Below are 51,110 nucleotides of genomic sequence, written 5' to 3' on the forward strand. Positions count from 1 at the left end.
GCTGAGTGACGGTATAAGAGCGTATTGTATCTGTCCCATACACCAGGAGGGAGAGAGGCTGGTACTCTTGAGTGATATACGATTTTCCGGAAATCTCTATTTCCTGCCGTGATAGCACTTTTGTTTTGATGGGTGATGCTTTTCCTGCACTCTTAGAGAAGGCGCATAACTCCAGCTCATCACCACTTGTGGCAGAGAGGTCGTATAGCAAATGCAGGGAGCCGTCTTTCCTTTGCAGGTAGGCCTTAGGTCCCTCGTAGTAGATATAGAAAGGAGGCTCCGTTGCGCTGCCGAATTTAGTGACATGAGTTGCCTGGTACTCCACAACGCTTTTCCCCTGACGCTCACTCTTGCCTATGGTTTTGATCTTTGTGTAGCCACATGTTTGTGGCAGGCTCTCGTCTCCTGTGGATCCGTATTTATAGTCGTAGTACCACTCGCTGTCCATGGGTGGCTCTGCCATAACTGTTTGGGCAGCCATGCGACTACCAACCATTGAGCACAACGCCAATAAGGCGAATACGATTGTTAGTCTGTAATGTTTCATGGTTTATTTATTTTGGATTTATTATTTGTCGTTGAGCCCTTATAAAGCCTCCGGATTTGATAATCAACTCAGCTCCTCGGTCAATTTTTACCTTACCTTTTTGGCTCATTACTATTTTGCCTTGATCCATAAATGTTGTCTTGGACCCGGGGAATGCACTAAACTTTTCGACATTATAGATCATGCCCCCCTCCATGATTGTTAATTCGGCACCGGGTTCCAACGTTATGGTTGCTTGGGTGCAGTTTACCTTTCTGGGGATAAAAAGGTGACCACCACTCTTTACTCGGATTGAACCAACAATCCCTTCCCATATGAGACTCACGTGATTATCTATGACAAGATGCTTGGAAAAGAGGTTGTTGTAGCATCTTCCGAATTCATCGATCATTCCTGTATTCGGGTTATTGTCGTCTCCATCAGGAGTGTCCGGGACGTATTCCGGGGCATACTGGGGCTTTGGCCCAATACCCCAAAAATAGAAACCATCCCCATCTCTATCTGACACAACAGGGTGGACTTTTACTCCTCCTTCTTCGACTCCGCCACTGAATGCTAGCGTTCCAATGGAGCAGGATCTGGATACTCCGTTTTTTGTCCTTCCTTCATATCGAAGCATTCTCATATAGCCATTATCTCCATGATCTTCTCCAAAGCTGTTCTTAAATTCCCAATAGACTTTTCCATAAAAAGGACTGGTTTTGTCAAATTCAATGTGAGTGATTGTGCCATCTTCAGAAGGCCAGAAAAGCTCCCAGTCTTCCTCTCCTACCACTCCATACCCTGTAAGACTCATCGCATGTCCACTACCATGCTGGATACCCAAAGTATCAATATTGTGTTTGAAATAGTGTACAGAAGCGACTAAAGGGCCATGCTTTAAGAGGGCATCAATCATGGAAGACGTGGAATTTTTCTTATACACAGAGGATAAAGCCCTGATTTTAGGCCCGGAATGAGAGAGTTCGTCGCAGGAGACATATTTCCATAACCATGGATTCTCTTCTTCGTAAGAGATCCCGGTACTCGCTGCATATTCAGCTGCTTCGAATGTATAACCGGGAAACACAGTCTCTCCGTTTACAGAATCCATTGCTTCTGAACAAGAGATCATATCTTGCTCTGAAAGATCCAACCCTTCAAGGACTTCTCCTCGGCATAAATTATAGTAGGCCTCCAGAGTCGCGACCGCAGAAAAAGCCCAACAGCCGTCAGTTGACCCCTGTGATTTTGCAGGAGTGTTCCAGTTTTTTCCGTGCCTGTTTCTCCAAGAGAAACTTTCCACATATTGGGTTCCTTTGATAGAGTCGGGACAATGAATCTCTTTGTAGGCTTCCAGAATAGGGAAGTGCACATATGCACCATCTGCGAAATACTCTATTCCATAGTAGTCACTTTCATCAGAGAAGTCTTTCAGTATGTGAATCTTTTCTTCATAGGGACGTTCCGAAAGTTCAGTTCGTTTGGCAACCCAGGGAATACCCCACTTTGTGTTATACTTATTTATTGCTAGGATTTCAGCATCGATAGCTTCAAGACGCATCTTATCCGCATCAAGTTTCATCTTTGCAAAAGATTTGGAGGACATTTCTTGCTTTGTATAGTTGATAGAATGCAGTTGCACAGTGCATTCTCGTAGCTCGAAATTAATTGATTGTACATCTATTGCCTGTAGGGCTGATGTTTCCAGAGCCACATTTTCCAGCGTAATTCTTTTGTTTTCGTCTGCAAGAGCTCCTATCCCCCTTGCTATTAAATAGCTACCTCCTTTTTTATCTTTCAGCAATATTCGGAAGATTCCCGTGGGGCTGGTAAAAAATAATTCTGCATCTATCCCTAAGAATACGATTTGTTTTAATTCCTCAACATCAGTTATAGAGAAAGATTCGTTATTCTCAACCGCATACGAAATCTTGGTTAGAGAAGAGCGATAGGGAGTCTTCATAATCTGTGCATGAACCCCAAAACATATGCAGGTGGCCAGTAGTATGAGTTTTAATAATCGTTTCATAGGGCTATCTCTTCAAAATCATCTTTTTTGTATCAATCTCTTCGTTATCAACGATCAAACTGTAGAGATACATTCCATCTGCCATTTTATCTGCTGCGAATACGACAACTGCACGTTGGCCTCGTTCCATACAAGGTAGAGTTGTGAGCATCTTACCTTGCATATCGAAAACCCCAATATATGCCTCTTTTGTTTGCAGAGGGAGGTAGTACTCTATGGTTGTTTGGTCAGCAAACGGATTAGGCTTATTCCCATAGAGGATGGGAGTCTGTAGCTCACTCAGATTGCTTGTCTCCATTACTTGATCTTTAGTCCCTCTGAGCATATTAGGGTTGTTTTTGATGTGATAAATAGATTGCTGTAAGCGTTGATTTTCAGCTTTTAGTTCTTGCAGGCCTTCTACTAATAGGGGGATAAGAGCTGTGTATTGTACGCTATACAGGCCGGTCTCTTTGTCATAGTCTACCAAATCGGGAAAAATTTGCTTCAATTCTTGTGCTACAAAGCCATACTGAGTCTTGGCTCTGTGCTTAGCCTCTCTTTCTTGGTGGCGAGCTATCACTTCTCTGTCCTTGGCCGACAGTTCAACAGAGGAGTCTCCAGTGGCTGACGATGGTGCGATAGGAGAAGTCGCAACTTCTTCCTTTAGTTTGTAGCTGATTGGCCTAAGAAGAGACAACTTAGAGAGGGCTTGCCCTTCCGGAATGTTTTCGATATTGGTTTTACTTCTTTCATCCGATGTGATATAGGGGTGTTCCCTAGTATAGGACCGATTACTATACACATCAGACCAGTAGTGTGTGCTGTTGCCAAGGAACCCCCACCCAGAACCGAAAGGTCTGATTGTAGTTTGTCCTCCCATGGATGAGTTGTCTACAATCAACCCTGAACTCAGGTTTGATGTTTCGGGAACACCACTCAGTCCTGTGAACATACCAAACCATACAGCAGGGTTGTCCGGGTCTTCATTAGAGCGAATCAAGAAACGTTCTCCCAACTGTCCATGGGCCATTGTAGAGATAAAGAATGTTGCATGTTCGGGCGAAGAGAGATAGTGTGTTCCTAAATAACTGGAGACCTGCGAATTTCCTAAAACTCCACTTCTGAATGCGATTTTGGAAGCACAAAAGCCAGTTCTTGCTTTATTTTCCAGCAAGAGAGCTGTCCCCTCTTCTCCATAAGTTCCTGCGAGAGCATTTGAGGCTGAGATATGCAAGCCTTGATTAAGCCCTCCTTGATGAGCTTTGATCTTTACTTGACCATTACTTTCTACAGTTAACTGTGCCTGCGCAAAATAGGGCAAAAGACTAAGGATAATTCCTAAGAAGATTTTTTTCATCGTAGCTTTTTATTTAAGTTAAACATAGGTAAGAGGCAAGAGAGCCTCTTTGTATTGCATTAAGAATTGCGTAACTCTAATGTCTGACAGCGAAGTTATAAAAAGAATAAGTAAAAACAAACAAAAGAGAGTTGTGTGCCCTAATTGCAAATGTATTCTTTGATAGAGGAATACCTAATTGAGACTACCGCATGATATGCTACCCACTTTGTTCTTTTTGACATTTAGTTTGGTTTACATACTTGAGTGTATAACCCAAGCTCCAGCCTCAGAGCCTTGTGGATTCTTTGTTTTTAACAATAATGTGGTATAATTAGGGCGAGAATACCCCTTTATTGGCCTTGTCATGCTTCTCTCTTTTGATGCCGACAATTGCTGTTTGGGTTCGAGATAAAATTTTCTGGGGAGAGAGCGAAAATTCTCTCCTGAGAGAATTTTTGCTAACACAGGAGAAAACAAAGTTTCTCTGAGGAGAGAATTTTGACCCTCTCAGAACGCCCTATTCATCGGAGTTTTGATAGAGGTCGAAAAGCCCTCAAAAAGAGCTTTTTCCCCAATCTACCACCACGACCTGCTATTGTATTTGATAGGACGTATTTGTACTAATTTGGAAAAATGAGCTTTGTGCGTTTGCCATATCGTGAGATCAAGCAGCGATCTCTCTGGAAGGGCTCTTTGATTTTGTCGCTTGAGTCTGCTTAGGTCTGCTATGCAACACTGTTTTTACTTAATCGCAATAGGCTCTGGATACTATTGCATAGCACAGTATTCGCTGTGTTATTTTCGACATTTGGGTTTGGTCGTGTATGACTGTGTATTCCCTTTTTCTCCCTCTGTCTCAATGCCTTCAAGATTACCATATTCTGCAAAGTCTCCAAAATGCCAAGTTCTAATTGCTACTTTGGAGCTCGTGCAAAGGTCTCCTCTAATTACCAGGGAATAGTCTATCTTTGTATAACGGAAAGTCAAATACAATGAAAAGGGTTTATTTCATCGGGATAGGGGGGATAGGCATGAGTGCCATTGCTCGTTATTTTTCCTTCAAAGGTATGGAGGTGGCAGGCTATGATCTCACTTCTACTCCATTGACAGACAAGCTCAAAGGGGAGGGTATTGCCGTTCACTTCGAGGATAAACCCGAGCTGATCCCCCCCTCTTTCAGAGATGTGGAGGAGACGCTCGTTGTGTATACGCCGGCAGTGCCACCTTCGCATCAGGAATTGACTTATTTCCGGGAGGGCGGTTACAAAGTGCTCAAACGTGCCGAAGTATTGGGGGAAATTACCCGAATGGGGAAGGCTCTCTGTGTGGCCGGCACCCATGGCAAGACCACGACTTCCACCTTGTTGGCTCACCTGCTGCGCAGCTCGGAGCCGGATTGCAGTGCCTTTTTGGGAGGAATATCCGTTAATTACGGGAGTAATTACCTGCTCTCACCCAAAAGTGATCTTATCGTTGTCGAGGCTGACGAATACGATCGTTCGTTTCATCGATTGAGCCCGTATATGGCTATCGTTACCAGCACCGATCCGGATCATTTGGATATTTATGGTACTCCTGAGAATTACATAGAGAGTTTCAAGCATTTTGTATCGCTCATTGAGTCGGGCGGTGCTCTTGTGATGAAGAAAGGTTTGGACTTGGCTTCTTCTGTCGGCCCCGATGTGCAGGTTTACACGTACTCGGCTCAGGAAGAGGCGGATTATTATGCATCGAACATTCGCTTTCAGGATGGACATCTGCTTTTCGACTGGTATGCCCCCAATGGGTTGGAGCTCCGAAATTTGGATTTGGGAGTACCTCTGCGGATCAATGTTGAGAATGCTGTGGCGGCCTTGGCTGTAGCTTCGCTCAACGGAGCTTCCATGGAAAGACTGAGAGCCGGTATAGCTTCTTTCCGAGGGGCACAAAGACGCTTTGAACGCATCGTAGACAGTTCGCGAGTTGTCTTTATTTCGGATTATGCGCATCATCCAGCCGAGTTGGAAGCCTCTTTGCAGTCTGTAAGGGAATTGTACCGAGGGAAGAGAATTTTGGGTATTTTCCAGCCACACCTCTATTCACGCACTGCCGACTTTTATCGGGAGTTTGCCAAGAGCCTTTCTGCTTTGGACGAAGTTGTCCTTGTCGATATTTATCCGGCACGAGAGGAGCCTTTGCCAGGTGTTAGCTCGCATATGATAGCTGATTTGTTGCCGGGAGAGGTTCCTGTATTGGCTCTCGATGAATTGCTGCCACATGTCCGGCAACGCAATATCCCGGATGTGGTGATTGTCTTAGGGGCCGGAGATATAGATCGGGAAGTACCACATTTGGCCGAATACTTACGCTCTCTGTAAATTCAGATGATGGAAAAGATACTCAAACGCATATTTGCTTTGGCTCTGCTCATCTATATCGGATGGGCAGTGGTGTACTTTTCCTCGAAAGACAACCTGTATCGTAGCGGTAGGGATGTTTGTCGGGATCTGAAAATCAAGTTGATCGACGAGGAAGGGGATGTGCGCATGACCGAGCAAGACGTGCTGCGAGAACTCAAACGGCTGAAATGCTATCCGGTGGGGCAGGCTGTGGATTCCATATCGCTACCTGAGATAGAGAGCCGTCTGAAAGGGACGGGGCTGTTCAAGGAAGCGCAGGCATACCTAAGCCCGAGCTTTAGGTTGCATCTGAAACTGGTCTGCAATGAGCCCTATTTCTTTGTTCAACTGTCGGACAATAGGTCTTTTCATGTCACTAAGGAGCGGCAAATTGTGCCTGTATCTATCGACTACTCTTTACCCTTGTTGGTCGTATCGGGTCAGGTGGATAGTTTGGCTGCCGTTACCGGCTTATTCGATTTGGTGAATGAGATCGAACAAAACCAGACATGGAAAAATCTTTTTTCCCAAGTCTATGTCAGGCCGGATGGAGATGTGTGCTTGCTCTCAAGGATTGCAGATATGGAAATAATCCTCGGCAAGACCCCTAATTGGAGAGATAAGCTGGACAAGTTGGAGGTATTTATCAATCAGGTTATCCCTCGCACAGGCTGGGATGCTTATAGCACGATAAACCTTAAGTTTGCCGGACAAATAGTGGCCAAACAACGCCCGGCAGAGTCGCATGTGCAAACGTCGGCCACACCTTCTGTGTAAAAACAGGTATGAGTCAATAGTCCGGGGGGTTGCCTGTGGCTGGTCTTGGTCTATGACATCAATGAAAAGCAACAATATAGCACAATGAATATGCATGATATAATGGCCGTGATAGACCTTGGGTCTGCCTCCTCTGTTGGGATGCTCGGATACAAGGATGCCGACAATGTCGTTCATCCCACAGCTTTCGTAGAGGAGCCGTCATTGGGTAATATCCGGCATGGATATGTCTACAATGTAGACGGTACCGCAGCCCTCATCAAGCGAATTGTAACGGCTTTGGATAAGAATCTGGAGGAGAATTTGACGATCTCACAGGTCTATGTAGGGGTCGGTGCGCAGTCTCTCTCCACTACCGAATATATCGTTTCTCGCTCCTTCCCCGAAGAAATCATCATCTCGGAGGAGTTGATACAGGAGTTTACGGAAGAAGTCGAGCGTGTATACACCGAGGGTCGTGAAACGCTTATGATTACGGCTCCCTTTTTCATCGTTAATGGTATGCAGGCTCTACGGCCACAGGGAATGCCGTGTAGAGAGATTGAGGCTGTCTTTCAGATTGTTTCGGCACGCTCTTCTATCAAGCGCAACGTACAGCTGGCAGTAGAGAAGGCCGGCTTGGGCTTTGCAGGTTTGCTGGTCTCCCCTATTGCTTTGGCTGAGGTTACTCTGTCGGCGGAGGAGCGCATCCTCGGTTGCAGTCAGATAGATTTGGGAGCCGGGTGCACGTCGGTCTGTATTTACAAGAGTGGTACTTTGGCTATGCTTCAGGTTTTACCCATGGGAGGGGCCAACGTTACGATGGACCTCACTTCGCTTCGCTTGGTGGAAGCCGATGCCGAGGCCCTCAAGCTGGATTCTGCCTCGATGAACATAGAGAACGACAAGGAAAAAACCTTGAGCATCAAAGTCCCGGATCGGCAGACCGAACGTGTGATCAAGTATTACGACATAGGGAAACTCACTGCTGCCAGAATGAAAGAGATCCTGGCAAACATTGTGAACATCATTAAGATATCGAACTTGCAGAACACGCTGGATGCCGGGATGCAGGTAGGCGGTGGGGGTGCTCAGTTGGATGGCTTCATCGATTACTTGACCAAGGAGTTGCAAGCAGTCAATCCTATACAGCTGCGTCATGATCTCATCAGTTGGGATCTGGACGAAGCATTAAGACCTAAGCTCTACACGGCTATCGGCTTGCTGCGTATGGCCAATATGGCTTGTACCACGAACAAAAGACCTTGGTCTGAATATGTAGACGAAACCCTGCAGAAAAGCGAACGCACAGAGACTGATGACCTCGCTACCGATCCTTGGAGCAGAAAGGGCGAGAATGCTGATGTCATATCATCCGGTATCACTATCGAGCATAACAGCAACGAAAAGAACGAGGAGAAGAAAGGTAGTCTCAAAAAGAAAAAAAGCGAAGAAAAGAAGACAAGCAAGATCGGAGCTATCTTCGGCGATAAGATCAACAGGCTGTTTGATTTTCTTGGAGATGGAGACGAGACAGACAACAACACAAAAAACTAATCCGTAGCAATGCAAGACGAACTTCTCAATTATCAACACGAACAGACCGGCAACCCTATACTGATCAAGGTGATTGGTGTAGGTGGCGGTGGCGGTAATGCGGTAGAGAATATGTTCATGAGCGGCATCAAAGATGTCAGCTTTGTCCTCTGCAATACGGACAAGCAGGTCTTGAACAGTAGTCGTATCCCCAACAAACTGGTACTCGGAGAATCCATCACAAGAGGTTTGGGAGCCGGCAACCGCCCCGAGATAGGGAGGAAAGCAGCAGAGAACAGTGAGCAGGAGATCCGCAAGATGCTCGATGACGGTCAGACTCGTATGGTTTTTGTTACAGCCGGGATGGGAGGAGGAACAGGTACGGGAGCTGCACCCGTAGTAAGCCGGATCGCCCGTGATATGGGCTTGCTCACGGTAGGTATTGTGACGATTCCTTTTATCTTCGAGGGCAAGGTGAAGATTTTGCAAGCTTTGGAAGGAGTAGAAGAGATCCGCAAGAATGTGGATGCTCTGCTGGTGGTGAATAATGAAAGGCTATGTACCATATATCAGGACTACTCCATAGCCAATGCTTTTAAGAAAGCAGATGAGACACTCACCAACGCTGCAAGCGGAATTTCCAACATGATCAATATCAAGGGGCAGATCAATGTGGACTTTGCCGATGTGGAGACTACACTCAAGGATGGAGGAGTTGCGATTATCAGTTCCGGCTATGGAGAAGGAGACAACCGGATGCAGAAGGCCATAGACGATGCCTTGAATTCGCCTTTGCTGAACAACAATGATATTTTCAAGGCACAGAAGGTCCTTATCAATATCTACTACTCCCCGGAGTCGGAGGTTCAGATGGAGGAATTCACTGCTATACACGAATTGACCGCTAAGATCGAAACACGCTATCAGGCCATTTGGGGCTATGCCATAGATGAGTCTCTGGGACAAAAGGTCAAGGTTACGATTTTGGCGTCCGGATTTGACTTCAGCACAACTCGGGCCAGTATCAGTCAGGGGATCCAGGAAAAGCCTGGTTTCCCAACCCTGACGGCAAGTAACAGTCAGGAAATACGCCAGCGCGAGAAAGAATTGATAGACCAGTATTACGGAGCTAAACGCCTGGAGCAGATAACCTTTAAGCCCGTCATATTGAGCTTGGCAGAGTTAGATAACGATGAACTAATCATCGAATTGGATCGAATGCCTACCCTAAGCCGAAACCTCCACAACATAATGGAGATACGTAAGCGATACCAAGCCAAGATAGAGCAGACGCAGAAAGCCGAGGACAATGAGGAGGCAGAAGATTTGCAGCAAAACGAAGAAACAGCTCCGACTCAGCAGGATACCATCCTTTTTTGATTTGTATTTTTACGAATAATACGTTTCCCTTCTCTTCCGGTCATTTTCGATGAGAATAGTTGCAAATTGGGGCTTTATTACCCGTCGGTTCTCTCTTTGGTTTTGTTGTGCACTACTCTGTTGTGGTTTCTCTTTGTCGGCCCAGCAAGAAAAGACCGACTCTGTTGTCACGCTTGAAACACTCCATCTCTACTTAGACAGAGAGCCGGCAGAAGCCGAAAGTGCTGCGTTAGAGCTTTTGCGAATGGAGTACAACCCCGACGGACACCCTCTCTTGCGCTACTACTTCTCGGGTGGGGCTATCCCTGCGTCTTTCCACACGGCAGCATCCGTGGTATTTACCAGACTGCTTGTTATCCCTTGGGTGCGGAGCTATCCCAGCTCTCACATAGACCATTTGCCGGTGGAGGCCGGTCTGAATACCCCGAACATAAGGAAGGGAGGTTTGTCTTACTCTCTGCCAGAGGAGATGAGGGCCGAACAGCAAATACGCAAGATTTGGGAGAGACTGTCGTATCGTCGTCCCGAGCTATTCGCTTATAGTCAAGAGGAGTTGAACAAATATCGAATCAATCTCTCCGACATAAAGCCTGAAACGATATATTTGGCCGACTCGATCGCAGCGATGCAGGAGGACAATATACGTTGGTTGGCTGGTCTAAATACCGTCTTGAAGAAGCGAAAGTACTGGAGCCCCAGTTTTGAAAGTACATTGCAGTTTTCGCAAAACTATGTTTCCTCCAACTGGCACAAAGGCGGAGCAAGCAATATCAATCTTTTTTCTCGTGATTTCCTCGCAATAGAATACAAAAGAGGAAAGGTAAAGTGGAATAATGAGTTGGAAGCTAAGCTAAGCGTTTATAATGCACAGGGAGATACATTGCGCAAATATCGTGTTGCCGATGACTTATTGCGTTTGCGCAGCAATTTTGGCTATCAGGCTTATCGTCGTTGGTATTACTCTGCCGACATGGAAACCCGTACCCAGCTTTTTACGGCTCACAAAGAGAATTCCGGAGAGATACAAGCAGCTTTCTTGGCTCCACTTTCTTTGGATTTTGGCTTGGGTATGCAGTATGCACTGGAGAAAAAGAGCCATAAGGTCTATGGTCGGAAATTCAAACTCAAGCTCAATCTTGCTCCTTTTTCCTACAACATGAAATGGAGTCCCCGGAGTGACATCGATTTGCCGAGACATGGCTTTGAGAAAGGAGAGCAATTCTTGCAACGGGTCGGTTCCAGTGTGAAAGCGGAGTTTGCTGTAGACTTTAATCTAAACCTCAGTTGGCAATCCCGACTATACTATATCACTTCGTATCAATCCATTACTGCAGAGTGGGAGAATACTATCAATTTGGCACTTACCAAACACTTCTCCACTCGCCTCTATCTCTATCTCAGATACGACGACTCGGCTCCTATTGCAAATGTTTTGGGGCGTTATTTACAGACAAACGAACTGACCAGCTTTGGCTTCAATTATCGCTTCTAACGGAGCATGAGACGGCCGTGTTGGCTCTGTCCTATCAGTCTACGTACAGGACCAAGCCTTTGAGGTATTCGCCTTCGGGGTGATAAATGTTGATCGGGTGGTCGGAAGGCTGTGTCATTTGGTGCAGGATGCGCACTTCTCGCTTGGCTGCGGCTGCTGCGGAGAAAACGGCTTGCCTAAATTCTTCTCTACTGACAGCCTGCGAGCAGCTAAAAGTAAACACAACTCCTCCTGAAGCAATTTTCTCGAATGCTATTGTATTGAGACGACGATAGCCTTTCAGTGCGTTGTGCAGTACTTTACGGTGTTTGGCAAAAGCCGGAGGATCCAAGACGATGAGATCATAGGCCCCCTTCTCTATTTGCTCCAAATAGCGGAATGCATCTTCAGCCACAGCTTGATGTCTGGTAGAGTTTGCAAAGTTGAGAGCTACGTTTCGCACAGCCAGATCTATCGCTTTGGATGAGCTATCGACAGAAACGACTTTTTCGGCATTCCCCGCCAATGCAAAGAGAGAAAACCCACCTGTGTAGCAAAACATATTCAGAACCCTGCGCCCATCGGCATAAGCCTTGAGCAAAGCTCTATTGTCTCTTTGATCGAGGAAAAAGCCTGTTTTTTGCCCACGTTTCCAGTCGGGGTAGAACTGTAGACCGTTTTCCCTGGCTACATTCACATTAGAGTTATTGCCGAAGATAAAGCCGTCTTCTACCTCCACATCAGCCATATGGGGTAGAGTGTTGGCACTCTTGTAGTACACAGCCTGCACAGCTCCACCTGTTATTTCGGGAAGCAATTCTGCAATGAGGCCGGCAACATTGTGCATCCCCAGGGTATGTGCTTGCATTACAGCTGTATCGCCATACACATCTATAATCAAACCAGGCAAATTGTCTCCCTCTCCATGTACCAAACGGTAGGAGTTGTTTTCGTTGGAGATAAGCCCGAGGCTTTCCCTCAACTTATAGGCTGCAGAGAGTCTTTTGAGCCAGAAGTCACGATTTATGGTTTCTCCTGTATCGAAAGAGAGCATTCTCACAGCTATGGTAGAGGGGGCAAAATGTCCTATTCCAAGAGGATCTCCGTTAGCGGAATAAACGGCTACAAGATCTCCCTCGTCGATCTCTCTGTCTATTCCGGCAATGGCTCCGGAGAAAATCCACGGATGAAAACGTTTGAGGCTCTCCTCTTTGTGGGCCTTTAGAGTAAGTTTTGCTATATCGTTCATAGAAGTGCAAATTGAGTAGGGGAGGGGACTGGTAGCGACATCAAGTACTCGTATATCTTCAAGCAAGCCCAGGCATCCAAAGCGGCATATCGTTGCTGTGCCGGGCTGAGGGTTGGAGCTTCCCAGTTGCTTAGCTGCTGTGCCTTGCTGATCGCTTTGCCAAAAATGATTGCATAGATTTTTCGTAGACCGCTCTCTTTGATCCCATAGGCAGGGCAAAGGCGTTGGAGCTCTACAAAGCCTTCAGCCTGGAACTCCATTCGTCTGCGTAAGGAAATATAGTCGTCGTGTATACTCAATCCTACCTTGAGTATCTCGGGATTCTCCAGCAATGATTTGATCTCCTCGGTCATATCTGTCTTGTTGAGTCTGATCAAGAAGCAGTCGGTAGGTGTGGAGAGTTGCAATAGAGAGACCAAAGTGCGGCATCCTTTGGTGAAGCAGGGTTTTGTTTCCGTATCGAAGCCGAGCACTCGCTGACGAGAGAGGTACCCGATTGTATCCGGCAAGGCTTCCGGAGTGTCTATCACGTGTATCTGCCCGGGAAAGCTTTCTTGCTCGAAGGTCGATACTATTTCTTTGTCTATGGTAGCCGATAGCATTGAGTGTATAGTTAGGTTTTTGTGTAGAGGGATGTGCAGAGGTAGTTCTTTTTATTGTTCTGGCTCTTCCCGATAGGGCTCTTCGTCTGTTGTGTCATCTCCCAAGAGAGAGCAGTGCAAACGGTGCAGAGGTCCCAATGTGGCCAGGAGACGCTCACCCCAATAGTCTATGAAATAGAATTTGGCTCGTCCGATAGCTACAATAGAGGTGTATTCTTCGGCCTCTCTGATATTACCCAAGAGATCAACTACTTGCTGGTACACATCGGCCAAACACTCACCTAAACTTGCACCAATGGGTGTGTCACTATACTGCATATCTTGGTGAAGGGTTGTCAGGAAGCTATTATCTTCCCCCAACAATTGTTCTACACTGTTGCGCACATCGTCATACATCGTCTCTCCCACGAAGACCGGAGCATAGTCAGTCTCTTGATCGTAGTCATAGGCCGGGAGCAGTTGAGTATGCAGATAGAGCAAAGGCAGTATTTTCACTGCACGGTCTACGAAATCTCGCTTGTTGCCGTGCAAACAATTCTCTAAAAGCGACGCAAACTCCACACCTACTCGCGCAAAGTCAATGACTTCTTTACCAAAAATAGATTGATCTGAAGTATCCATGCCCCAAAGATAGTGATTTCGAGCCCTCTCTATTAGGTAGGAAAGCTCTATTTGGCCTTTTTGCATACAGAAGCTGTTGATTCTATGTAATAGCCTATGTGATGGTCTTCCAATTGTGTTGTAAGAGCTCGGTAATAGCTTCAAAATAAGTTCTCCCCTGTTTTTCGGCAGGTGCATATTCTCTCCTTTAGTGAGAGCCGAACTAATACGACATAGGACTATGATGCTTTGTTTTTTTTACACTCCATGATCCCTCTTTTTGCTTGCTTCCCTCCTGCCAAGTCAGGCCTAATTTATGAGTTAAAATAACTCTTCTTTTCTCCAATGCTTTTTCTCCTTTTTCTGTAAAAAAGAGAAATCCTCTTTCCTTTCTTTATATCTCCTCTTTTCTCTTGGTATCAGTATTTAATATGCTGTTTTATAAATATTTATGTCATATGTCAAAGGTGTATTAGGATTATTTGATCCTACATTTTGCGTAATTTGTACTAAAAGATGCGCATATACTTCAAGTTAATTGACACAAGAGATAATACATTTGCTTTCAGAGAATGAACCCAATTTTCAGATAGAGAGCTGAGCGAAGTTTTCGAGAAGGTCTGAAGGGTACGAAGCAGTTCTTTATTTTGTAGAGGAAAAGTGCTTTTGTTTAATTCTTAACAGATGGGAGAATATCGAATTAAGAAAGAAACTGTAATATGGACAAGGAGAGAGGCGGCGAGGTCTGACTAAAGTGTTTTTAAAAAAAAGCCAAATTACCAAAATTGGAGGAAACGAGGGAAGACTATGAATGAAGAAAAGGAGAGGTACTGAAGACTTCGCAAAAAGCAGCCGGGAGAAACGTGCAACGAAGAGAAAGCGAGTGGCGCAGGACAACCAGTCTTGTGCCACTTTTTTGTTACATTTGCGTTGTTTTTGTCTTCTGAGATTCGTTTCGAAAGAAAGAAAAGATAAAATCCTCTGAATACAGCATACTGTTTCTAAAATCTAAGAGATTTGCAAGTGACAGGAAGATTCTCGAACTGTACTATAAAAAAGGCAATAGCTTTGGGGTTGTTGCTGTTGCTTGCTCTTTTAGGCTGTAAAAAAGAGGAGCAAAGAACACTTACAGCCGAATACCGCTCCAAAAAGAGGCAAACAGAGCAGGAACTCAATGCCTCAAAACTTACAGCGGATTCGTTGCTTGTCCTGCTTGCAGAAAGTAAGGCAGAGGGAGACTTGCTCAAGCAGATGATCCTCTATCGGACATTAGGCAAGGCCATGAGAAATGCTTCTCGCTATACTGAGGCTCTTAATTATCATCAAACAGGTTTGGATGTAGCCATAGAATTGGGTGACTCGGCCGAAATGGCGCGTATACTCAATGATCTGGGGACTGACTTCCGACGCATCGGAGCCTTGGGAGAGGCCTCGGAGTATCACTATAAGGCATTAGAACTTGCCGATATGCACGTGGCAGAGGGCGATCCGGATTGGACGAAGAATCAGGTTGCGGCATTCAACGGAATTGGCAATGTCAATTTGGAGCTAAAGTACTACGATGAGGCCGAAGCCTACTTTGTCAAGGCTTTAGAAGGAGAACAAAGGTTAGGCAGTCATCTGGGAATTGCCATTAACTACGCCAATCTGGGAACAATCAGCCAGAGACGCAAGCATTACGACATGGCTCGCTCCTACTTTTTGCTCTCTCTGGAGCAAAATCGCTTAGCCAATAGCCCTCTGGGAATGGGCTTGTGTTATATCTTTTTGGGATCTATTTTGGAAGAGCAGGAGCAAAATGCCTTAGCTGAACATTATTACCAACAAGCTTATCAGCAAATGTTCGACATCGGGGATAAATGGCATTGGTTGGGAGCTTGTATTCCATTGGCTCGTGTCAGCCTAAAGCAGAAGAATTACTCCGGGTATCAGAAGTACATAGAATCAGCGGAGAAAGAGGCGAAAAACATCAATTCACTGTCTCATCTGGTAGACATCTACAAGCTCCGACAAGATTATGCCAAAGAGACGAAGGACTATCAACAGGCTCTCGACTATTTTGTACAAAGCTCACGCATAAGCGATACAATCAACGCAACCCGAAACATCAACCGTATGTTGGATGTGCGTGTCAATTACGAACGCAATAAGAGTGAGCAAAAAATAGAGGAACTCGAGGAACTTAATATGCAGCAGCAAAAGGAGAATGAGGCTTATATGTATTCTTCCTGGGCTGCCATTGCCGTATTGGCGGTGTTTCTTCTGCTTGTTGGCTATGCCTATCGCGAGGGGGTGAAAAACAATAAGCTCCTCAAGAAGATCGATACGATGCGTTCCGATTTCTTTGCCGGAATAACCCACGAGTTCCGTACCCCTATTACGGTGATGCTGGGTTTGAATGATCAAATGAGTCGATCGAGAGATTTGTCTCCTGAAGATGCGGATAAGTTTCGAGCCTCTATCCGCAGGCAGGGACAGCAGTTGTTGAGCCTGATTAACCAACTGTTGGATATATCCAAACTTCAAAAGGGTGTCACAGTGTCGGATTGGAGACATGGAGATATTGTCATGTTTGTCAACCTATTGATGGAGCCATTTGGCGTAATTGCTTCCGGCAAGGAGATAAGCTTCCGCTTTGAGCATGATGTCCCAAGTTGGGAAATCGATTTTGTACCGTCCTATGTACAGAAGATACTTTCCAATCTGGTTTCCAATGCGATCAAATACAGCCGATCGGGCGACAGTGTCCGTCTGTCTCTATCACATGGGCGAGGTAATAAACTTGTAATCCGAGTGGTCGATACCGGTGTTGGCATTATTTCGGAAGATTTGGATCGGATATTCGAGCCTTTCTACCGAAGTGCGTCTGCCGAATCCGGAGGAGGGAGTGGTATCGGCCTGTCCTTTACCCGGACTTTGGTCGAAAATCTTCGAGGGACAATAGAAGTCCAGAGTCAGTTGGGAAAAGGGAGCACTTTCACGGTAACACTTCCCATCACAAACACCAGTCCTCGCCCTATCAAGCCATGGATTGCCAATCCTTCCGATATGCCTAAGCTCGATGGAGAGGAGTTCTGTACAGATGAGACCGAAGTAGAGGATTCCCCTATGCAGGACGATAGACCAACTATTTTGCTGGTGGAGGACAACAAGGATGTCGGTTTTGTAGTGAAGCTGCTCGTCGAAGATGCGTACAATGTAGTACTTGCCGGGAATGGAAAAGAGGGATTGGTTAAGGCACAGGAGTTAGTTCCTGATTTGATAATTACCGATATTCTCATGCCTCAGATGAAAGGTACCGATATGTGCCGAGCGATCAAGGAAAGCAAGTTGCTAAACCATATACCGGTGATTATGATTTCGGCTCTTACATCCGAAGTAGAGCGACTCGAGGGGCTCAAAAGCGGAGCAGATGCCTATTTGGTCAAGCCTTTTTCTACTGATGAATTGAGGCTCCGGATAGATAATATATTGGCAGACCGTAAGCTTCTGAAGAAGCATTATATGAATCTCCTGCAAGAAGACAAAGGTGAAGGAGAGATGCCTCTTCCGGATTGCAATATGATTGGGCAAGCTTTCCTGAAAGAAGTCTCGGATATTGTATATGAAGAGATGACTAACCCTCTTTTCAGTTCTCCGATGTTGGCCGATCGTATGCATGTGAGTCTCTCTCAGCTCAACCGTAAGCTGACAGCTGTATGTGGGATGTCTTCGAGCATCTATGTTTTGCATATCAAGATACGGCATGCCTGCAAGCTCTTGAGAGATACGGACAAGACAATCCTCGAAATCAGCGAATTGACCGGTTTTAGTGAGCAATCCTACTTCTCTCGCGCTTTCAAAAAGCAAATGAATTGTACTCCTTCTCAGTACCGGCAAACCAATCCTCCCACTTCGTCTTAATTAGCTACCAGTTGCATTTTCGTCTATGAGATCTGTTCTTAGTTCTTTCTTCTACTGCTTTGTCCTTTTCGTTTTTTCTGTCTTGTCATCTGTTTTGGTCGGTTATGCCCAGCAGGAGAAGACCTTTTTGCCAGAGATAAGAGGGACGGTGCGAGGAAAGTTTGAATATCAGCCTGATATAAATAAAGGGCGATTTGGTGTTCGGAATGCTCGTTTTGGAATTTCCGGGTATGTCACCGAGCATCTGCAATACAAGAGTGAAGTAGATCTGTCTGATGAGGGGCGGATACGGATGCTCGATGCTTATGTGCGACTAAATCCGATACAAAACGGACGTTTCACCATCGGGCAAATGAGAGTGCCTTTTACGATTGATGCTCACCGCTCGCCACACGAACAGTATTTCGCCAACCGATCTTTCATAGCTAAGCAGGTCGGCAATGTCCGAGATGTGGGGGCTGCGGCGTACTACAAGATCCAGACTCGATTGTCCATCATCCTGGAAGCCGGTATTTTTAACGGATCGGGCTTGTATGAGAACAAGAACTTCTGGACAGACAATTTCAATTTTTCCACCAAGCTACAGCTACTCTCTCCCTCCGGATTTAATCTGACACTCAGTATGCAAAAGAGTAAGACTGGCGATGTCTTTACTTATATGTACAACGGAGGAATGTATTACCACACCGGACCTTGGCACTTGGAAGCGGAGTATATGCTCAAGAAGTATGAGAAGGGTGCTTTCCCCGATATGAGTGCGGTTGATGCTTTTATTTGTTATGACTTACCTGTCCGTAGGCTTTTCAAGAAGATCTCTTTCCTTTGCCGATATGATTATATGGGAGATCATAGCAATGGCATCTATGGACCAGATCGGAAGTTGCAACTCTCCGATGCAGAGCGACATCGGACAACTGCTGGGCTCACATTCAGTCTGGCCAAACCTTTTGTGTCGGATATACGGATCAATTATGAGAAGTATTTCTATAGCAAAGAAGCCCCGATCAAGATTTCTGAGCAGGATAAGATTGTTGTAGAGCTGATGACACGCTTTTAATCAAGATCAAGACAATAGCCCCCCTTTTTTTAAGTTGGGAAAGAAACCTCTCACGAAAGGAAGGCTTGGGAGCTTTTTTAGATTAAGCTGAGGAACGAGCATAGGCTTTCTTCCAGAAGATTCATATCCTTCTTTCTTTTCGTCTCACATTTCTTTGATTTTCTCGCAGAGACCTGCTTGACATCTGATTTTGCTGTACATTTGGGTGTAATCCTGATAAGGCTTGGAAATACCTACTGCCAAGTTGTTTCGAGTGATATTATTTAGACAGACATAGGGCGTGCAGACCTATATGTTTGCGATTAAAAAAAGAAGAACATGATGAAACGATTGACCATCTATTTGTTGCTCCTATTGAGCGTTATTTGTGCCCGACAGTCGGCTGCCCAAAATCCATACGAAGGGCAAGTCCTTTATGAGAATTATCACGTAAATCGTCTGTTGCAGAATGGAGAAATCTCAAAGATCGAAATGAGATACACGGTCGATCTGAGCAAAGTAAAGCTCAAATCTACCCAGCAAATCCGTATCACTCCTATTTTGCGTTCGTCCGACAAACGAGACTCTCTGCTTCTTGACTCCTATTGGGTGGTGGGAGCTAACCGTTACAGAGCCATCCGCAGGGCTGTGGAGCTTGGCAGTGATACAACTTACTGTATGGATCGAGTGCTGAAAAGGAAAAACAAGGAAGCTCAAACGATAGAGATAAAGGGAATAATAGACTATCGACCATGGATGCATTCGGCTAATTTCTCTGTTGTGGAAGAAGTGACTGGCTGTGCTGGTTGTAATGACGGAACTTACATATCTCAATTGGTCTCGAAACTTTTCCCCGATCCTTATCAACCTCGTCTCGTGGCCGAATATGTTAAGCCAAAAGTAGAAGCGGTCAAGCATCGGGCTGAGAGCCTTGAGGCTTTCTTCAATTACAAACAAGGCAAGCATGATTTGCTTGTAGACTACAAGGGTAATGCCGGAGAAATAGCTCGAGTGGATAAGTTCGTCAAGAGCATTTTGGGAGATTCTAATTTGCAGGTTTCCGACTTCAAGATAGACGGCTATGCCTCACCGGAAGGACGTTTCGAAAGCAATATCACACTCTCCAAAAATAGAGCCTATACGTTCGCTTCTTTCCTCAAAAACACCTACGGAATTTCGGACAGCAAAATGAAAATAGACTGGCATGGAGAGGATTGGGATGGACTGAAGAATTTGGTTGAGACTTCCTCTCTCGAATACAAAGAGGAGATCCTCAATATCATAGATACCAAAGAGACTGATTTGCAGCGAGAAGCGGCTATCAACAAACTTGACAAGGGGAAGACTTTGAACCATCTGCTTGAGGACTATTACCCCAGATTGCGCCGAAACGTAGCCAGTGTCTCCTACGTGGTAAAGGCTTTCGATCTGCAAGAGGCTAAGGAAGTGTACCATCGCAAGCCGAGTCAGTTGAGTTTGGATGAATTGTTTCAGGTAGCTAATTCTTTTGAGAAAGGGAGTGAGGATTTTGCGCAAGTATTCAGAGTTGCGCACAATCTGTTTCCTGCCGATCCCATTGCTAATCTCAACTGTGGAGCAGCAGAGATCGAAGCAGGAAGGCCAGCCGAAGCACTCAACTATCTGATGAAAGCACAAGACTTGCCCGAAGCTCTCAACAATATCGGTTGTGCTTTGGCGATGCAGAGAAAGTATGATCAGGCGGAGGTCTACTTCGATCGTGCTATCGCTGCCGGCAACAGACAAGCGGTTCTCAACAAAGAGGAAAATAGAAAAGCTGCTGAAACGGCTGTTCGCTGAACAATCCAACAAAGGATCTTACTGGTCCCGATACAGCAAGGCAATCCCCGACCGTATTTATTTCGGCCGGGGATTGTTGTATCCAGACCTATACCTTGGTCACAATAGCCTCATTGGAGTAATACTCGTCACTCTCACATATATAGCGTATTTTTGTGACCACAAACGTTATATAGCTAAGTATGAAGACTGCGAAAGAAATTCGTCAATCATTTTTAGATTTTTTCGCCTCTAAGGGGCACAAGATAGTACCCTCGGCACCCATGGTTATTAAGGGGGACCCGACATTGATGTTTACCAATGCTGGGATGAACCAGTTCAAGGACATTATCCTTGGTAACAGCGAACCGAAATACAAACGAGTGGCCGATTCGCAGAAATGTCTGCGTGTCAGTGGCAAACACAATGATTTGGAAGAAGTCGGTCGCGATACCTATCATCACACTATGTTCGAGATGCTCGGCAACTGGAGCTTTGGTGACTATTTCAAGGCTGAGGCCATCGATTGGGCTTGGGAGTTTCTGGTAGGAACATTGCAAATCGATCCCAATAGGCTCTACGCAACCGTTTTCGAGGGGTGTGCCGAAGAACAGTTAGAGCGTGACGACGAAGCTGCGAGCTACTGGGCTAAACATTTGCCAAAGAATAGGATCATCAACGGAAATCGCAAAGACAATTTCTGGGAAATGGGCGATACCGGGCCTTGTGGGCCTTGTTCGGAGATACATATAGACATACGTAGCGATGCCGAACGTTCTCAAGTTGATGGGCGAGAGTTGGTAAATAAGGATCATCCCCAAGTGATAGAGATATGGAACCTTGTTTTCATGCAATACAACCGCCATTCTGATGGTCATCTCTCTCCTCTTCCTCACAAAGTGATCGATACGGGGATGGGTTTTGAACGACTCTGTATGGCGATGCAGGGTAAGAGCTCGAACTATGATACCGATATTTTCCAGCCACTGATACAAGCAATTGGCAATCTATCTGGCAAAAGCTATGGAGATAATCCGCAGGTTGATATAGCCATGCGTGTAATTGCCGATCATATACGTACTATCGCTTTCGCTATTACGGATGGACAATTGCCTTCCAATGCCAAGGCTGGTTATGTGATACGCCGCATCTTGCGTCGAGCTGTCCGTTACGGTTATACCTTCCTTGATAGACGCTCGGCTTTCATGTACACCCTTCTGCCCACTCTCATCGATGTGATGGGAGAGGCTTACCCCGAACTGCAAGCCCAGCAGCAATTGATAGAGAAAGTGATTAAAGAGGAAGAAGAGAGTTTCTTGCGTACTCTCGAGACCGGTATCAAGATGCTTGATAGACAGATAGCCGAGGCCAAAGCAGCCGGTTCTACCGAGCTGAATGGTCTACATGCTTTCACCCTCTATGATACCTACGGCTTCCCATTGGATCTTACCGAGCTGATCTTGCGTGAAAATAATATGAGCGCAGATATCAAAGGCTTTGAAGCGGAGATGCAAAAGCAGAAAGACCGTGCTCGCAACGCAGCTGCAACAGAAACAGAAGACTGGGTGGAGATCGCAGCAGGGGAGACGACTTTTGTCGGCTATGATCACACCGAAGTGGAGTGTCGCATCCTTCGCTACCGTCTGATCAAGCAGAAAAACAAACAATACTACCAGGTCGTACTCTCGGCTTCTCCTTTCTACGCAGAGATGGGTGGACAAGTAGGAGACAGTGGTTGGCTTATCGATGAGGGCGAAAAAGAATACCCCATATTCGATACGAAGCGGGAAAATAACCTGCCGGTGCACCTGATGGAGAAGTTACCCGGAGATCCCTCTACCGATTTTGTAGCTCGTATCAATGTGGAACGTCGCTTGGCTGCCGAATGCAACCACACGGCCACCCACTTGCTGCACGAAGCCTTGCGAGAAATTCTCGGCACACACGTTGAGCAAAAAGGTTCTTTTGTAAGTCCTGAAGTTCTGCGCTTCGACTTTTCTCACTTCTCTAAATTGAGTGAAGAAGAAATCAGGAAGGTAGAACAGCTGGTCACTCTCCGCATCAGACGAGATTATCCACGCGAAGAGAAACGAAATATCCCGATCAAAGAAGCGATGGATATGGGAGCTATGGCTCTCTTTGGAGAAAAGTATGGCGAGGAAGTGCGTGTGCTTAAGTATGGCTCTTCCATAGAGCTTTGTGGAGGTACTCATGTGCCATCCACCGGGGTGATCGGTACTTTCCGTATCGTGAGTGAAAGCTCTATTGCAGCAGGTATTCGACGTATCGAAGCTGTTACCGCTGCTAACGCTGAGCAGTATTTATACGAACAGGCCGATTTACTTACCCAACTGAAAGATTTGTTGGGCAATAACCCTCAGCCCTTGAAAGCTCTAAGCAAACTTATTGATGAGACAAATAGCCTGAAAAAGCAACGTGCCGAAATGCTCAAGCAGCAAGCTGCAAATATACGTGATCGGCTTTTGCAGTCCACACAAAGCGTTAATGGGCTGCGTCTCTTCCGTCTGGAAGAAGAACTCCCTGCTGACGTTGTGCGTGATATTGCCTTGAGAATAGACAGTGCCATGAAGGAGCCTTACTTCTTTGTTGCCGGCACTGTATTCGAGGACAAACCGACCCTGACTGTTGCTCTGTCTCGCTCCTTGGTCGAGCAAGGCCATGATGCCGGCAAGATCGTTCGTGAGGCTGCCAAGGCTATACGCGGTGGTGGTGGTGGTCAGCCCCACTTTGCTACAGCGGGGGGAAAAGATGCAGCCGGACTGAAAGACGCTGTCCGTTCGATCCTCAAATTGGCCAATTTGGAAGCTTAAATTGCTCTTAGAACACAAATATCTGAGCAGTCGTATCATAGCCGGTCGAGCTTGTCTCGGCCGGCCTATTGCGGATCTGTTGGAGCAAATGCAGCCTGATAAGCTTTTTGCTCTGATAGATGAAGCCGTAATGAGTGCGCATGAGGATTTGTTGCGCCCTTTGTTGGCAAAAATCCCAACCATCAGGCAAAAGATCTGGGTGATAGACGAAAGTCGCAAGAATTTGCAGAGCTGTTTGGAGATTTGGCAATGGTTAGAGGGAGAGAGAGCCTCCCGGCATTCGCTGCTCATCAATATAGGAGGAGGAGTGCTGACCGACCTGGGAGGCTTTGCCGCCTCCGTTTTCAAGAGAGGAATGCGCACGATCAATGTCCCCACCTCTCTAATGGGGATGGTGGATGCGGCAATAGGTGGAAAGACCGGTATCGACTGGTTGGGACTGAAGAATATAATCGGAAGTTTTCATCAAGCAGAAGTTGTGGCTGTCGATCCCGGTTTTCTCTCTTCTTTGCCGCCTCGGGAGGTTCTATCCGGATATGTTGAGCTTGTCAAGCACAGCCTGTTACAAACGAAAGCGGAGTGGGATAATTGCCGAGGCCGTGATCCCTTGTTATTAAACGACTCCCTATACGATCTTATTGAACAATCGGCTCGTTTCAAAGCCAATTTAATAGCGCGGGACCCACAGGAAGGAGGCCTACGCAAAGTATTGAACTTAGGACACACTATCGGACATGCAGTAGAGAGTCTGGCGTTGGAATCCGATTCTCTTCCTTCTCTTACCCATGGGGAAGCGGTACTGATAGGTTTGATTGCCGAGACATATATCAGTCATCGTCGCTATGGTTTTCCCTCTGATGAGTTGCAGTCCCTTGTTTATTTTGCTCGGGAATATTACTCGCCTTTCCCTCTCAGATGCAATATGTACAAGCGAATTGTAGACTTTGCAATGAATGATAAAAAGAATAGAGGCAACGGAATCTCCTTTGTCGCCCTCCGAGCTATCGGAGAGTATGTCATTGATGCTCCGCTTAGCGAATCGGATATACGAGAAGGATTGGACTTCTATCGCGAATCTTCCGGCTTCTAAGTCCTTTTGTCATTTCTTTTCGATAGAGCCCTTTTTTAGCACATAAAAAAAGAAACTTTCTCGTGATGAGGCTTCATCCGGAGCGATGTAGTAAGAGGAGAAACTTACTCCAAGCGGAGTAGATGCAGAGAGAACGGCCCAGAAAGAGTGCTTATGAGCTGTCGCATTTCTTTCAGTTCGATGCAACGGGTAAGTGCTGAAATACCGATACTTGCGTCCGGATCGGCTTGTACAGAAAAGGAGGTGAGAAACGTTCCCTCTTTGCTCTTTTCCTCATTCAGAGGACGAAGCTCGAGTACTCCCGGATAAAAAGCTACACTATGTGTCTCTCGTTCGAACAAATCCAGACTCACATTGCCATTAGGTGAGAGTCCCACCAACGGCCATCGCAGACAATATCCTTTGCAAAGTAAATAGTGAGCAGCGTAACGCATTCCTCTATTGAAGTGATGGGTCCGGAGCAGAGGTCGAGGCAGCAGAATCGAGTCGGGCATGCTGACAGCGAATCAGACTCACACTGTCTATCAGTACGGGTATCGGATGTGTGTACAAGGAATCCGCAGCCGCTCGAGCTAAGAGGTAGGCTCGGACATTAGGAGACGAACTGAGTTGCTTGGGCACAGCTAACCTAAGTCTATGCATACCAGCCCGATAAATGGGTTTTGTCTTATATGCCTTTACCGTGTCCGAATCGATGATCGCGAGACCTATCTGTAAATCAGAATTGAGCTTAGTCGGGATCTCACCCAACAGACGAATATTAAACTCAAAGAAATGAGAGTCATTGCTCCCATAAATGTATTTCCGCTCATACTTCTGATAGTAGAGCTGTTGACCCAAAAATATTGTAGTGGAAGTATCGGGATAGGATAGTAGATTGACCGAATCTTTCACTTCCTCTCTTCGTGCAAGGATATTCAAGCGCATGGCATCATAATGCCTGCTCAAGGAGTCTGCAAGGGCTAAGCGATCCGACAAGGAATCCTGTATAGCCTGCCAAAGCTCCTGCAAAGCCTTCGGCTGATGCAACGAATACCAAAGCATGGAACTATCGTAGTCAATGCGATCCACGCCATGTTTGCGAAAGATGTGAGCATAGGCTCGTGCCAAAATAGAATCCGGAGCATAGCTGCCATATTGTGTCTCCAAAAAACCTTCTGTTTGATACAGATCAATCGTTACTTTCAGCAGTTTTCTCTTGTCTATGCGATCCCAGGAGCTTCTTGTACGGAACAGGCTCTGACCGATCAGGATGAGTAGCAATATGCCCAACAGTACCGCCAAAAAGATTTTGTGTCTGCGGATAAAATTGCCCAGCTTGGAGGCAATCAGTTTGAGAGCAGCCCCGAATGTCATACTTTATTCTATTGTCTGCGAGTGAGCCAATGAGGCTTCTTCACCATGCCCATTGCTTTGAACAGAGTGCGTGGGTAGCAAACAATGAGGAAGAATCCGCCTACGCAAATACAAGCATCTGCAAAGTTGAATATGGCACTGAAGAAAGTAAACTCTTCACCACCCACTATCGGGAACCATTCAGGGTAAGTGGTTGTGAAAAGAGGGAAATAAAACATGTCCACCACCTTGCCATAGAACCACGATGTATACCCACCTTCGGGAGGGAATAGCGAAGCCACCTGTCCATGGCTATCACCGAAGATAACCCCATAGAATATAGAATCTAAGATATTACCCAGCCCACCTGCTAGCACTGCGGCCAATGAGGCCATAAAGCCCATGGACCAGCGTTGAGCTTTGGATATCTGTACAACAGCATAAGCGGCAATGCTTATAGCTATGATCCTCAGAAGTGTGAGCAGCAGCTTGCTACCTATGGTGATCCCATAGGCCATGCCCGGGTTTTCAATAAAGTAGATGCGAAACCAGTCAGTAATATAAATTTCCTCCTGTAGCATCATATGAGTCTTCACTGCGACCTTGATCACCTGATCAATAAGCAACAGCAACAAGACAAGCAAGGCCGTATACCGGCCTTGCCAATGCCTTTTATTTCTCATTTCTTTTCGTTGAGCTTAGCTTCGATACTCAAAGTAGCATGAGGCACAGCTCTGAGCCTTTCCTTGGGAATTAGTTTGCCGGTCTCTCGGCAAATGCCATAAGTGCCATTTTCTATGCGCACCAACGCCGCTTGCAAGTTCTGGATAAACTTCATCAGGCGTTGAGCCAAACGGCCAGCCTCTTCTTTGGATAGGGTGGTGGCTCCTTCTTCCAGTACTTTGAAAGTGGGGGAAGTGTCCGCCACATCATTGCCATCCGCATTGCTCACCCCGGAGCGCAATTGCTCAAAGTCCTTTGTTGCCTGAGCAATCTTCTCCAGAATAAGCTCCTTAAACTCGGCCAGTTCCTCTTCTGTGTATTTAGTCTTTTCTGCCATATTGTGAGATTAACATTTTTCGATTTGTACATGTAACCCAAAGTCATCGAAATCCAGTTCTACTCCATCGCTAACCACATCGGTTATTTCTATGCGGTTGGCTTGCACTTCTCGTGCTATATAGTCGTGGTAGAGATCGATTACCTCATCCATTACATCCGAAGAGAGAACCAGCAAATCGATTCGGTCGCTCAAATCGTATCCACTCTGTTTGCGTAGATTTTGGATGCGATTGACAAACTCTCTGGCCAAGCCTTCGGTGCGAAGTTCGTCCGTTACGGTAATATCCAAAGCTACCGTGATAGCCCCTTCATTAGTCACCAGCCAGCCGGGAATATCTTCAGAAATAATTTCTACATCAGCAGTCGTGATGACAGCCGAGGGTTCGTTTGCCGAAAAACTCAGCTCAAAGCTCCCATCACGCTCCAGCGTGCGGATGTCCTCCTGACTCATTTGCTGTACGGCAGCAGCCAAGGCCTTCATCACCTTGCCATAGCGAGGACCGAGTTTCTTAAAGTCGGGTTTGATACGCTTGACCAGAACTCCACTGTTGTCATCCACATAGCGAAGCTCCTTGACATTCACCTCGCTCAAAATTAGTTCTTCAACAGACTCTATCGCACGCTTCTCGCGCCCCTCTGCAATCGGGATCATGAGTGTTTGCAATGGTTGACGAACCTTGATATTCACTCTGCGACGCAGAGACAACACCATGGAGGTGATAAGCTGAGCCAAACTCATACTTCTCTCCAGACGCTTGTCGAAGAAACATTCGTTCACTTTCGGGAATTTGCACAGATGCACCGAGTCTTGGCTCTTTGGGAGGTGGTCTGTGAGATCTCGGTAAAGCCTGTCCGCATAGAACGGAGCTATCGGAGCCATGAGCTTAGAAACGGAGATCAGACAGTAGTAGAGCGTTTGATAGGCTGAGAGTTTATCTCTGGTCATATCTCCAGCCCAGAAGCGGCGACGGGAGAGGCGCACATACCAGTTACTTAGCTGTTCAGTCACAAATTCGCCTATGGCTCTGGCTGCCCGGGTTGGTTCATATTGCTCAAGCTGGGTGTCTACTTCCTCGATCAATGTATTCAGAGAAGAAAGGATCCAGCGGTCTATTTCCGGGCGTTCGGAGACTTCCACCAAAGGCTCCGTCCTATCGAACCCATCGAGATTGGCGTACAGTGCAAAGAATTGGTATGTGTTGTAGAGTGTCCCGAAAAATTTGCGGCGCACTTCCTCTATTCCTTCTATGTCGAATTTGATATTATCCCAGGGGGAAGCATTGGTAATCATGTACCAGCGCAGAGGGTCGGAACCGTATTCTTCTATTGTCTCAAAAGGATCTATTGCATTGCCAAGACGTTTGCTCATCTTGTTGCCGTTCTTGTCCAGCACCAAACCATTGGAAACGACTGTGCGGAAGGCCGTCTTGTCACTGATCATCGTGGCAATAGCGTGCAAGGTGAAGAACCATCCCCGAGTTTGGTCTACACCCTCAGCAATAAAGTCGGCCGGCAACAGTTTGCCGTTCTCCACGTCCTCTTTGTGTTCAAATGGGTAATGGAGCTGTGCGTAGGGCATTGCGCCCGAGTCGAACCACACGTCTATGAGATCCGCCTCTCTGTGCATTGGTTGTCCTTTAGGGGATAGCAGTATAATGTCATCCACATATGGGCGGTGCAGGTCTATCTTGTCGTAGTTGGCACGGCTGTAGTCCCCTACTACGAAACCTTGATAGGGATTCTTAGACATCAGTCCAGCTGCGACAGCCTTGTCTATCTCACGCATCAATTCTTCTGCCGATCCTATGCAGAGTTCTTCGCTACCGTCTTCGCTGCGCCAGATAGGTAGGGGAGTGCCCCAAAAACGACTGCGAGAGAGGTTCCAGTCCTGTAAGTTTTCCAGCCACTTCCCGAAGCGTCCCGTACCGGTGGATTCCGGTTTCCAGTTGATTGTTTTGTTAAGCTCTATCATCCGGTCTTTCACAGCAGTTGTGCGGATAAACCAGCTGTCCAACGGATAATAAAGCACAGGCTTGTCGGTGCGCCAGCAGTGTGGATAGTTGTGTGTGTGACGTTCGATGCGGAAAACTTTCCCTTGCATCTTGAGCATTACGCAGATCGACACGTCCAATGTCTCATCCTCTTCGGTCAGGCGACTGTCATAGGCGTTTTTTACATATCGTCCGGCATATACATCGTAGAGGGGTAAGTCTATATATCTCTCTACAAAATCAGGATCTAAATCCCTCACCTTGTAGAAACGGCCACGCAGATCGACCATGGGGCGGCGGTTGCCGTCTTTGTCAAGCAGCATGAGCGGTGGCACTCCGGCAGCTTTGGCTACACGATCGTCATCGGCACCGAAAGTCGGTGCAATATGTACAATACCGGTACCGTCTTCGGTTGTTACGAAATCCCCACTGATAACTCTGAAGGCCCCTTCTCCGGGATTTACCCAAGGGATCAGCTGTTCGTAGTGCATCCCTACTAATTCTTTTCCTTTGCAGCTGCCTACTACACGATAGGGAACTGCCTTGTCTCCCGGCTTGAAAGTAGACATGGCTTCCTCCCCCTCATGCTTGGGGCTAAAGAGCGTCCCAACAAGGGCTTCGGCCATGACAACCGTAATGGGAACAGAAGAGTAGGGGTTGTATGTTTGGATAATCGAGTAGGTAATTTCAGGGCCCACACAGAGAGCCGTGTTGGAGGGAAGCGTCCAAGGCGTTGTTGTCCAAGCCAAAAAGAAGGGCTCTCCATGCTGTGTCATCTCCGGCTTGGGATCCAGTATCTTGAACTGGGCAACGCAAGTGGTGTCTTTCACATCTCTGTAGCAACCCGGCTGGTTCAGCTCATGCGTGCTGAGTCCGGTGCCGGCAGCCGGTGAGTAAGGCTGTATAGTATAGCCTTTGTAGAGCAAACCCTTGTTATATATCTCTTTGAGCAGATACCACAGGGTCTCAATATAGCGATTGTCGTAAGTGATGTAGGGATGCTCCATATCGACCCAATAGCCCATACGGTCGGTTAGGTTCATCCATTCGGAGGTGTATTTCATCACCTCTTTGCGGCATGCTGCATTATAGTCTGCCACACTGATCGTCTTGCCAATGCTCTCCTTGGTAATGCCGAGTTTCTTCTCCACTCCCAGTTCTACGGGTAACCCGTGAGTGTCCCAGCCGGCTTTGCGGTTGACCAGAAAACCCTTCATTGTCTTATAGCGACAGAATATATCCTTGATAGACCGTGCTATCACGTGATGGATACCCGGCATACCATTGGCCGAAGGAGGACCCTCGTAGAAGACAAAACTCGGTGCTTCGGCTCTCTCTTTCAGGCTACGAGCAAAAATGTCATTCTCTTGCCAGCTCTCCAATACCTCTTTGTTGATCTTCGAGAGGTTGAGCTGATTATATTCTCTAAACTTTCGATCCATAAAAATATGATTGTCGAATTTGCTTATTTGTGCGCAAATGTACTTAAAATCTGCCTATCCGACAGCACCTTGTCCGTGTGTCCTCTCTCTCTCAAAGGAGCTTGTCGAAAAGCGATTTGTGAGAGGCTTCTCTGCCATCTTTCAATCTTTTTGCCATAAAAAAAGGAGTGCCGATTTGTTTACGACACTCCTTGTTCTTTTCAATTATAATTGATCCATCGCCACATCTCCTTGAACGAGGGCTTTTTGCCATACATCAGCACACCTACGCGGTAGATCTTCGAGGCCAGCCAAGTGACACCTACGAAGGTGAGGAATAGCAGACCGATACTCAAAATCTCCTGCCACAGCGGGACTTCATAAGGGAGGCGAACCATCATAACAACCGGAGAGGTAAACGGAAAGAGGGAGCTCCAAAAGGCCAATGGACCGTCGGGGTTGTCACGAGAGCCAAAGGCTGCATAGAAAGAGAAAAGCATCAGTATCGACACTGGTATGACAAACTGATTGGTGTCTTCGTCACTGGATACTGCAGAGCCAATGGCTGCAAAAAGAGCTGCGTAGAGCAAATACCCTCCTATGAAGTAGAGTACGAAAAGAGTAAGGATCTCCGTAAAGTTGATCCCGGCAATAATACTCATCACATCTTGTACCTGACTGAAGTTTTCCATCCCCATTTGAGAGGAGATCCCCAACTGTTCGGGATTTTGTACCGCAGTTAGGGTATTGGCACTGTATATCCCGCCCAACAATGCGAATTGAAGAACGAAGAAGAGTATTCCGGTGAGGACAAACCAAAGGAAGATCTGAGAGAGCCCGACTAACCCCACTCCAAGTATTTTCCCCATCATCATGTCAAATGGTTTTACAGAGCTGACCATTACCTCCATAATACGGCTTTTCTTTTCCTCCAGTACTCCCTGAAGGACCATTCCCCCATACATCATGATGAACATATAGCTTATCCCGGTGAGAACCATCCCTATAATGCCGGCCACATCGCCTGAAGTACGCTCGGTATTACCGGCCTCACCCCATTTGTAGGTGGGAATGGAGAGGTCTACTTTGGATTGCTCAATCATTTCTTTTAGCCCCTCTATTTGGTACGAATCCAGGAGTTTGTTCGTGAGGTAGGTTTCCAGTGTTCGCTCTACTTCTCCTGCCAGTTTACTGGGTAGCTGTTTGTAGGAATAAATTTTGAGCTTGTCGCCTGCCAGATAGAGAGAATCCCCCTCAAGCAAGGGACCAGAAATATCCACTATTGCCGTGACGTGCTCTTCGTCGCTTTTAGAGGAAGCCAAATCTCTGTATTCTTCCAAAGTCCTATCGGCAGGTACATAGCGGAAGTCCTCGTTGTCATGAAAAAGAGGCAGGTATTCTCCCGTAGGATCGATGATTGCGATGGTCTTTTGCTCGTCTTTGGCCCATTGGGCAATGAAGATCGGCAAGACTGTAATGGCTGCAAACAGTATAGGCATGAGGAAGGTCATAATCCAGAAGCTTTTCTTCCTCACCCGTATGGCATACTCACGGCCAATGATTACGCTGATCTTATTGTTGCTCATGTGTATTGTTCTTTACTGTTTTGACGAAAATATCATGCATCGAGGGAAGCTCTTCCTCGAAGAGAAGCAAATTGCAGGAGGAGGGGATGCCGGCTATTACCTCCTGATTGTGCACGCCTGTCGGGCGACGGAAGCGGATCGTATGGCGTCCTCCCCTTGTCTTGTATTCCAAAATATTGAGGCTATCGAGGTAGCTCTGTGGCAGGGTGTCGGAAGACTCCAGAACTATCTTGAGAAGCCCCTCGCTGTGCTGTCTCTTGATTTCCTCCACGGAGCCATTGAGCACGATATGCGCACTGTTTACCAGAGCAATATCATCGCAAACCTCCTCCACAGACTGCATATTGTGTGTGGAAAAGATGACCGTGCGTCCTTTATCTCTCAGGTTCAGGATCTCGGCTTTGAGTAAATCGGCATTCACCGGGTCAAAACCGCTGAATGGCTCATCGAATATCAATAACTCCGGCTCATGTATCACGGTGGAGACGAATTGTATCTTTTGTTGCATCCCTTTGGATAGCTCTTCGACTTTTTTGTTCCACCAGGGCATGATGTCGAACTTATCGAACCATTCCCTCAAACGAGCGGTGGCCGTAGCGGTATCTATCCCTTTGAGACGGGCTAAATAGATGGCCTGCTCGCCGACTTTCATTTTGCGATACAAGCCTCGCTCCTCCGGCAAATATCCTATGCGAGAAACATCCTTGGCTGCCAAGGGCTTTCCCTCTATCAGTACCTCTCCTTTGTCCGGAGCTGTAATGCGGTTGATAATACGGATAAGAGATGTCTTGCCGGCTCCATTCGGGCCCAACAGACCGAACACTTTGCCCTGCTCTACAGAGATGCTTACATCATCGAGAGCAACGTGGTTGGCATAGCGTTTGTGCACATGACGTGCTTCTAAAAACGGCATAAATAATCTGTCTTATTATTGAATAAATTTATTCCGAAAGCTTTGTACTGGAGCCTGAGCTGTCATCTCTCCTCTCCCTCTGCAGCTCGGTGTAGGAGGGAATATGATCCAGCGGCTTTACGCTGTTGGTTGCATAGTCTATGGCAAAAGCAACATGGGCAAGGCCGTTGCTCAATACGATATATGGCACGCGACAGCTGTAGTTATACTGCACTGCCTGACGTACCACTGCTTCTCCTATAGATACTCGAGGAGCTTTGTATTCGACAATCAGCAATGGTTTTAGGCTGGAGTCGAATACGACCGTATCACAGCGTTTCTTTACTCGCCCTACTTCTATCTCAAATTCATTGGCCAACAGCCCGGGAGGATAGCCCATGTCGGTTATCAAGTGCTGCACAAAACGCTGCCGAACCTCTTCCTCCGGGGTGAAGCGTACATATTTGCCACGGAGAGGATCGAATACATAGAGCCGCCCTCCGTCCTCCTCTCGAAGACGAAGATCACAAGGGGGTAGGTTCAGAGTATTCATCTATCTTTGCTCTTGCTCTTTTCGTAGAGGTTCCTTTCCGGTAAAAAAGGCCTCCAAACAGCAGAGACAAAGGTAACAATATGCTCACAAAGCAAGCAATAGTAGAGAATTGGCTCCCCCGCTACACAGGGCGCAAACTGTCCGATTTCGATCCTTATATTTTGATCACCAACTTCGCTCATTATTTGGAGCTATTTGCAGCCAAGTTCGGTGTGGAAGTGGAGGGCTTAGGCTTGCCTATGAGCACGGTATCTGCCGAAGGTATCACCCTTATCAACTTTGGCATGGGGAGCCCCAATGCCGCAACGATAATGGATTTGCTATCTGCCGTATCGCCCAAGGCGGTTGTCTTTCTGGGTAAATGCGGCGGACTCAAACAGGCCAACAAAGTGGGAGACTATGTGCTTCCCATTGCCGGCATACGAGGAGAGGGAACAAGCGATGACTACTTGCTGCATGATGTCCCCTCCTTGCCTTCTTTTTCCGTGTTGCGAGCTATTTCTTCGGCTTTGGCGGACAGGAAAGAAGACTATTGGACAGGCACTATCTATACAACGAATCGTCGAGTTTGGGAGCATGACGGACAATTCAGAGACTTTTTGAAAAAGACACACGCCACAGGTATCGATATGGAGACTGCCACGCTCTTTACCGCCGGCTTTGCCAACAAGATTCCTACCGGAGCATTGCTACTGATCTCCGATATGCCTGTGCAGGCCGATGGGATAAAGACAGAGGCTTCGGATAGGGCTGTTACTCGCAGCTATGCTGCCGATCACTTAGATTTGGGTATCGAAGCCATAAGGGTGCTACAGAGTGACAGAGATACAATCAGGCATATCAAATTCAGTTGGTAGAAAAAAGTTTCTGTGCGCAGACTGATTAGACCATGACTTCCTATTCCTCCATTGTACAGTCGATACGAAAGAAAAAAACGGGCCGAGTCTACCTGCTGTGCGGTGATGAACCGTATTATATAGACAGCCTGACCGCTCTCTTTGAAAGAGAGCTTGTTGCAGAAGAGGACAAAGACTTCGATCAGACGACTTTGTATGGCTCCAAAGAGATCAAAGCCCGGGACATTATCTCAGAATCCATGCGTCTGCCCATGATTGGGCAGAAACTCCTAATCGTGATCAGAGAGGCCCAGTTGGTCTCCGACCTCGAAAAGTTGGAGCCTTACCTCAAAGAGTTGCCCGAGACAACGACATTGGTACTTGCACAAAAGAAGAAAGCAGACAAACGAAAATCACTGTTCAAAACAATAGAACAAGTCGGTGTTGTTTTTGAATCCTTGCGTGTGCCTGATTATCGACTGACGGATGCCATCGCTTCTATGGCATCGGAGCACAACTGCCTTATTGACCCTCGATCTACGGAAATGTTGGCTGACTTTCTCGGCAATGACCTTGCCAAGATCAAACAGGAAATAGACAAGCTCATCCTGATCCTGCAGGCCGAAGGGAAACGAATGCAAATCACGGCAGACCTGATAGAGCGGCATATAGGCATAAGCCGAGAGTTCAACAGTTTTGAGCTCCTCAGGGCGATCATAAAGAGAGACACGGCCAAGGCCTATCGCATAGCTGTTACTTTTGGGCAAAACGAAAAGGCTAATCCTATCCAACCAACATTGGCTGTACTCTTCAATTATTTTTCTCTCCTTATGGCAGCTCACTACCTCCCCGATAAGAGCGAAAACGGACTTATGGAGGGATTGGGTTTCAAACAGAGATTTCAAGCCCGAGACTATATGGTAGGGCTAAGACTTTACTCTCCGATGCAGGTGTATGAGATCATACACCAAATACGTCTGACTGACGCTGCCTCCAAAGGAGTCGAAGCACAGGCCGGTATCTCCAACAAAGAACTTCTGGTAGAGCTTCTCAGCAAGATATTTCAACCCTCGATAAGATCGTGAGCTTCTCCTCTTTCATCGCCCGTCGCCTTTTCAGAAGTAAGCACGGCCGACATCGGCCCGGGCTTAATCCTATCATACGCATATCTATCATAGGGGTGGCTCTTTGTTCTTCTATTATGTTGCTCTCGGTAGCTGTTACCCTGGGCTTCAAGCAGCAAACAGCCGAATATATACGATCTACTACTGGAGATTTGGCTATCAGTCCGCTCGATCGCTCCATTCTTTTTTGGGGAACAGGAGAAAAGTTGCTTGACGAACTCCGGTTCATCCCCGGTATCGTGGAGGCAAACCCTATCATTATCAGCACTGCTATACTCAAAACAGACTCCGCATTTGCCGGACTTCCCGTCATGGGAATTGATTCTTCGTACAGCATGGGAAACTTAAACAGTCTGATTTTGAGTGGCACTCCACCTCCCTGGGATAAGCAACGACTGTCGCAAAATCCGGTTATGCTTACTCGAGAGATAGCAGAGCAACTCGACCTGCAAGTAGGAGATCCGGTGAAGATATACAGCACCAATGAGGGAAATATACGGTTGCGTAAGCTGTCTGTGGCGGCTATCTATGAGGGAACCGGCAAAACCTCCCCGGCTGTTGTGCCGATAGAACTTCTCCGGCGAATGCTCTCTCGGCAAACCGATGAGGTGACGAATATCCGGATTATGACGGAGCGTATCCCTTCTGAACAAATGCAGGAGCGGGTCTTGGAAAGGCTGAGTAAAAGCGATGCCATACCACAGGGACCAGCCTTGGGAGTAAGCCGTGCCGAAGACCTCAACCCGCAAATGTTCGCTTGGCTCGAAATGATTGATTCCAACGTCTATATCTTACTCATTCTGATTGCTCTAGTTGCGGGTTTCACCATGATTGCCGGTCTTACAATACTAGTGCTGGACAAGACCTCTCTGATCGGTATTTTGAAAGCGTTGGGAGCAACCGACAGAGGACTGAGAGCTGTCTTTATTCGCTTGAGCCTTTTCCTTATCCTTAAAGGTCTGTTTTGGGGTAATGCCATTGCACTACTCGTCTGTCTATTGCAGAAACATTTCCAGATTGTCAAGTTAGACAGGGAAATGTACTATATGAGTCATGTGCCGATAGAGATAGATCCTCTGCTGTGGTTGGCAGTCAATCTGGGTGCAACGACCCTTATCATGCTCATGCTACTTGGTCCGTCTCGCATTGTCGGGCGGATCAGTCCGGGACGTGTGATGCACTTCGACTAAGCCTCCCTCCTCCCACAAAACAACGGAGAACCCTCGCCCTGCGGTAGCTTCAGAAGCCCTCTTCTTGTATTGTTAAATGCGACATATTTTGTAAATTTTTGACTGTGATGAAAATCGGAAAAATAGAGGAGAAAAAGGCCCTAAAGCCAGGAGAAGGTACCCCCTCTTTATGCCTTTTATGACCACCCTTCAGAATGCCGATGAATAGGGCGTTCTGGAGGGGTCGATTTTTTCTCCTGAGAGAATTTTTGCTAACACAGGAGAGAATAAAATTTTTCACAGGAGAGAATTTTTGTTTCCTCCCGTGTCAGCAAAAAACGTCTCCTATGGGCATCAAAAAAGAGAGGAAAAACACGATCAAAATAGCTCCAATTTGAGTAGGAAAAGCATGGTAAAAAGAAAACATAATAACAAGGAAATGAACAAATATATACGGTCCTGCGCGCCCCTAAGAAAGAACTCCGAGGATTTATATTGAGGAACCATTTGCATAACACGGTGCTTGCTGCATTATTTTCACTATTCTGGATCAAGTCTTATGCGACAAGTATATTACCTGCTGAAACTCGAAGGAATTGGAGAGGGCCACACAAGGTTCGGTCATATGGAACAAGTATGTTGCCTGCTGAAACTCGAAGGAATTGGAGGGGGCCACACAAGGCTCGGTCGTATGCAACAAATATACTCCCTATACCCTCAACCTCAATGCTTTCTGGATTACTGCATTCTGCAAAATCAACAAAACGGCAAATAAAATTTGCTATTTGGGAACCCATGCAAAGGGCCTTATCGAGGACTGTGCAATGGTCTCTATTTGTAACTTTGAGGCGATGAAAACAAAACGATCAAACAAAAGTCGCAGATATAGACGCAAACGGACCAAGTCCAAGTCTCGCTTGCTACTTTTTCTCATCCCAGGTATTTTGCTACTGGTCTTTCTGGGTACTTTTTCCTACGCATACCGACAAGTTGCTTTTTTGCCGGCTGTGCAAGGAGCTGATACAACTCATCTTTTCCTTAAACCTGGGCTTACGCTTAGTCGGGCTATTGATTTGCTGGAGCAAAAAACTCCTTTGCGAAAGCCTCGCTTGAGTCATGCATATATTTCTTGGCGAGGAGCCTCGACCAAAGTAGGGCAAGGACGCTATATCTTGTTGCCCGATATGAGTATGCAGGAGATCTGCAATTTACTTTTGTCGGGAGGAGAAACGCCGGTTTCCCTCACATTAAGAGGGCTAAGAACACAGGGGGAGCTGGTCTCTTTCTTTTCTTCCTACTTGGCTATGTCTTCTCAAGAGCTATCCGCAGCTCTGTCCGATTCGTCTCTTTGTGACAGTTTGGGTGGATTTGATACCGAGACGATCCGTTGCCTTTTTTTGCCGGGAGACTATAGTTTCCCATGGAATGTAAGCGTGGAAGAATTGCTTGCAAGTATGCAGCTTCGCTATCGTGAATACTGGACGGACAAACGCCGGGCACAAGCTGACAGTTTGGGACTCAGTCCCATAGAGGTATCCATTATCGCCTCTATTGTGGAAGAAGAGTCTGCCAAACGAGATGAACATGGGCGAATAGCTCGGCTTTATCTCAATCGATATCGTCGGGGGATGAGACTACAGGCTGATCCCACGGTAAAGTTTGCAGCCGGGAGATTTGATCTTAGGCGTATCACATTGCCCTATTTGGGAGTAAGATCACCGTACAACACTTATCAGGTAGAGGGTTTGCCTCCCGGACCGATTCGTTTGGCTCGCCCATCTACTATGGACAGTCTACTCTACTCTAAGCCGAGTAATGATCTCTATATGTGTGCGAAGGAGGATTTTTCGGGTTATCACAATTTTGCGTCTACCTATGCTGAGCATTTGAGTAACGCCAGAAGGTATCAGGCGGAATTGAATAAACGTGGTATTAAATGAGTTCGGCTACAATACCTGAGTGGCAATCTCGCACCGCTCTCTTGTTGGGCGAAAAAGGACAACGAGCCCTTTCTGCAGCTCACGTCTTGGTAGTAGGTCTTGGTGGTGTAGGAGGCTGGGCAGCCGAGATGCTGGCCAGAGCCGGAGTAGGACGCATGACAATTGTAGACGCTGACGAAGTGTCTCCCTCTAATATCAACCGCCAGTTGGTAGCTACGCACAGCAGCATAGGCAGGCCTAAGACTGAGGTCTTGGCAGAGCGTTTGCGAGATATCAATCCGGATATTGAGTTGTATGTGCATCATATGTTTGTCAAGGACGAAGCGATGGAGTCTCTACTTGACGAAGCTCCGTACGACTATGTGTTGGATGCGATCGATTCACTCAGTCCCAAGGTATATCTCATTGCTCTATCTCTGCAGCGGGGCTTGCGGATCATCAGCTCCATGGGAGCCGGAGCCAAGCTCGATCCGTCTTGCATACAAGTAGACGATATTAGCCACAGTCACAACTGCACGCTTGCACGCTCTGTGCGCAAAAGACTCCGTCCTTTGGGTATTCGCAAAGGGGTGCCTGTGGTATATTCTACCGAGTTGCCGGATAGCAATGCCGTAATTTCCGTTTCCGATGAATGTTGCAAACGCTCTACAGCGGGGACTTTGAGCTATATGCCAGCTCTTTTTGGTATACGTATGGCAGCAGAGGTTATTCGCACGCTGTCCGGCTGTTAGTATTTCGCTACAAGCGACATCATTCATTCTCATCACAATAGTGTCGTATCTTCGTAGGGTCATGGAGATTCTCAAAGCAGAACAAATACACAAGACTTTCGATAGTCTGGAGGTCCTCAAAGGGATTGATTTGAGTGTACACAAAGCCGAGATTGTGGCTATTGTAGGGCCTTCGGGTGCTGGGAAAACTACTTTGTTGCAGATTTTGGGTTTGCTGGATAAGGCCGATCCGGGTGGGCGAGTATTGATAGAAGGGCGAGATACTTCGGGTCTGAGCGACAATAAGTTGGCCGAGATACGCAATCGTTATTTGGGTTTTGTGTTTCAGCAACACCAGTTGTTGCCGGAGTTTACGGCTTTGGAGAATGTAATGATCCCCGGGCTTATCATGAGACGCAAACGGGAGGAGCTGCGAAGAGCGGCTGCCGAATTGCTCGATACGTTGGGTCTATCAGCCAGAAAGGAGCACAAGCCCAGCGAACTGTCCGGTGGAGAGCGGCAGCGTGTGGCTGTGGCCCGAGCTATGATCAATCATCCTGCAATTATTCTGGCAGACGAACCCTCTGGTAGCCTCGACAGCAGACATAAGGAAGAATTGCACTCTTTGTTCTTTGAGTTAAGGCACAATACGGGTCAATCATTCCTGATTGTAACACATGATGAAGGGTTAGCCATGCAGTGCGATAGGCGTATCTGTTTGTCGGATGGGAAAATAGAAGGTATCATAACTCAAAATAGAGTTCGATGAGAAACTGGCTGCATATAGGGAAGTCTGAGCTGATCGTGCTATGTGTCGTTTCGGTTTCGATCTTGCTTCTGGTTTTGCTCATCGAAGTTTTTCCGGCAGGCAGGGCCGATAATCCCTCCCCCACGGAGACAGCTCTACCGCTGGCAGACAGCACAGAAAATACGCAGGCAAAAAGACTCCCTCAGACCACTCGCGATACTTCGATAGAGAGATCAGCTGACTATGCAGGCCCTCCGGAGCATATTCTCTACAAGCCGAAGAAAAAACTAACAGCCGGTAGCCGGGTGGATCTCAATACGGCCGATTCGGCAACTCTCACAACTGTGCCCGGCATAGGCCCAGCTTTTGCCAGACGGATCGTTGCCTATCGAAAGCGTTTGGGTGGGTTCTATACAGTGCTGCAATTACAAGAGGTTTATGGGATGGATCATGAGCGATACTCGCAAATCAAGCCTTACTTCAGCATAGGGCGACTTCCCGAAAAGATCGCCTTGCAGCAACCCTCGGGAGACAGCCTGCCTCGACATCCCTATCTCAATTACAAACAAAAAAATCGGCTGGAGCAGTTGATCCGTCGTAATGGCTGTGTGCAATCCTGGCAGCAGCTCTACGACTGTGGTTTGTTCAATCGAGATGATAGCATCCGGCTGAGTCATTATTTCACCCTATCAATAAGTAGCAAAGACAGTGTCACTCCTTAGAATCTATACCGATGCGCCCGATGAGAGCAGTATTCGGGACTTAGTCTCTCTGATAGAGAGAGGTGAGGTGGTTGTCCTTCCCACATCCACGGGCTATAGCTATGCCTGTCATGCTCTCCAGCCCAAGGCCATAGACAAGCTCTACCGTATCAAGGGCTATACCAATACCAAACGCCCCTTGGCCATTCTCTGTGCCGATCTGGCTGAGGCGGCCAAATATTGCCGTATAAACGATGGGGCTTTCCGTTATATTCGTGAACATGGAGGAAGGTACACTTTTATTCTGCCGGCTGTCGGCATGCTCCCTAAGAGTATCCGACAGCGCAAGGAATTAGGGCTTCGGCTGGCCGAGCATCCCATTGCATTGGCTGTGTTGAGAGAATTGCAGGCTCCTCTGATGTTGGCTTCTATTCCCTGTCCGGAGGATGAGGATCCGCAAGACTTGTGCAACCCTGATTTGATAGCGGAGCTAAATGATGCCCGGCATAAATCCGAGCAGGCAGCCCTTGTCGTAGACGCTGGCATCGTAGAGCGCAGACCCTCTACTATAGTAGACTGTTGTAGTGAAGAATACAATGTGATACGCCAAGGCTGACCCAATCCCGAGACGAATGCTTCCGTATGAGATTCGATGATGTAGCAGCCCACGAAGGCTTGAAAAGAAGTTTGAGGAAGTTGGCAGATGAAGGTCATTTGCCTCACGCATTATTATTTAGTGGAGCGGATGGTAGCGGAGCTTTGGCTCTGGCTTTGGCTCTTGCGCAGTATATCAACTGTTGGGAGCCAACAGGAGGAGAGCCCTGCGGACATTGTCCCTCTTGTGCCAAGTATAATGTTTTGGCACACCCCGACCTGTTCTATCTTTTTCCTATAGTTGGGGGAGATAAATCTTGCACAGAAGACTTTTTGCCTCTATGGCGAGAGTATGCCCCTCGTCCATACCTTAGTGCGACAGACTGGTTGCAGGCAATCAAGGCTGGTAACAGTCGTCCTCTGATTTATAGTCGTGAAAGTGATCTGTTGGATGAGCAATTGAGCTACCGCATAGCTGAAGCTAAATACCGAGTGCTGATCATTTGGCAACCCGAACGAATGCACGAGACGCTCAGCAATAAGCTGTTGAAATTTATAGAGGAGCCTCCGGAGCGAACACTCATATTCATGGCCTCTATCGAGCCGGAACTATTGCTGCCTACGATTTTGAGCCGTACTCAGCGGATCGAATTGCCACTGCTTGGCGAGATGGAGATATACAAGGCCTTGTCAGCTAAGAGCCTTGAAGGTGTTTCGGATGCTGATTGTCGAGAGGCTGCTCATCTTTCCGGAGGGTTGATGCGCAAGGCATTGGATCATTTACAGGGAGATAAGACAAGAGAGGCCCGGTTTGTGGTGTTCTTGAGGTTGTTGGCGTTACTCAATCCTGCACGTCCCTTCGATATGCGTCGTTTGGCCGACGAGTTGGCCGAAAGAAGCCGGGAAGAGCAATTGGAACTCCTTGAAGCTTTCGCCTCCTACTTTCGGGAGTTGTATGTCTATCCTTTGCGATTGGAGCAAATTTCTTATCTCAACGCATCGGAAAAGCGATTGGCCGAACGCATGGCCGGAGCTGTATCGAGTAAAAATGTACGAGGTATTAGTGCCGAATTGGATTTGGCAAGCCTGCATATCAGACGCAACGTGAATAGCCGAATGGTATTCTTTGATCTCTTTCTCCGTTTGGCGGCACAGCTCTCTTCCGGAATGAAACAAACTGGTGTCACAGCTTCGGCCATAGAGAACTTGTGCTGAGGTTTTAGTCCTGTATTAGAAAATGAGAGTAACCTAGTTGTTTAGTTTCTTTTCCGTCTTTTACATCCAGCACCAGCAGGTAATTGCCCGGCTGTAGGCGCATGGCTTTGCCAGGATTGAAAAGGGGATGCTCCAGCAGAGTCGTAAGGCGCATACATTGCTCATGCCCAAATCTGCGTATACTGCGCCCGTCAAGGGTATATACTCGTATTTCCGCGGTAAGGCTCTTATCATCTTTGAGCATCTGCACAAATCTTTTCATCAGGGTTTGAAGTGAGACGGAGCCTTCGGCCCTCTCTTTCTCCCCTTCCTTTTCTCCAATGTCTGGCAAGGGAGTGTTAGGACCTTTCTCTGCTCGGGTATTAGGTACTCCGGGGCTGGCATAGTGAGGAGGCAAAGCGGATCGCCAAGTCGAAGAAGTCTCTCCATCGAGCAAAGGCGAAACTTTTTCTGCAGCCACCCCTGCCTTGGATTTGAGCTCTTTCTCAAAATAAGCTGTGCTATACTCCGCCTGGTCAATCCCTAAATACTCTTCCCCCATAAGAATGAGAGCGATGCTACATCCTTTGTTGGAGAGTCTGGGCCAATAGGGTAGTGTGTGTATCCGATTTCGTATGGCAAAGGGATAGCTTGCAGCGACCAGATCGGCATCTTCGCTCAATACGATGTAGTCTTGGGGAGGGAGCAATACGCCTTTTGGCAGAGGATAGAGTGTTTTTACCTCTCTGTTGCGAACAATACCGATCGCCAGTCGGTCTCCTTTTATCGCTTTCTCCGATCCATTATACAACTCAATGTATTCGGCACTGCCTTTCAGGGGATTGGCCATAATTTCATTGATACGTATAAGTTCCATGTCTGTCGTATTTCCTGGATCAGTCGGCTCTTGTTCGTCCTCTTTCGATGGATCTACACCGGGAATGTCCATTGGGGAAGAGGATGCCGATACCTTCAATCCATCTATCCACACACTCTCCCGGCTTCGATTGGTGTAGCTTACAGCTATTCCCAGTTGTCCTTGGATGGAAGGCACAGGCGGCAGATAGAGAGACTGCCCTACGGCTATGCCTCCGACCGGCTCACTTTCTGTCTTTATCCATAATTTCCAACCTTGATTGGCAGAGTAGTAGACCTTGAACCAAAATTGCTCACCAGCTTCTACAATATGTCTGCTGTCCGATATGAGTGTGCCTTCTTCTCTTAGTTTGTATTTTTTGTCTCCCATGTCTTCAAGAGACACGGTTACCAGCCTTATCATTCGCTCCGTCCGGCCGAAAGAGAGAGCAACGAATTTCTCTTCCGTATCCTCCATTTCGTGATACGGATAGAGAAGGAAGTAGACATGATGTCGGGCGGATGCTTTTTGTCGCATTTCTAAATTTCCCTCCCAAGACATGTATTTGTCTATTGGAGTTGAGGAGTTGAGGTAGGAAAGTCGAGATCCATTTATTTCGAGGCCCTTGTGAAGTAGTCGACCCTGTTTTATACAAAAATGATCGAGATTACCTTGCCATTGCTCCGGGTAATCCTTGGCTTGGTCGAAGTTGCATTCCCATTTTTTATTATCCCCAGAATTTTCCGCTCGGTCGAGCTGACTGTTTCCTAAAGGGAAAGAGAAGGAAGCTGTGATATGGCTATACTCGCTTCGGATTGTTTCGTTTTGTATGGAGTTGTGTTGGGCAAGACTGTGCAGGGCGAGATGGTGTCGGGCGAGGTTGTGTTGGAGGAGGTGATACTGGGTGAGATTATCCTGAGTGAGGTTGTGTTGGAGGAGGTGATACTGGGTGAGATTATCCTGAGCAAGATTGTGCTGGGCAGACTGGTATTGGGCAAGTTCATGCTGAACAAGGTGATGCTGGAGAAGCTGTTGTTCGGTGGGGTTGTGTTGGGCAAGAAGAGAGGTGGAACTACAAACTAATAGGCTGATTAGTAAAATCTTATAAAATAGATATTGTCGATTGAAATATTTCATAATGGTATCACACGTTATTTTAATCCTTCTTTACAACGGATTTCCTTAAGAGGACTACCGCTGCTGAATTTGGATATGAAGGTAAGGATTATCATTTTCTCTCAAAAAGAGGCTCGCAGAGCACCACCGTCCCAAAGCCTCTCGCCCCGTTTCGCCCTCTTGAGCCTCCAACCTTTATTTCCAGCATTAAATAGTAAAATCCTCTCTCTCCTCTGCTCGTAACTTGGTATTATTTAGGTCTAAGTAATTGGCTACTGATAGCCTTATGAGTTATGAATTTAAGCGGGTAATGATTTGGCGACCTATCTTCAGCAATGAACCCACAATAACTAAGCACAATGCAATTTTAATGCGTCAACCCTGACAAAAAGACTAAGAAGGAAGAGATAATAATTTTTTATGCGGAAATATGGGAGTTAGGAGTAAGGGGAAGCGAGAAAAGGTTATCTGCTTGATTAACAGCATTTCTTTCGGTTTGGTGCATTGGCTTGCACCACGAAAAAAGGCAAAAAAGAGCAGTTGAAAGAGCGAGTTCAATTACCAAATCGTTCCCTTTTAGGGGCTTCGGAAGAGGTAAGCAAAAAGTGGTAACTAAAACGGTGTTTTCTCTCTTGTTTTCAATGTTTTGCGTAGTGGAAACTATCTCTTAGAGGTCTAACTTTGTAAACAAAAACGACAATGAAAGAAAAGACATTGAAGCTACTCTTTTACCTCAAGCGAGGCACACAGAGTAAGGAAGGTAAAAGTCCGATTATGGCTCGCCTCAGTGTGGGGCGAACAATGGTGCAATTCAGTTGCAAAATTGCTTGCTCTCCCCAGCTATGGGATAGCCGTAAGAGCAGACTCGTGGGCAAAAGTGCCGAAGCTGTATCTGTAAACGCAGAACTCGACCGCTTACAACTCGCTGTACATCGAGCCTTTGAACACTTGCAGAGCAGAAAAGGGGAAATAGTAACAGCTGAGGAGGTTAAAAACACGCTTTTCGGCTTAAACAGCGATAGCCAAGGCTTGCTCTATCATTTGGAAGGCTATTTGGCACGCTTTCGAGAGCGTGTGGGCATAGACCGCAGTGAACGCAGGTATAAGTGCATCTTGCTATTTCGCAAGCATTTCGAGGCTTTCATCAAACACCGCTATCGAGTAGGCGACCTGCCTGTTCAGAAAGTTGGTAGAGCCTTGGTTGAAGACTTTGAGGTTTATCTCTCCAGAGAGAAAGCTTTCAAACTCAATACCACGGCTGGCTATCTCTCTATGTTGGCTTCGCTACTGAAAGACCTATACAAACGGCATATCATCGACACTTATCCCTTCTTGGGCTATTCTATCCGCTGGGATGTCGGCTCGCCACGCTACATTACCAAGGAGGAGCTCTTGCGTATTATCGCCTTAGATGAAACGCAATTAGGAGATTATGAGCTAGTGTCAAGGGATATGTTTGTCTTTGCTTGCTATACAGGCTTATCGTACACGGATATTTACCACCTTACGGCTGAACATCTTGTCGAGGAGGGCGGTATGACTTGGATACGCAAGCCTCGCATCAAGACAGGCAATGTGTGCCACATCCCCCTCTTGCCCGAGGCTGCTGCCATCATCGAGCAGTACCGAGGTATCCACACCCGAGCCTTTCGCCACGAACCGCCCAAGGGCTATCTTCTGCCCATTCCTGGCTGTGATACGGTCAATATCCATCTGAAGAAGATTGCGAAGCTGTGCAAAATCAATAAATGCCTCACCTTCCACACAGCAAGACACAATGAATAATGTAAGCATCAAATAATCAATTCATTAAATTGATTATCAGTGAGGGCTGGTAACGATAAGGAAACCAGTGAGCTTCTATGCTCCCCTTATTTTGCCATTTCAAAGAACCACTCTTTGTTGATTACAAAGATAGTGATTTTGTCAATAATATGATAGCTATAGAGGAATTATAATATATTTTTAGCATTGAAAACCTCAAATTCATCCTATCAAATAAAAGAATCCTAATAAACTCATTTGAAATGGGATTAATTTCTTTATTTTTGTATTATATTTATATAGTATCTTTTAGTACCTGTAAAGATGAGCAAGATTAATATTGATAGAATTGTCAAGGATATTAAGTCTAAAACGACAAGTTTAACACCTGTCATTGAAGCTGTTTGTAATTCAATTGATGCCATTGGTTCAGAAAGAACCGATGGCATTATTGATATTATTGTGAAGAGAAGCGGGCAGCAATCTTTAGAATTAGACACCACTCATACTTTATCAGACATTATTTCTATCGATGTCATTGATAATGGAATTGGTTTTACTGAGGAAAATAAGAATTCTTTTGATACATACAGAAGTGGCTTCAAAATGTCAAAAGGAGGTAAAGGCTTCGGTCGATTTATGTACCTAAAATACTTTTATCATGTCTCAATTGAAAGTATCTTCTATGAAGAGGGCAAATATAAACAACGTAGTTTTACATTTGGTCACGCAGATGAGATAATAGAAAATGAGCAAATTGTAGATATTGAATCCGACTCTGACCTACATACAGGTACAGTTTTACATCTTTCTTCCATCAAGTCTTTTGATTTAGATAAAGGGCTTGAAGTTATTGCCAGAAAGCTCGTGGAGCGTTTACTCGTATTCTTTGTCACTGGAGGGGAATATACTCCAAAGATTACGATTAAAGAAGAGAATGGCTCCAATTCAATAGTATTGAATAACTATATTGGAGACAATTCTGATATTCAACAGATTGGCAAAGAAGAAGAGTTTACAATAAAAGGCCGTGAGGATGAATGGGATTTTGTAGTCAAGATTTATAAAATATACTATTCTGCAATAACAAATAAAATTTGTCTGACTGCAAATTTTAGAGAAGTTACAGAGTCAGCGTTGCATAATTATGTGCCTGAATTTAAAGAAACGATGTTCGAGATAACAGAACATGGAACTCAGAAGAACTACATGATAAAAGCGTATGTTCAAGGTAAATATCTAGATGAAAATGTAACAACAGAAAGAGACGGTTTCAATTTTGGAAAAGAAGATGACATTTATTCTGATTTATCTGAGAAACAAATAATGAAAACAACTTCATCAATCATTAAAACGTATTTTTCCGAAGACATAGAAAAACGATACAATGATAAGAAGCAAAAAGTCGAACATTATGTATATACTACAGCACCTTGGAATAAGACTTTGTTAAAAGACGTAGATATGGAATCTATTCCAATAGGAGTTTCAGAATTTGATTTGGAAATGCGCTTCCAAAAAATAAAGTTTGACAAAGAGCAAAATGCAAGGATAGCATTAAAGGAATTGCAAGATAAATACTCATCGGGAGACGAAAGTTGCGATAGCGCACTAGAAGATGAAGCAAATGAAATCTTGAAAAATGTAACAGAAACAGCTAAGAATGATTTGGCTCATTATGTTTGCCAGAGACGTAGAATTATAGAATTGTTTGATGATTTGCGTAAAAGAATAGATGGTGGAAAATCACATAAAGAAAGTGAAATGCATAACCTAATATTTCCTATGATTAAGGATGATAGGGAAATCGGATATGAGGATCATAATCTATGGTTACTTGATGAAAGATTTAATTTTACCCAATATATAGCATCAGATAAAGTCATTTCTAGTTCTGATCATAAAGAGCCAGACCTTGCTATATTCTATGAAAGTGGGCTGTTTTATAGAAATGGAGATAATGCTATCACTTCTCCTATTGCTATTGTTGAATTTAAGCGACCTAAACGCACAAGTTATCCGGATGAAGAAAATCCAATAAATCAAGCATTGCGATATGCGGGTAAAATTCTTGCTGGTAAATATGAGATGCCTGAGGGCGTAGAAGAGGTTATTGTAGATAAAAGCGTAACTCCTGTTTACATATACATTGTATGCGATATCGTTCCTAAAATTGAAGAGTTTGCTGATTTAGCAGGACTTGCTATAAGCCCAGACAAACAAGGATACTTTGGTTATAATCCTAAGTATAATGCATATATTGAAATAAAGAGTTTCAAGAAAGTTATTGATGATGCTAAAATGCGTAATCAAATATTTTTTAAAAAATTAGGTCTGTTATGATATAGATGTGTAAGTAGAACTGTTTCAGACTACAATAAAAGTAGTTTAACACGGTTCTGTTTACATTCTATTCCTCACATTCTATTATATGTTTTCGCATCGAATCATTCGTATCGTTTTCTTCGGCAAAGATAGTTTCGTTGTACTGCGGGCAATAAGGTCAAGCGACAAGCCGTTAGGGCAACAATCTCCACACTTCATTCTTCAGGTAGTATTCTTGCCCTAAACCTTGTTGTCCTAGCCACCTAACCTTTTTATTGCCTCGAAACGAAAACGACCGACCCGACGGAAAGACGCATAAAAAAATGTCGGATATGCGAGAAACAAGGAAAAAGAAAATGGAAACTCAACTCCCTTACCTCTGGAATCCGCATAAATAAAAAAAATCAGACAAGATGATTTACCACGAGTAAGGACGGGGCGGATAATCGTTCAAGAAGAACAGACAGAGTAAAGCAGTCGGCAGATTTGCCGACTGCTCTTTTCTTTCGTGAGCTTCGGGCGGACAAAGAAAGGAGCAAAAAACTTATGAAAAACACCTCGTTACTTTTGACGGTGAGTTGAGACGGCTCAAAAGTAACATTATTTGACATCTTTTTTCCATATTTCATAACCATCTTTCTTCTCAATAATTTCCAGATTGTCTAACGCCTTCTTTCTATGCTGCCAATTCTCATAGTCGGAACAACAGAATACACCTGTCTATCGGGACATTCAAAAAACATTGTTTCGTCTTTTTCCTTATACGAGGTAACAAGACTCCAATTATCACAATGATGAATGACGCAATAAGCAATCCGAGAAATATGAGCAACATTGTTTCCATATCATGAAATCATCTTTATTTGATAACGAAAAAGGAGCATAATTGTTGCTTCGAAGATACAATACAAAATTTACCTCAATCTCTACCTCTACTATCCTATGCTTCAAATAATCAATCTTTTGAGCTAGAAAATTGTCCATGTGAAACATCTGAAAAATATAGGGATTTACAGTAGCTTCCTGAACTTAATCTCCGCTAATCTGTTGATTTCATCTTTGTAGGTTTCAAGATGATGAAGGATGATGTTCTCCACATAGATGCCGATGGTCATATCCCTGTTCCTCATAGACATGACTATCTCTGCCAATGTGTCTTGCAACTCTTTGGCAATATAGATGGTCTTGCGATTTTTCAAGGTATTGCGACAGATGAAAAGCGACTCATAATCACCTTTGTCAGTCTTTCGCCTTTCTCGTCTTGGAACTCTTGAAAAATCCTTTGATATTGGTTCGTCATTGGAACGTTCCGATTCAACACCCTGCTCTTCTGATTGAGAGCGTATCATCTCACTCTCTTTTCTTTTCATGGGAATACCCTGTGAAATAAGTTCTCGGATGGCACCGGGAGCTACCTTGCTGTTTTGGTTCTCTGTCATACTTACTTAATTTTATTGTTATACAATTTACTGTTCATTTCATTGTCGGTATATTTACCGATGAAGATGAATATGTCCGCTATCAATGATATGCTCAATAATCGGTTTGTACCGGTAGGGCTACATCCTTTCGTTCATATCCTTTCTGTGGAGATATTGATTAGTGCCCATCAATACAATCGTTCAATTGTATCTGCTTTCGCACATTCCCACGTTCGAGTGAAAGAATCAAGGATATGCTCTTTGATATACACCCTCGCTCATATCGCTCATCGAAATGTGATATTATCGAAGACACATACCATTACCGACATATTCGACAGTGCAAATATATGGCTCGGTAATGCTATAATCAGCGTGATTTTTTTAGTGCGTACTTGTGGCTTCGATTTGGTTATTTGTGGCTTCGTCTCTCTTAATGGCTTTGGGGACAAGAGGTAGTAACTTTGCAGCAAGCGATAAGCTGGGATTTCATGGCTTTGAAAACATACATTTCGAGAAGATAAAGCACCGCCTTTCGAGGCTGATTTATTTGCGTCGGAGCAAATAGCAAGGTATGTTTTATGCAGCACGACTTCGTTTTTGCAGCATAAAACCCTTGCTCTCCGAGAGAGTTGAAAAACCTCCGAAGTCGTTTTTTCTTGAAAGAGAGAACGCAATGCCTCAAATGCCGGTGACGTCGTGAAACACTAAAATCCAAAGTAAGAAATGGAAATGAAGAAAATTCGGAGCGCACGCTCCAAAGAGAAGACAGAAAAGCGTGTTTCGGTCAATTTCACACCGACGGAATACGCTCATTTCCTCACGATGAAAGAGGAAAGTGGTGTACAAAGTTTGTCCCTGTTTATTAAAGCGAGGGTATTTAATGAGACTTTCCGTGTGATAAAAGTCGACCGTTCCTTGCTTGATTACTACCAGAAACTGACGACTTTGTACGGACAATTTCGCAGCGTCGGGGTGAATTACAACCAGACTGTGGTCGCTCTGAAAAGCAATTTCACGGAGAAGGAAGCCTTGCGATGCTCACCCAGTTGGAGAAACTGACACTTGAATTAGCAATAATCGGAGGTGAAATCGTGCAACTGACTCGTGAATTTCAAGAGAAATGGCAACATAGACAGTAACCATTTTACATCGTACTGTTCTTTATGGATGAAAAAATCAGGCTTCCATCTCGTTTGGGGAAGCCTGATTAACCTTTTGATGGCGATTACCGCTTTTTGAACTTGCCGCCCTTCAGGTCGCT

Annotated in this window: 39 protein-coding genes and 2 pseudogenes; 24 read left to right on the forward strand and 17 right to left on the reverse strand. The window is 45.8% G+C overall.

Translation table 11 applies throughout. The annotated features are described in order from the left end of the window. The 3 genes from B5D48_RS07370 to B5D48_RS07380 all read right to left on the reverse strand — a co-directional run. On the reverse strand, window positions 1-547 hold a 547-nt coding region (locus tag B5D48_RS07370; RefSeq protein WP_143742825.1), incomplete at its 3' end, for a hypothetical protein. A 7-nt stretch (window positions 548-554) separates the two neighbouring features. Next, entirely contained in the window at window positions 555-2,558 is a 2,004-nt protein-coding gene (locus tag B5D48_RS07375; RefSeq protein ID WP_042120179.1) for a C1 family peptidase, read from the reverse strand. 4 nt (window positions 2,559-2,562) lie between these two features. Further along, the gene (locus tag B5D48_RS07380) at window positions 2,563-3,897 is read right to left on the reverse strand and encodes a tail fiber domain-containing protein (RefSeq protein WP_023936530.1); all 1,335 of its coding nucleotides are present in this window, start codon (window positions 3,895-3,897) and stop codon (window positions 2,563-2,565) included. 974 nt (window positions 3,898-4,871) lie between these two features. Here B5D48_RS07380 and murC point away from each other — a divergent pair. The 5 genes from murC (at window position 4,872) to B5D48_RS07410 (ending at window position 11,421) form a co-directional block, all read left to right on the forward strand. Continuing rightward, complete coding sequence (gene murC / locus B5D48_RS07390; protein WP_023936542.1) at window positions 4,872-6,236, forward strand: UDP-N-acetylmuramate--L-alanine ligase; 1,365 nt, start codon at window positions 4,872-4,874, stop codon at window positions 6,234-6,236. A gap of 6 nt (window positions 6,237-6,242) precedes the next feature. Continuing rightward, on the forward strand, window positions 6,243-7,034 hold the full coding sequence (locus tag B5D48_RS07395; RefSeq protein ID WP_023936544.1) for a cell division protein FtsQ/DivIB: 792 nt from the start codon (window positions 6,243-6,245) through the stop codon (window positions 7,032-7,034). 84 nt (window positions 7,035-7,118) lie between these two features. Next, window positions 7,119-8,570, forward strand: a complete 1,452-nt coding sequence (locus B5D48_RS07400) for a cell division FtsA domain-containing protein (protein WP_052512517.1) — start codon at window positions 7,119-7,121, stop codon at window positions 8,568-8,570. A gap of 9 nt (window positions 8,571-8,579) precedes the next feature. After that, the gene (gene ftsZ / locus B5D48_RS07405; RefSeq protein ID WP_023936547.1) at window positions 8,580-9,929 is read left to right on the forward strand and encodes a cell division protein FtsZ; all 1,350 of its coding nucleotides are present in this window, start codon (window positions 8,580-8,582) and stop codon (window positions 9,927-9,929) included. A 49-nt stretch (window positions 9,930-9,978) separates the two neighbouring features. After that, window positions 9,979-11,421 (forward strand): DUF3078 domain-containing protein, encoded by a 1,443-nt coding sequence (locus B5D48_RS07410; RefSeq protein ID WP_023936548.1) that lies wholly within the window; start codon window positions 9,979-9,981, stop codon window positions 11,419-11,421. A 34-nt stretch (window positions 11,422-11,455) separates the two neighbouring features. Here the strand turns inward: B5D48_RS07410 and B5D48_RS07415 are convergent, their stop codons facing one another. From B5D48_RS07415 to B5D48_RS07425, 3 genes are read right to left on the reverse strand one after another with little or no spacing between them, the layout of a single operon-like run. Beyond that, the gene (locus B5D48_RS07415) at window positions 11,456-12,649 is read right to left on the reverse strand and encodes a class I SAM-dependent rRNA methyltransferase (protein WP_023936549.1); all 1,194 of its coding nucleotides are present in this window, start codon (window positions 12,647-12,649) and stop codon (window positions 11,456-11,458) included. After that, window positions 12,646-13,251, reverse strand: coding sequence for a 3'-5' exonuclease (locus tag B5D48_RS07420; protein WP_023936550.1), 606 nt, complete (start codon window positions 13,249-13,251; stop codon window positions 12,646-12,648). Before B5D48_RS07420 ends, B5D48_RS07415 begins: the two co-directional genes overlap by 4 nt. A gap of 51 nt (window positions 13,252-13,302) precedes the next feature. Beyond that, window positions 13,303-13,938 carry a DUF5063 domain-containing protein gene (locus tag B5D48_RS07425; RefSeq protein ID WP_023936551.1) on the reverse strand — a complete coding sequence of 212 codons (636 nt, stop codon included), beginning with the start codon at window positions 13,936-13,938 and terminating at the stop codon, window positions 13,303-13,305. A gap of 936 nt (window positions 13,939-14,874) precedes the next feature. Between B5D48_RS07425 and B5D48_RS07430 the strand changes: the two genes are divergently transcribed. The 5 genes from B5D48_RS07430 to B5D48_RS07450 all read left to right on the forward strand — a co-directional run bounded on the left by B5D48_RS07430 (window position 14,875) and on the right by B5D48_RS07450 (window position 24,508). Further along, window positions 14,875-17,754: a hybrid sensor histidine kinase/response regulator transcription factor gene (locus B5D48_RS07430; protein WP_234985411.1), complete on the forward strand. Its 2,880-nt coding sequence runs from the start codon at window positions 14,875-14,877 to the stop codon at window positions 17,752-17,754. Between the two features lie 25 nt (window positions 17,755-17,779). Beyond that, window positions 17,780-18,811 carry a porin gene (locus B5D48_RS07435; protein ID WP_023936555.1) on the forward strand — a complete coding sequence of 344 codons (1,032 nt, stop codon included), beginning with the start codon at window positions 17,780-17,782 and terminating at the stop codon, window positions 18,809-18,811. A gap of 318 nt (window positions 18,812-19,129) precedes the next feature. Then, the gene (locus B5D48_RS07440) at window positions 19,130-20,608 is read left to right on the forward strand and encodes a DUF3868 domain-containing protein (protein WP_023936557.1); all 1,479 of its coding nucleotides are present in this window, start codon (window positions 19,130-19,132) and stop codon (window positions 20,606-20,608) included. 182 nt (window positions 20,609-20,790) lie between these two features. Beyond that, window positions 20,791-23,418 (forward strand): alanine--tRNA ligase, encoded by a 2,628-nt coding sequence (gene alaS / locus B5D48_RS07445; protein WP_023936559.1) that lies wholly within the window; start codon window positions 20,791-20,793, stop codon window positions 23,416-23,418. Window position 23,419: 1 nt separating this feature from the next. Next, window positions 23,420-24,508: a 3-dehydroquinate synthase gene (locus B5D48_RS07450; RefSeq protein WP_023936561.1), complete on the forward strand. Its 1,089-nt coding sequence runs from the start codon at window positions 23,420-23,422 to the stop codon at window positions 24,506-24,508. A 104-nt stretch (window positions 24,509-24,612) separates the two neighbouring features. Here the strand turns inward: B5D48_RS07450 and B5D48_RS07455 are convergent, their stop codons facing one another. From B5D48_RS07455 to B5D48_RS07490, 8 genes are all read right to left on the reverse strand, one after another. Continuing rightward, on the reverse strand, window positions 24,613-24,942 hold the full coding sequence (locus tag B5D48_RS07455) for a hypothetical protein (protein ID WP_023939890.1): 330 nt from the start codon (window positions 24,940-24,942) through the stop codon (window positions 24,613-24,615). Between the two features lie 4 nt (window positions 24,943-24,946). Next, window positions 24,947-25,864: a DUF4296 domain-containing protein gene (locus tag B5D48_RS07460; protein ID WP_023936565.1), complete on the reverse strand. Its 918-nt coding sequence runs from the start codon at window positions 25,862-25,864 to the stop codon at window positions 24,947-24,949. An 8-nt stretch (window positions 25,865-25,872) separates the two neighbouring features. After that, entirely contained in the window at window positions 25,873-26,526 is a 654-nt protein-coding gene (locus tag B5D48_RS07465; protein ID WP_036887245.1) for a lipoprotein signal peptidase, read from the reverse strand. After that, window positions 26,523-26,903: a TraR/DksA family transcriptional regulator gene (locus B5D48_RS07470; RefSeq protein ID WP_023936570.1), complete on the reverse strand. Its 381-nt coding sequence runs from the start codon at window positions 26,901-26,903 to the stop codon at window positions 26,523-26,525. The genes B5D48_RS07465 and B5D48_RS07470 overlap by 4 nt, the downstream gene beginning before the upstream one ends. A 9-nt stretch (window positions 26,904-26,912) precedes the next feature. Next, window positions 26,913-30,338, reverse strand: a complete 3,426-nt coding sequence (gene ileS, locus B5D48_RS07475) for an isoleucine--tRNA ligase (RefSeq protein WP_023936572.1) — start codon at window positions 30,336-30,338, stop codon at window positions 26,913-26,915. 200 nt (window positions 30,339-30,538) lie between these two features. Further along, window positions 30,539-31,903: an ABC transporter permease gene (locus B5D48_RS07480; RefSeq protein WP_023936576.1), complete on the reverse strand. Its 1,365-nt coding sequence runs from the start codon at window positions 31,901-31,903 to the stop codon at window positions 30,539-30,541. After that, window positions 31,890-32,816: an ABC transporter ATP-binding protein gene (locus B5D48_RS07485; RefSeq protein WP_023936578.1), complete on the reverse strand. Its 927-nt coding sequence runs from the start codon at window positions 32,814-32,816 to the stop codon at window positions 31,890-31,892. Before B5D48_RS07485 ends, B5D48_RS07480 begins: the two co-directional genes overlap by 14 nt. Before the next feature lie 28 nt (window positions 32,817-32,844). Next, the gene (locus B5D48_RS07490) at window positions 32,845-33,348 is read right to left on the reverse strand and encodes a type I restriction enzyme HsdR N-terminal domain-containing protein (RefSeq protein ID WP_023936580.1); all 504 of its coding nucleotides are present in this window, start codon (window positions 33,346-33,348) and stop codon (window positions 32,845-32,847) included. Window positions 33,349-33,428: 80 nt separating this feature from the next. Here B5D48_RS07490 and B5D48_RS07495 point away from each other — a divergent pair, with 80 nt between their 5' ends. The 9 genes from B5D48_RS07495 (at window position 33,429) to B5D48_RS07540 (ending at window position 42,385) form a co-directional block, all read left to right on the forward strand. Further along, complete coding sequence (locus tag B5D48_RS07495) at window positions 33,429-34,205, forward strand: AMP nucleosidase (RefSeq protein ID WP_023936584.1); 777 nt, start codon at window positions 33,429-33,431, stop codon at window positions 34,203-34,205. 32 nt (window positions 34,206-34,237) lie between these two features. Continuing rightward, a complete protein-coding gene (gene holA / locus B5D48_RS07500; RefSeq protein WP_023936586.1) occupies window positions 34,238-35,269 on the forward strand; it encodes a DNA polymerase III subunit delta in 1,032 nt (343 codons plus the stop codon). Further along, entirely contained in the window at window positions 35,266-36,498 is a 1,233-nt protein-coding gene (locus B5D48_RS07505) for an ABC transporter permease (RefSeq protein WP_023936588.1), read from the forward strand. The genes holA and B5D48_RS07505 overlap by 4 nt, the downstream gene beginning before the upstream one ends. Window positions 36,499-37,328: 830 nt before the next feature. After that, on the forward strand, window positions 37,329-38,417 hold the full coding sequence (gene mltG / locus B5D48_RS07515) for an endolytic transglycosylase MltG (protein WP_036890003.1): 1,089 nt from the start codon (window positions 37,329-37,331) through the stop codon (window positions 38,415-38,417). Continuing rightward, a complete protein-coding gene (locus tag B5D48_RS07520; RefSeq protein ID WP_023936592.1) occupies window positions 38,414-39,148 on the forward strand; it encodes a tRNA threonylcarbamoyladenosine dehydratase in 735 nt (244 codons plus the stop codon). The genes mltG and B5D48_RS07520 overlap by 4 nt, the downstream gene beginning before the upstream one ends. 67 nt (window positions 39,149-39,215) lie before the next feature. After that, window positions 39,216-39,896, forward strand: coding sequence for an ABC transporter ATP-binding protein (locus B5D48_RS07525; protein WP_036887298.1), 681 nt, complete (start codon window positions 39,216-39,218; stop codon window positions 39,894-39,896). Then, entirely contained in the window at window positions 39,893-40,597 is a 705-nt protein-coding gene (locus B5D48_RS07530; RefSeq protein WP_023936596.1) for a ComEA family DNA-binding protein, read from the forward strand. The genes B5D48_RS07525 and B5D48_RS07530 overlap by 4 nt, the downstream gene beginning before the upstream one ends. Next, window positions 40,584-41,192 carry an L-threonylcarbamoyladenylate synthase gene (locus B5D48_RS07535; protein ID WP_036887297.1) on the forward strand — a complete coding sequence of 203 codons (609 nt, stop codon included), beginning with the start codon at window positions 40,584-40,586 and terminating at the stop codon, window positions 41,190-41,192. The genes B5D48_RS07530 and B5D48_RS07535 overlap by 14 nt, the downstream gene beginning before the upstream one ends. A gap of 26 nt (window positions 41,193-41,218) precedes the next feature. After that, the gene (locus B5D48_RS07540) at window positions 41,219-42,385 is read left to right on the forward strand and encodes a DNA polymerase III subunit (protein WP_023936600.1); all 1,167 of its coding nucleotides are present in this window, start codon (window positions 41,219-41,221) and stop codon (window positions 42,383-42,385) included. Window positions 42,386-42,389: 4 nt separating this feature from the next. Here B5D48_RS07540 and B5D48_RS07545 read toward each other — a convergent pair whose 3' ends face one another. Further along, window positions 42,390-43,757 carry a lamin tail domain-containing protein gene (locus B5D48_RS07545; protein ID WP_143742827.1) on the reverse strand — a complete coding sequence of 456 codons (1,368 nt, stop codon included), beginning with the start codon at window positions 43,755-43,757 and terminating at the stop codon, window positions 42,390-42,392. Between the two features lie 258 nt (window positions 43,758-44,015). Between B5D48_RS07545 and B5D48_RS07550 the strand changes: the two genes are divergently transcribed. The 3 genes and pseudogenes from B5D48_RS07550 to B5D48_RS07560 all read left to right on the forward strand — a co-directional run bounded on the left by B5D48_RS07550 (window position 44,016) and on the right by B5D48_RS07560 (window position 48,443). Then, window positions 44,016-44,303, forward strand: a complete 288-nt coding sequence (locus tag B5D48_RS07550; RefSeq protein ID WP_023936604.1) for a hypothetical protein — start codon at window positions 44,016-44,018, stop codon at window positions 44,301-44,303. A gap of 732 nt (window positions 44,304-45,035) precedes the next feature. Continuing rightward, window positions 45,036-46,112 (forward strand): annotated as a pseudogene (locus tag B5D48_RS07555) (phage integrase SAM-like domain-containing protein); the annotation flags it as partial. Between the two features lie 312 nt (window positions 46,113-46,424). Then, window positions 46,425-48,443 (forward strand): ATP-binding protein, encoded by a 2,019-nt coding sequence (locus B5D48_RS07560; protein ID WP_023938969.1) that lies wholly within the window; start codon window positions 46,425-46,427, stop codon window positions 48,441-48,443. A 992-nt stretch (window positions 48,444-49,435) separates the two neighbouring features. On the opposite strand, the gene B5D48_RS07570 is transcribed toward B5D48_RS07560, so the two are convergent. Then, complete coding sequence (locus B5D48_RS07570; RefSeq protein WP_023938977.1) at window positions 49,436-49,864, reverse strand: DUF3408 domain-containing protein; 429 nt, start codon at window positions 49,862-49,864, stop codon at window positions 49,436-49,438. A 72-nt stretch (window positions 49,865-49,936) separates the two neighbouring features. Between B5D48_RS07570 and B5D48_RS07575 the strand changes: the two genes are divergently transcribed. Continuing rightward, on the forward strand, window positions 49,937-50,305 hold the full coding sequence (locus tag B5D48_RS07575) for a hypothetical protein (RefSeq protein WP_023938979.1): 369 nt from the start codon (window positions 49,937-49,939) through the stop codon (window positions 50,303-50,305). 273 nt (window positions 50,306-50,578) lie between these two features. Further along, window positions 50,579-50,916 (forward strand): annotated as a pseudogene (locus B5D48_RS07585) (plasmid mobilization protein); the annotation flags it as partial. On the opposite strand, the gene B5D48_RS09265 reads toward B5D48_RS07585, so the two are convergent. After that, on the reverse strand, window positions 50,917-51,110 hold a 194-nt coding region (locus B5D48_RS09265; RefSeq protein WP_234985413.1), incomplete at its 5' end, for a hypothetical protein.

This window comes from Porphyromonas crevioricanis (genome assembly GCF_900167225.1).
Taxonomy (GTDB): Bacteria; Bacteroidota; Bacteroidia; order Bacteroidales; family Porphyromonadaceae; genus Porphyromonas; species Porphyromonas crevioricanis.

What these genes read in the sequence shown, in the direction of transcription:
- B5D48_RS07375 (WP_042120179.1), bottom strand. Translation starts at nt 2,558, where the DNA reads ATGAAACGATTATTAAAACTCATACTACTGGCCACCTGCATATGTTTT.
- B5D48_RS07380 (WP_023936530.1), bottom strand. Translation starts at nt 3,897, where the DNA reads ATGAAAAAAATCTTCTTAGGAATTATCCTTAGTCTTTTGCCCTATTTT.
- murC (WP_023936542.1), top strand. Translation starts at nt 4,872, where the DNA reads ATGAAAAGGGTTTATTTCATCGGGATAGGGGGGATAGGCATGAGTGCC.
- B5D48_RS07395 (WP_023936544.1), top strand. Translation starts at nt 6,243, where the DNA reads ATGATGGAAAAGATACTCAAACGCATATTTGCTTTGGCTCTGCTCATC.
- B5D48_RS07400 (WP_052512517.1), top strand. Translation starts at nt 7,119, where the DNA reads ATGAATATGCATGATATAATGGCCGTGATAGACCTTGGGTCTGCCTCC.
- ftsZ (WP_023936547.1), top strand. Translation starts at nt 8,580, where the DNA reads ATGCAAGACGAACTTCTCAATTATCAACACGAACAGACCGGCAACCCT.
- B5D48_RS07410 (WP_023936548.1), top strand. Translation starts at nt 9,979, where the DNA reads ATGAGAATAGTTGCAAATTGGGGCTTTATTACCCGTCGGTTCTCTCTT.
- B5D48_RS07415 (WP_023936549.1), bottom strand. Translation starts at nt 12,649, where the DNA reads ATGAACGATATAGCAAAACTTACTCTAAAGGCCCACAAAGAGGAGAGC.
- B5D48_RS07420 (WP_023936550.1), bottom strand. Translation starts at nt 13,251, where the DNA reads ATGCTATCGGCTACCATAGACAAAGAAATAGTATCGACCTTCGAGCAA.
- B5D48_RS07425 (WP_023936551.1), bottom strand. Translation starts at nt 13,938, where the DNA reads ATGCAAAAAGGCCAAATAGAGCTTTCCTACCTAATAGAGAGGGCTCGA.
- B5D48_RS07435 (WP_023936555.1), top strand. Translation starts at nt 17,780, where the DNA reads ATGAGATCTGTTCTTAGTTCTTTCTTCTACTGCTTTGTCCTTTTCGTT.
- B5D48_RS07440 (WP_023936557.1), top strand. Translation starts at nt 19,130, where the DNA reads ATGATGAAACGATTGACCATCTATTTGTTGCTCCTATTGAGCGTTATT.
- alaS (WP_023936559.1), top strand. Translation starts at nt 20,791, where the DNA reads ATGAAGACTGCGAAAGAAATTCGTCAATCATTTTTAGATTTTTTCGCC.
- B5D48_RS07455 (WP_023939890.1), bottom strand. Translation starts at nt 24,942, where the DNA reads ATGCGTTACGCTGCTCACTATTTACTTTGCAAAGGATATTGTCTGCGA.
- B5D48_RS07460 (WP_023936565.1), bottom strand. Translation starts at nt 25,864, where the DNA reads ATGACATTCGGGGCTGCTCTCAAACTGATTGCCTCCAAGCTGGGCAAT.
- B5D48_RS07465 (WP_036887245.1), bottom strand. Translation starts at nt 26,526, where the DNA reads ATGAGAAATAAAAGGCATTGGCAAGGCCGGTATACGGCCTTGCTTGTC.
- B5D48_RS07470 (WP_023936570.1), bottom strand. Translation starts at nt 26,903, where the DNA reads ATGGCAGAAAAGACTAAATACACAGAAGAGGAACTGGCCGAGTTTAAG.
- ileS (WP_023936572.1), bottom strand. Translation starts at nt 30,338, where the DNA reads ATGGATCGAAAGTTTAGAGAATATAATCAGCTCAACCTCTCGAAGATC.
- B5D48_RS07480 (WP_023936576.1), bottom strand. Translation starts at nt 31,903, where the DNA reads ATGAGCAACAATAAGATCAGCGTAATCATTGGCCGTGAGTATGCCATA.
- B5D48_RS07485 (WP_023936578.1), bottom strand. Translation starts at nt 32,816, where the DNA reads ATGCCGTTTTTAGAAGCACGTCATGTGCACAAACGCTATGCCAACCAC.
- B5D48_RS07490 (WP_023936580.1), bottom strand. Translation starts at nt 33,348, where the DNA reads ATGAATACTCTGAACCTACCCCCTTGTGATCTTCGTCTTCGAGAGGAG.
- B5D48_RS07495 (WP_023936584.1), top strand. Translation starts at nt 33,429, where the DNA reads ATGCTCACAAAGCAAGCAATAGTAGAGAATTGGCTCCCCCGCTACACA.
- holA (WP_023936586.1), top strand. Translation starts at nt 34,238, where the DNA reads ATGACTTCCTATTCCTCCATTGTACAGTCGATACGAAAGAAAAAAACG.
- mltG (WP_036890003.1), top strand. Translation starts at nt 37,329, where the DNA reads ATGAAAACAAAACGATCAAACAAAAGTCGCAGATATAGACGCAAACGG.
- B5D48_RS07520 (WP_023936592.1), top strand. Translation starts at nt 38,414, where the DNA reads ATGAGTTCGGCTACAATACCTGAGTGGCAATCTCGCACCGCTCTCTTG.
- B5D48_RS07530 (WP_023936596.1), top strand. Translation starts at nt 39,893, where the DNA reads ATGAGAAACTGGCTGCATATAGGGAAGTCTGAGCTGATCGTGCTATGT.
- B5D48_RS07540 (WP_023936600.1), top strand. Translation starts at nt 41,219, where the DNA reads ATGAGATTCGATGATGTAGCAGCCCACGAAGGCTTGAAAAGAAGTTTG.
- B5D48_RS07545 (WP_143742827.1), bottom strand. Translation starts at nt 43,757, where the DNA reads ATGCGACAAAAAGCATCCGCCCGACATCATGTCTACTTCCTTCTCTAT.
- B5D48_RS07550 (WP_023936604.1), top strand. Translation starts at nt 44,016, where the DNA reads ATGGCTATACTCGCTTCGGATTGTTTCGTTTTGTATGGAGTTGTGTTG.
- B5D48_RS07560 (WP_023938969.1), top strand. Translation starts at nt 46,425, where the DNA reads ATGAGCAAGATTAATATTGATAGAATTGTCAAGGATATTAAGTCTAAA.
- B5D48_RS07570 (WP_023938977.1), bottom strand. Translation starts at nt 49,864, where the DNA reads ATGACAGAGAACCAAAACAGCAAGGTAGCTCCCGGTGCCATCCGAGAA.
- B5D48_RS07575 (WP_023938979.1), top strand. Translation starts at nt 49,937, where the DNA reads ATGTCCGCTATCAATGATATGCTCAATAATCGGTTTGTACCGGTAGGG.